We start from the raw sequence: 57,671 nt of genomic DNA, 5'->3' as shown, positions 1-57,671 counted from the left end.
CGCTGGCTTTCTTATAAAAGATCACGCAGGAGATATGACGTGCACATTGGTGTTCCTCTCGAAACCCAAACGGGTGAAACGCGGGTTGCTGCAACCCCGGAAACCATCAAGAAGCTGATCGGCCAAGGCCATAAGGTGACTGTTCAAAGCGGCGCAGGTATTAATGCCAGCGTGACTGACAGCGCCTATGAAGCCGCAGGCGCAACTATTGGCAGCGCCACAGACGCCTTTGGCGCCGAGCTGATCCTTAAAGTAGTTGCCCCCAACGACAGCGAACTGGCCCTGATCAATAGCACCGCCGTGCTGATTGGCATGCTCAACCCGTTCAGCAATGAAACCATTGCCAAACTGACCGAGCGTGGGATCACCGCCTTCTCGCTGGAAGCTGCCCCGCGTACCTCGCGTGCGCAAAGTCTTGATGTGCTGTCATCCCAAGCCAACATTGCCGGCTATAAAGCCGTACTGCTGGCCGCCCACCATTACCCGCGCTTCATGCCCATGTTGATGACCGCCGCCGGTACGGTAAAAGCCGCCCGTGTGCTGATTCTCGGCGCAGGCGTTGCCGGCCTGCAGGCCATTGCGACAGCCAAGCGACTGGGCGCGGTCATTGAGGCCTCAGATGTGCGGCCTGCGGTAAAAGAGCAAATCGAATCGCTGGGCGCCAAGTTCGTCGACGTCCCTTACGAGACCGACGAAGAGCGCGAATGCGCGGTCGGCGTGGGTGGCTATGCACGCCCGATGCCTGCCAGCTGGATGCAGCGCCAGGCCCAGGCCGTGCACGAGCGCGCCAAGCAAGCCGATATCGTCATCACCACCGCACTCATCCCCGGCCGCAAAGCACCGGTGCTGCTGAGCGCTGAAACCGTGGCGCAAATGAAGCCTGGCTCGGTTGTCATCGACCTCGCCGCTGCACAAGGGGGCAACTGCCCGCTGACCGTGGCCGATCAAGTGGTCGTCGAAAACGGCGTGATCATTGTCGGCCCGACCAACCTGGCCGGAGAAGTTGCCGCGGACGCATCAGCGCTGTACGCCCGCAACCTGCTGGACTTCCTCAAGCTGGTCTTCACCCCTGAAGGGCAGTTCCAGATCAACCTTGAAGACGACATCGTCGCCGCGTGCCTGATGTGCCGCGACGGTCAAGTTGTGCGCAAAAACGGCTGAGGATAAAAACAATGGAAGAGCTCATCTCCCCCGGTATCTACAACCTGATCATCTTCGTGCTGGCTATTTATGTCGGCTACCACGTGGTCTGGAACGTTACCCCCGCACTGCACACCCCGCTCATGGCCGTGACCAACGCCATTTCCGCGATTGTGATCGTCGGCGCCATGCTCGCTGCCGCGCTCACCGTCACTCCGCTGGGCAAAACCATGGGCACCTTGGCCGTCGCCTTGGCAGCCGTTAACGTATTCGGTGGATTTTTGGTCACCCGGCGCATGCTGGAAATGTTCAAGAAGAAAGCACCTAAAGCTAAAGAAGAGGTGCGCAAGCCATGAGCATGAACCTGGTCACTGTTCTCTACCTGGTTGCATCGATCTGTTTCATCCAGGCCCTTAAAGGCCTGTCGCACCCCACCACCTCGCGTCGCGGCAACCTGTTCGGCATGCTCGGCATGGCCCTGGCCGTGCTGACCACCATCGGGCTGGTGTACAAACTGGGCGCTGAAATCGCGACCACCGGCATCGGCTATGTGATTGTGGGCCTGCTCATTGGCGGCACCGCAGGCTCGATCATGGCCAAGCGCGTCGAAATGACCAAAATGCCAGAGCTCGTCGCCTTCATGCACAGCATGATCGGTCTGGCAGCGGTGTTTATCGCCATTGCCGCCGTGGTAGAGCCGCAATCGCTGGGCATCGTCAAACACTTGGGCGACGCCATCCCGGCCGGTAACCGCCTCGAACTGTTCCTGGGCGCCGCGATTGGTGCCATTACCTTCTCGGGTTCGGTCATCGCGTTCGGCAAGCTGTCGGGCAAATACAAGTTCCGCCTGTTCCAGGGCGCACCGGTACAGTTCAGCGGCCAACACAAACTCAACCTTGTGCTGGGTCTGGCGACACTGGCCCTGGGCGTGACCTTTATGCTCACTGGCAACCTCAACGCCTTCGCGCTGATGCTGGCCCTGGCGTTCGTACTGGGCGTGCTGATCATCATCCCGATTGGCGGCGCCGACATGCCGGTCGTGGTTTCGATGCTCAATAGCTACTCGGGCTGGGCGGCTGCCGGTATCGGCTTCTCGCTGAACAACTCGATGCTGATCATCGCCGGTTCGCTGGTCGGATCGTCAGGCGCCATCCTCTCGTACATCATGTGCAAAGCGATGAACCGCTCGTTCTTCAACGTGATCCTCGGTGGCTTTGGTGGCGCAGCGGACGCTGGCGGCCCTGCCGGCACACAAGAAGCACGCCCGGTTAAATCCGGCTCGGCTGACGACGCGACCTTCTTGCTGACCAACGCCGACACCGTGATCATCGTTCCGGGTTACGGCCTGGCCGTGGCACGGGCGCAGCACGCGCTTAAAGAGCTGACCGAAAAACTGACCCACCGCGGCGTGACCGTCAAGTATGCGATTCACCCGGTGGCGGGTCGTATGCCCGGCCACATGAACGTACTGCTGGCCGAGGCAGAAGTGCCTTACGACCAGGTGTTCGAAATGGAAGACATCAACTCCGAATTCGGTCAGGCCGATGTCGTGTTAGTGCTCGGCGCCAACGACGTGGTTAACCCGGCGGCCAAGAACGATCCGAAATCGCCTATCGCGGGCATGCCGATCCTCGAAGCCTATAAAGCCAAAACCGTCATCGTGAACAAACGCTCCATGGCCAGCGGCTATGCGGGCCTGGATAACGAACTGTTTTATCTGGATAAAACCATGATGGTCTTCGGTGACGCCAAGAAAGTTATTGAAGATATGGTCAAAGCCGTCGAGTAACATCGCGGCCTGGTAACACCGAGAACCCCGGCACTTAATTCGCCGGGGTTTTTTATTTCTGACTGATCCCGACCAAAGGCTCTAAATCGGCCTGCGGCATTCGACCATGGTAGCGGGACGCCGCGCTTTGAAAATGAATAGACTGCGCATCTTGCTTCCGTTGCCCGAGATAACAATCCATGTACCGTGAACGTATTCGTCTGAACTCCCTGCACGATAAGGTTATGAGCGCCGAAGAAGCCGCCGCCCTTATTAAAGACGGCATGACCGTCGGCATGAGCGGTTTCACCCGTGCCGGTGAAGCCAAAGCCGTGCCACAAGCCTTGGCCGAGCGCGCCAAGCACTCGCCGCTGAAAATCACCCTGATGACCGGCGCCAGCCTGGGCAACGACCTCGACAAGCAATTGACCGAAGCCGGCGTACTCGCACGTCGCATGCCGTTCCAGGTGGACAACACTCTGCGCAAGGCGATCAACGCCGGCAAAGTCATGTTCATCGACCAGCACTTGTCCGAAACCGTCGAGCAACTGCGTAACAAGCAACTCACCCTGCCAGACATCGCCGTCATCGAAGCCGTTGCGATTACCGAGCAAGGCCACATTGTGCCGACCACGTCGGTGGGCAACTCCGCCAGCTTCGCGATTTTCGCCAAACAAGTGATCGTCGAGATCAACCTGGCGCACAACCCGAACCTGGAAGGTCTGCACGACATCTATATCCCGACCTACCGTCCGACCCGTACACCAATCCCGTTGGTGAAAGTCGATGACCGTATCGGTAGCACCGCCATCCCGATCCCGGCCGAAAAAATCGTCGCGATCGTGATCACCAACAAGGCTGACTCACCGTCGACAGTGAGCGAGCCTGACAGCGAAACCGCCGGCATCGCCTTCCACCTGATCAACTTCCTCAAAAAAGAAGTGGATGAAGGCCGCATGACCAACAAGCTCGGCCCGCTGCAAGCCGGTATCGGCAACATCGCCAACGCGGTGATGTGTGGCCTGATCGACTCGCCGTTCGAAGACCTGACCATGTACTCCGAAGTGCTCCAGGACTCGACCTTCGACCTGATCGACGCGGGCAAAATGCGCTTCGCCTCGGGCAGCTCGATCACCTTGTCCGAGCGTCGCAACTCCGACGTGTTCGGCAACCTTGAGCGCTACAAAGACAAACTCGTGTTGCGCCCGCAAGAGATCTCCAACCACCCGGAAGTCGTTCGCCGCCTGGGCATCATCGGGATCAACACCGCGCTGGAGTTCGACATCTACGGCAACGTCAACTCCACCCACGTGTGCGGCACGCGCATGATGAACGGCATTGGCGGCTCGGGCGACTTCGCCCGTAACGCGCACTTGGCCATCTTCGTGACCAAGTCGATCGCCAAAGCTGGTGCGATCTCCAGCGTGGTGCCAATGGTCAGCCACGTTGACCACACCGAGCACGATGTCGACATTCTGGTCACCGAACAAGGCCTGGCTGACTTGCGTGGCCTGGCGCCGCGTGAGCGCGCCCGCGTGATCATCGACAACTGTGTGCACCCAGACTTCCGTGAAGCGCTGAATGACTACTTCACCAAGGCCTGCGCCATTGGCGGCCACACCCCGCACATCCTGCGCGAGGCGTTGAGCTGGCACATCAACCTGGAAGAAACCGGGAAAATGCTGCCGTAACACGCGTGCTAGACAGCCGCCGTCGAAAACACTGTTTTCTGCGGCGGCTTTTTTATGCCTTCCTGACAAAAACTGTACTGCTGTACTGGTAATTTCTTACCCTTATCAGGGTCACCTCCCACAAAAACGACTATAAACGCACCAACTTAGTGCCGACAGGTACAGTTGTGCTCGTTTATGGCCGTACAGCGCCTATAAACAGTTAACTGGCCCATCGCAATACAGGTGAACTGTATCTACAGAGTCTGGACGTAGAGGAGGATCATTGGCATCAGTTAAACCACTAGCCAATGCCGCCACAAGCGGAAGGATGCCATCATGGAACGTACACTCAGTTCCGATCTGTTCACCGAAAGCAATGCTGTAAACACCCAGGCTTCCATGCCTTTGCGCGTACTTGCCAACCTGATGTTGTGGCAGCGCCGTATCTCCAGCCGCCATCAATTGGCTCGCCTGGACTCGCGTCTTCTGGCTGATGCCGGCATTAGCGAAGCACAGCGTTACGAAGAGCTGAGCAAGCCGTTCTGGCGCTAACGAGCGCTCGCTGGCCCTGACCATCGGTCCACCGCCAGCACCCAGAATTGAAAAAACAAAACCCGTCGCGGGTAACCGCCGACGGGTTTTGTCGTTTGGGACGGCTATTTTTGAGCGCCAGAAGCATGACAAGTACAGTTTTATAAAAATAAGAATAGACCAGTACAATCACGAAATAGCCTGATCCAGAGCATCCTGTCTGCACCGCAAGGCAAAACATCCTTTGCGACACGCCGCCCTGCGCCTACTATTCGCCTATAACCGACTATTTTTATACGACCCTCTTCTGGAGTATCACCATGCCCACTCTTCGCCTGCTCAGCGCTGCCGCCTTGCTGACACTCGCTGCCAGCGCCAGCGCCTCCAGCTTTCTCGTGACAACCGATGCCATCGTGGGCGCCCTGAAAGCGACCTCTGACCTGACCTCCGACGCGACCGGCTCGCTGCGCAACAACAAAATCGTGCGCGAAGCCCGTGATGACGCCGCCAGTTTTGTGGCCAGCGAAGGGGCAATCCGTGGTGTGAAACTGGAAAGCGCCTTCGACGCCATTCGCCAGCAAGCGCCTCAACTGCAAGCCAGCGATGCCCAACTGGCGCAGGCAATCCTCGCGATCTGATGTTTGATGACCTGTGGGAGCGGGCTTGCTCGCGATGCAGACCACATGGTGTCTCAGAACGGGCGCTGTGATGCTATCGCGAGCAAGCCCGCTCCCACGGGGATAGCATCAAAGATGAAGATCCCGCCACGTACTGGTTCTGACCCGACCATTACGCTAGCCTTGGGCCTCGATCACACAGAACGAGACCCATGCGTTTTTCTTTACTAGCCCTGCTTGTCCTCTGCTGGACTCAATCAGCCCACGCCTTCGACACAACCACGCAAAATACCGTGCTCACCGGCTACGTCACCAGTAAAGTGACGTCCGCACCCTTCGATCACAAACTGCTATGTGCCGCCCAGGATGACGCTGCCGTCTTTATTGCCAGTGACGGTCAACAGCGAGGCGCGCAGCTGGAGTCTGCCTTGCGCTATCTGCGCCAGACCCAGCCTGAATTGAATGCCTCCGACCTTGAACTGGCACAAGCAATTCTCGTCCAATAAATACCCGCGTTTTCTGGAGATGTTTCATGCGTAGCCCTTTAATTGTCGCCACCCTTGGCCTGTTGCTGCTCGCCGATGTGGCGCAAGCACAGACCGTTGTGCAGACCAGTAACATCATCGTGCGCGCGTTTGGCCGCTCCATCGACTTCACCTCCGACACCACCACGTCCATTCGTGACTCTAAAATAGTCCGTGAAGCCCATGATGACGCCGCCACATTCGTCGCCAGCGAAGGCTCCATTCGTGGCGTGCAACTGGAGTCTGCCTTCAATACCCTGCGCGACCGCCTGCCTGAAGCGCGCAACGCCAGCGACCATGACCTCGCCGAAGCTATCCTCGCGCTGTGAAACCACTGACGGGCTGGCTCGCAGCGTGTGCCCTGCTGCTTATCGGCAGTAATGCCCACGCAGCGCTCCATCTGCAGCTCAAAACAGAGGGTCTGACACCCGCCCAGCAGCACGCCAGCCAAACGCTGCTCGATGAAGCCATGCAAAAGCTGCCCCCGCGCTTCATCGAGCAACTGGATCGCCAGATTGTGGTCGGCTGGAGCGATGACATGCCCAGCAATGCCTACGGGCAAGCCTCGTTGGTGTCTGAGCTGGACTTGAATCGCAACCTGCTGGCCAGCCTCACCGATGGCTCGGCCGCGACTCAAAAGACCAATCGCCCCCACGGCACCGTGCGCCAGGAAATGCTCGCCACCGTTCTGCACGAGCTGACCCACCTCTATGACCGCGCCCGCCTCTGGCCTGCTGCAGACCGTACGCTCATCCAGCGCTGCGCACGGCAAAACAACAGCACGGGGCTCATCGGCCTGCCCGACCAATGCCGTGGCCAGACCGACCGCCGCTTTACCCTCAGCGATGACCCGCGCCTGCTCGACCTCGCCGGTTGGCAGCAATACGTGGGCCGCCGTGGTGAGCGCGAGCAAGACAACCACCAGGTCGTGCGCAGCCCGGACCTGTACGAAGTCACCAACCCCAAAGAATTCGTCGCGGTCAACATGGAGTACTTCCTCCTCGACCCGGCCTACGCGTGCCGGCGCCCGGCGCTGTACCGCTACTACAAAGATCATTTCGGCTGGGCACCCGCCGCCAAAGACGACTGCCCCAAGAGCTTCCCCTTTTTGAACGCCGGCAACGACTTTGCCAAACAGCCCCTCGGCACCGTTGACCCGGAGCGCGTATACGCCGTCGACTACCTGCTGGCCGAGGCCAACCAGGAATGGGCCAGCCGCTGGGGCCACAGCATGCTGCGCCTGGTGATTTGCGCCCCCGGCCGTCCACGCGGCCCGGATTGCCGACTCGACCTGCAAGAACACTTGGTGTTGTCCTACCGGGCGTTTGTGAACGACGTACAGCTTTCAAGCTGGGACGGCCTGACCGGCGCCTACCCGTCGCGCCTGTTTGTACTGCCGCTGGCCCAGGTCATCGATGAATACACCAAAACCGAACTGCGCAGTCTCGCCTCTGTACCGCTGAACTTAAGCCGCCCGGAAATCGAAGAAGTGGTTGAGCACGCTGCCGAGATGCATTGGAGCTACGACGGCAGCTATTACTTTGTGTCCAACAACTGCGCAGTCGAGACCTTGAAACTGCTGCGCAGCGGCAGCGACAACGCCCAACTCAAAGGCCTGGACAGCATCGTGCCCAATGGCCTGCTGGAAGTGCTCAAAGCCCGTGGCCTGGCAGACACCAGCGTGCTGGACGACCCGCGTGAAGCGCTGCGTCTGGGCTATCGGTTTGATTCCTACCGTGACCGCTATCAAGCCATGTTCGACGTGCTAAAAACCCGCCTGCCAATCAAGCAGACCACTGTTGAAGACTGGATGGCCCTGGACGCCGAGCAACGCCGCCCATGGTTTGAAAAAGCCGACCTGCGCGCCAGCGCGGCGTTGTTGCTGCTCGAACAGGCCAGCTTCCGCCGCCAGTTGCTGCTCGCTCAAGACGAGGTCAAGCAAAAGTACCTGGGCGCACGCGGGCTTAAAGATGGCGGCATGGACAAGGCCAACAAAACCCTGCAAGAGATTCTCGCCAGCAGCGGCTTCCTCAGCCGCCCGGCCGAATTGCTCGGCAGCAGCGGCTATGGCCTGCCCCAAGCCAAAGAGTGGCAAATGCTCGAGTCCGAAAGCAGCCAGCGCCAGCAACAGTTGTTACGCCTGACCAGCGACCTGGACAAAGAAGTGCGCAGCCTCCTTGAGCCGGCCCGCGCAGCAGAAATCGCCGCCACCGAAGCCAACGTCAAACAGATCGGCGAACACCTGCGAGCCATTCACAAAGCCGCAGGCGGCCTGCAACTCCCGTAGGAGCGAGCTTGCCTCGCGATCTTTTGATCTGAAAAGATCGCAGCCTTCGTGCCTCGGCAGCTCCTACGGGATCACTAAGTCACGCCGTCCGCTCTTTCTTATGCCCCCGGCACAAACTGCTTCTGCGCCGTGCCGTGGGCGATCAGCCGCGACAGGTAGTTCATTTTTTCGGCATCCTGATCCACAAAGCGGAAGGTCAGTTGCAACCAGTCGCTGTCCGGCTTGGGTTCGTACGCGACGATGGCATGCAAGTAGCCATTCAAGCGCGCCACCTCGGCCCGCTCGCCTTGCTCAAGGTCCAACACCGCACTGGCCAGGATCTGCGGCAGCTCATCGCCACGACGCACCACCAGCAGCGCCTCCTTGAGGCTGAGCGCTTTAATCACGCAAGGCTGAATCCCTGTAGGCAAACGCAACTGCCCTTGGCCGCGCCCCGTGGGTGTCTGGCTGGCCGGGCGGGCCACAGGAACCGCTGGCGCAGCCGGTCGGCTCGGCGCGGTCGGCGTCACCACTTGCGCTTTGCCACCGGTCAAGGCACTCAGCGAATCGTTGGCCAGGCCCGTGCTGACCCGCACCGGGGCGCTGGCCATTACTGCATTCAGCAAGCCGGCCTTGGTGAAGGCCTTTTTCACTTTGGTCAGCAATTGCTCGTTGGTAAACGGCTTGCTAACAAAGTCCGAAACCCCGGCCTGAATCGCCTGTATCACGTTCTCTTTATCACCACGGCTGGTGACCATGATAAACGGCAGCGCTTTAAGGCGATCCTGTTCACGGCACCACGTCAGCAGCTCAAGGCCGGACATCTCCGGCATTTCCCAGTCACACAGCACGAGGTCAAACGGCTCGCGGGTCAGCAGTGCCTGAGCTTTGCGGCCGTTGACCGCGTCTTCGATGCGGATACCGGGAAAATAGTTACGCAGGCAGTTTTTAACCAGATCGCGGATAAACGACGCGTCATCCACCACCAACACACTGACCTTGCTCATCGACTGCTCCTTTAGAATCCTGACAACCCTGCGCCAAATGATGGCCATTTGCCAAGACCGATCAGCGCCTCGCCCCTTTTTACAGTTCGCCAAGCGCCTTAACTATAAACGCCACAAACGAAAACGCCCGGCAATGAGCCGGGCGTTTTATGTCGCGGGCAGTCTTAGTTATCGTCCGCTTGCGACTCAACATTAGCCTTGGTGCCTTCAACTTCTTCACGCATACGCTTGAGGCCCATGTGGCGCACGTCTGTACCGCGTACCAGGTAAATGACCAATTCCGAGATATTGCGTGCATGGTCGCCGATACGCTCCAGCGAACGCAGCACCCAAATGATGCTCAACACACGCGTAATGGAACGCGGGTCTTCCATCATGTAAGTGGCCAGCTCGCGCAGTGCGGTTTTGTATTCGCGGTCGATGATCTTGTCGTACTGCGCCACCGACAACGCCAGGTCAGCGTCAAAACGCGCAAAGGCGTCCAAGGCATCGCGCACCATGTTGCGCACCTGGTCGCCAATGTGGCGCACCTCAACGTAGCCGCGTGGCGCCTCACCTTCTTCGCACAACTGAATGGCCCGGCGCGCGATCTTGGTCGCTTCGTCACCGATGCGTTCCAGGTCGATCACCGACTTGGAGATGCTGATTATCAGCCGCAAGTCAGAGGCCGCAGGCTGGCGACGGGCCAGAATGCGCAGGCATTCCTCGTCGATGTTGCGCTCCATCTGATTGATCTGTTCGTCGATCTCACGCACTTGCTGAGCCAGCCCGGAGTCGGCCTCAATCAACGCCGTGACCGCGTCATTAACCTGTTTCTCGACCAGCCCGCCCATGGCCAACAAGTGGCTGCGTACTTCTTCGAGTTCCGCGTTGAATTGCGCGGAAATGTGATGGGTGAGGCCATCCTTTGAAATCATGGGTTTGCTCCGCAAAAGCTGTGAGCTGCAAGCCATAAGCCGCAAGCTATCTCTATCATTCCACCAAGCTGCTTTCTCTTGCCGCTTGAAGCTAAAAGCTTGCCGCTGCTACTAACCATAGCGCCCGGTTATGTAGTCTTCGGTCTGTTTTTTGGCCGGGTTGGTGAACAGGGTATCGGTGTCGCCGTATTCAACCATTTTGCCCATGTACATGAACGCGGTGTAGTCCGAAACCCGGGCCGCCTGTTGCATGTTGTGGGTCACGATGACGATGGTGAATTTTGACTTGAGCTCGTAGATCAGCTCTTCGACTTTCAACGTCGAAATCGGATCGAGCGCCGAGCACGGTTCATCGAGCAGCAACACTTCAGGTTCAACGGCGATGGTACGGGCAATCACCAGACGCTGCTGCTGACCACCGGACAAGCCCAGTGCCGACTCGTGCAAACGGTCTTTCACCTCGTCCCACAAAGCCGCGCCTTTAAGTGCCCACTCCACCGCTTCGTCGAGCACGCGCTTCTTGTTGATGCCCTGGATGCGCAGGCCGTACACCACGTTTTCGTAGATGGTCTTAGGGAACGGGTTGGGCTTCTGGAACACCATGCCCACACGACGGCGCAGCTCGGCTACGTCTTCGCCCTTGCGGTAGATGTTGTGGCCATACAGGTTGATTTCGCCTTCAACACGGCAACCGTCAACCAGATCGTTCATGCGGTTAAAGGTACGCAGCAAGGTGGACTTGCCGCAGCCCGACGGGCCGATAAACGCGGTAACCCGCTGTTTCGGAATGTTCAGGCTGACATCGTACAGTGCTTGTTTTTCGCCGTAGTACAGGTTCAGGCCCGGCACTTCAATGGCGACGGTTTCGTCAGCCAGGCTCAGGCTCTGTTTGCTGCGACCCAAGGCTGACATGTTAACGCCGTGGGTTGAGGAATCATGCTGCATGGGTTGCTCCATACGCTAAACATTCGTTTTGGCTATCTATGGTCACTAAAAAGGGCCAGTGGTATGCCAGATTCTGTGGGAGCTGGCTTGCTCGCGATTCAGGCGGCTCGCTCTAACCTTGAAACCGCAGAGATGCCATCGCGAGCAAGCCCGCTCCCACACTTAAGATTCCGTTATCAATCAGCTATCCAGCGCCTTGTACTTCTCGCGCAGGTGGTTACGGATCCACACCGCCGACAGGTTCAGGGTCGCGATCACCAGCACCAGCAGCAGCGCGGTGGCGTACACCAGCGGGCGGGCGGCTTCAACGTTGGGGCTCTGGAAGCCCACGTCATAAATGTGGAAGCCCAGGTGCATGATCTTCTGGTCAAGGTGCAAGTAAGGGTAGTTGCCATCCAGCGGCAACGAAGGCGCCAGTTTGACCACGCCCACCAGCATCAGCGGCGCCACCTCACCCGCGGCACGAGCCACGGCCAGGATCAGGCCGGTCATCATGGCCGGGCTGGCCATCGGCAGCACGATCTTCCACAAGGTCTCGGCCTTGGTCGCACCCAGGGCCAACGAACCTTCACGGACGGTACGCGGGATACGCGCCAGCCCTTCTTCTGTGGCCACAATCACCACCGGCACCGCCAGCAGCGCCAGGGTCAACGAAGCCCACAACAGCCCCGGCGTACCGAACGTCGGCGCCGGCAAGGCTTCGGCAAAGAACAGCCGGTCAACCGAGCCGCCCAACACGTAGACAAAGAAGCCCAGGCCAAACACCCCGTACACAATGGCCGGTACGCCTGCGAGGTTGTTGACCGCGATACGGATGACCCGCGTCAGGGTGTTTTGCTTGGCGTATTCACGCAGGTACACCGCAGCAAGAACGCCGAACGGGGTCACGATCACGGCCATGATCAAGGTCATCATCACGGTGCCGAAAATCGCCGGGAAGATCCCGCCTTCAGTGTTGGCTTCGCGTGGGTCCTGACTCAAAAACTCCCAGATATTGCTGAAATACATGGCCAGCTTCTGCCAGCTGTTCATGTTGTTCGGCTGGTAAACCTTCACCACTTTGCCGATGTTGATCTCCAGCTCTTTGCCGTTGGCATCACGGGCCGTGAGGCTGTCGCGGTTGAACTGTGCGTGCAAATCGGCCAAGCGGTCTTCAACCGCTTTATAGCGTGCGTTCAGCTCGGCACGCTCGGCGTCCATGTCTGCTTGTGCGGTGGCATCCAGCTTGCCTGCCAACTCCAGTTTGCGGCCGTGCAAACGAATACGCTCCAGCCCGGCGTTGATGGCGCCAATGTCTTTCTTTTCCAGCTGGCTAAGTTGCGCTGCCAGCGCATTAACGCGTTTGACGCGCGCCTTCAGCTCGGGCCAGGCCGCAGGACCTTCGGCCACCACCTGACCGTTTTCTTTCACGTTAACCAGGTAACCGTAGAAATTACCCCACTCGCGACGCTCAATCGCCATCAGCTCTGGCGGCGTGCTTTCGCCGGTCAACCACTCACCCACCACCCAGGTAAAGTCGTTGCCGTTGAGGTCGCGGTTACCCACCTTGATCAGCTCACGCGTCATGAACTCCGGGCCTTGATCCGGCACAGGCAAGCCCGCACTTTTCAGGCGCTCACGGGGCACTTCTTCTTTTTGCACCACTTCGCCGATCACCAGGTGATCAGCGCTGCCTGGCACGTTGTATTGCGCATGTATCAGGTCGGCCGGCCAAAAATGGCCCAGACCGCGCACGGCAATAACCGACAGCAAACCGATAGTCATGATGACCGCGATGGTCACCGCACCACCGCTGATCCAGACGCCGGGGGCGCCACTCTTGAACCAGCTTTTGAGGGAGTTCTGCTTCACAGACTTCTACCTTCCTTAAAGCGACGAATATTTCTTGCGCAGACGCTGACGGATCAGCTCGGCAAGAGTGTTCATGACAAAGGTGAACAACAGCAGCACCAGTGCCGAGAGGAACAGCACGCGGTAATGACTGCCGCCTACCTCCGACTCCGGCATCTCCACCGCTACGTTCGCCGCCAAGGTGCGCAAGCCTTCGAACAGGTTCAGTTCCATGACCGGGGTGTTACCCGTGGCCATCAACACAATCATGGTCTCGCCGACCGCACGGCCCATGCCGATCATCAAGGCCGAGAAGATCCCCGGGCTGGCCGTCAGGATGACCACGCGGGTCATTGTTTGCCACGGCGTAGCGCCCAGCGCCAGCGAGCCTAGCGTCAGACCGCGCGGCACGCTGAACACGGCGTCTTCAGCAATCGAGTAGATGTTCGGGATCACCGCAAAGCCCATCGCCAGGCCCACCACCAATGCGTTTCGCTGGTCGTAGGTGATGCCCAGGTCGTGGGAGATCCACAGGCGCATGTCGCCGCCGAAGAACCAGGCTTCCATGTACGGGCTCATGTACAGCGACAGCCCACACACCAGCAGCACCACAGGAATCAGAATGATCGTTTCCCAGCCTTCCGGGATCCGCAAACGAATGGACTCCGGCAGGCGGCTCCAGCCAAAGCCCGCCAGCAGAATGCCCACCGGCATCAGCACCAGCAGGCTGAAAATACCCGGCAAGTGACCTTCGACATACGGCGCCAGGAACAGGCCGGCGAAGAAGCCCAGAATCACCGTCGGCATGGCTTCCATCAGCTCGATCACCGGCTTGACCTTGCGGCGCAGGCTCGGGGCCATGAAGTAAGCGGTATAGATCGCTGCGGCAACGGCCAGCGGTGCAGCCAGCAGCATGGCGTAGAACGCCGCCTTCAAGGTCCCGAAGGTCAACGGCGCCAGGCTCATCTTCGGTTCGAAGTCGGTATTGGCAGCGGTGGATTGCCACACGTATTTAGGTGCGTCGTAGTTCTCGTACCAGACCTTGCTCCACAGCGCGCTCCAGGAGACTTCCGGGTGCGGGTTCTTCAAGAACAGCGGGAGCAACTTGCCGCCCTCTTCCACGATGATGCGGTTGGCACGTGGCGACAGCGCCATGATGCCAGGGCCTTCAGCGACCTTTTCTACTAATAAAGTGCGATGCGCGGTGCTGTGGAACACGCCAATCTCACCGGCCGCGTCCAGGGCCAGGAAACCTTTGCGGCGCTGCTCGGCGGTAATTTCAACAATCGGCGACGTGCCCATCTGGAAGCTACGGATGTGCTTGAAACGCAGCTCACCGTCCGAATCACGGGCCATAAACCACTGGCTCAATCCGCCTTTCGAATCACCAAAAATCAGCGAGATCCCACCGACCAATTGCGTGCTGGCGGTGATTTCGGTGTTGGCGTCTTCCAGCAGTTTGTAACGGCCATTAAGGCTCTTGTCGCGCAAGCTGAACACGTCCGCCTGGGCCCGCCCGTTGACCACATACAGCCATTGCTGACGCGGGTCGATATACAGCGCCTTGACCTTCTCGGTCATCTGCGGGAGGTCGATGCGGCTTTCGGACTTGGTGACCTCGCCGGTCATCATGTTCTCTTCGCTGGTCAGCGTGACGACGTTCAGTTGCGAGCCTGTAGACCCCGCCAGCACGACGGTGGAGTCGTTCACGTTGAGGTTCACGTGATCCAGCGCGAGGCCGCGCGGGTCAAGGGTGATCGGCGCATCGCCATACGGGTATTCAATGGCCGGGGTGATGGTCTTTTTGCCATCCGGATAACTGACTTTATAGGTGTGCCGGAACACCAGCGCCTGACCATTGGACAAGCCCAACACCACCACCGGGCTACCCGGCTGGTCTTCACCGAGCGAAGTCACGTGGGTATCGACCGGCAGCGGCAGGTTAACCCGCGACAGTTCGCTGCCATCCTTGACGCTAAAGAACAGCACCATGCCCTTGTCCGACACGCGCATACCGACCTGATTCTGCTCTTCAACCGAGAGCATCAGGGGCTTGCCAGCGTCTTGCATCCACACCGGCGTTATCGCCGTTTTGGCGGTCAGGTCAGCGCCCTGGAACAGCGGGTACACCACATAGCCCAGGAAGAAGAAAATCAACGTGATGGCGCCCAGCACGGCAAGGCCGCCAATAAACACATACCAACGGGTCAGATGATCTTTGAGCGCACGGATGCGACGCTTGCGTTTGAGTTCAGGCGTATTGAAATCAATGCGCTTGGGAGCGGAGGTCGAAGTCATTCGGGAATTGGCCAGATCATTCATGCGCACACCCTAACGGGCCTGTATGACAAAAAGATGACAAATCAGTGACGCAAAAAACCGCTGACCAGCGGACCTGGTAGCGGAACGAAAATGCAGCAACCGGTAGTCGCTACCGCAGGCTACGATGAGTCTCTCAAGACCTCAAGGCAACGGCTAGCACCGTAACCTCATCGCAGCCTGCTGCATAGCAGAAGGCTTAGTTGCCTTCTTTCAGACCCAGGTCAGCCAAGGCTTTTGCAGCCACTTTAGCCGGCAGCGGGATGTAGCCGTCTTTCACGACCACTTCCTGACCTTGCTTGGACAGGACCAGCTTGATGAACTCGGCTTCCAGCGGGTTCAGCGGCTTGTTAGGCGCCTTGTTCACGTACACGTAAAGGAAACGCGACAGCGGGTATTTGCCGTTCAGTGCGTTTTCTTCGGTGTCTTCGATGAAGTCAGTGCTGCCTTTTTTGGCCAGTGCGACGGTCTTCACGCTAGCGGTTTTGTAACCGATGCCCGAGTAACCGATGCCGTTCAGCGAGGAGCTGATGGACTGCACAACCGACGCCGAGCCTGGTTGCTCGTTCACGTTAGGCTTGTAGTCACCTTTGCACAGGGCTTCTTCTTTGAAGTAGCCATACGTGCCGGATACCGAGTTACGGCCAAACAGCTGAACCGGCTTGTTGGCCAGGTCGCCTTTGACACCCAGGTCGCCCCAGGTCTTCACGTCATCTTTAGCGCCGCACAGACGAGTCGACGAGAAAATCGCGTCCACTTGTTCCATGGTCAGGTGCTGGATCGGGTTGTCCTTGTGCACGAACACCGCCAGGGCATCCACAGCCACCGGCACGGCGGTTGGCTTGTAGCCGTACTTCTGCTCGAAAGCAGCCAGTTCGGTGTCCTTCATTTTGCGGCTCATCGGGCCCAGGTTAGAGGTGCCTTCCGTCAGCGCAGGTGGCGCGGTGGCAGAGCCAGCGGCCTGAATCTGGATGTTTACGTTTGGATATTCTTTCTTGTAAGCCTCAGCCCACAATGTCATCAGGTTCGCCAGGGTATCGGAACCAACGCTGGACAGGTTGCCAGACACACCGGTGGTCTTGGTGTAAGCCGGGATAGTCGGATCTACACCCGTCGCAACTGCGTTAGCAGCCGCAACGCCCGCGGCGACAAAAGTCAGGGCCGCCATCACACGCTTCAGTTTCATGCCTTACTCCTAGCAAACCGGGTTAGATGAATCGGGGGCCAGTATCAGCAGGCCTGATGACCACTCTATGAACCGATTGTGACAATTAGATGAAATGCCATCATTGAGATACACAATGATGGCCACCTTGTGATCAGTAGTCGATCAACAGATTATCCACGTCATAAACCGAACCGCCTTCGGCTACTGTTTTGCGGTGCAACAATAAAAATTGATCTTTTGATCCAGCTTCATCCGCAAAAGGAGCACCACCGTTCTGCATATGCTGCTGGTTTAATGCACTGAATTGATTGCTCAACGATGGGTTAGCCGCTACGGCTTTCCAAAAGGCCCGAGTAAAAAGATCGAAACGTTTAAAAACTTGACCTCGCAAGAGGTCAGCAACAGGAGAAGGTACTGCAGCTCCCTCGTCCTTTAGAGCAGAGCTCAACCATCCTTCGCCCACTGGTTGACCTAAGCCTGTAACAACACCCGCATACTCGCGAGCGTCCTTGAACATCACATAAAGAGGATCAATTCCAGCCCCCTCAGGAAACACCACGACATAATCATCGAACTCAACACCTGCTATCTCTGTATGCAACTCAAGTGTTGGCAAGCTAGGCACGTCTCGACAACTGACTCGACTGCGTACATCACGGCCCTCAATAAGGTTGTCTTGAACAGATTGGAGCGTTTTAGGCAACGTCCAAAGAACCGTTCTTGGCATCAATCCGTCTGAGGTAAAACTGAATGCCTGGCGCTGTAGATCCCACACGGCAGATCTGACTCTGACAGAAGCCATCGTGCTGCTATTTATCGGCATGAGATAAACCTGAGACAACTCTTCAATCTGCCTGAGACCTTGAGCAAAGCGCCCGGGTTTCGAGGCCACTGTTGCGCAGTGCAATCGAAAGGGTAAATAAACGGTAGCTTGCGCATGGGCGAGACTTGCCCAATTACGCCCTTCCACCGGAACAAGCTCTGACAATGGAACACTCATTCCAAAATGCTGCTCGTCGCCCACGTTATCGAAGTGAAATAACAGGATAGTTGCCAAATACCCAAGATATTCCTCATCGCTAGAGGTAATCCGCCAAGCGAATTCTGCAACTGTGGAACGTACAGCTCGATCAAGCCTGTCAAGATTACTTTCACCGCTTAGCGGCGTGCCACTAATCAAGAAGCAAGGGCGAAAATTGGCATCGCTCACTGACGCTTCAAAAGTCAGTTCGTGAGCACTCGTGCGCACAGCAAATGGTTCACGCAATCGAACGATGACCTCTCCAGCACGAGCTAAAGTATCCTGCGCCCTCAAATGAAGATCGCTGTACCGCTGCTCCAGCGCCGTCAAACGAGCCCTATAGTGATCATGCGTCGATGTAGCCAGCGATAGCACTTGAGATTGAATGTGCGCGTCCAACATAGAGCTGGAGACATCTCTCTGAGCCCCTTTTAAGGCGCTTGCCACTGTCATCTTGAAGGTATTGAATTTTTGAATGCCCTTAAGTACTTGAAAACGAGCCTCTTCCAAGGCATCAACTTGTTTCAAAAGCGGGCTGAGGTTTTGCCTATTTCCCTCTGCCGAGACGCCGACTGCAGGTAAATACAGTTGCACAACACAGGACTCTAACTGCGCCAATGATTGATCTGCCGCAGATCCCGCCATACCAACATCGTGGTCCAGCTGTTGAGCTGCGGAAAGGTTCTTGGCAGAACTCTTCGACGCTCGCTCTGCCACACTCAATCGATCGCCAGGTCTTACCGGCACTACGGGCCAAACATTGTCTTTATAAGCCGCCTTACCTTGGCTGTTTTGCCAACGCTTCACACGTTCCACCACGGTTCCTGCACTGTGTCCCAGGCCATCAATCTCTGCGCCAGGGTAAAAAATCAAGTCAGCCCCTTTGGGATGCCCTGATACACGATCGAAGTGGGCAATTAACATGTCATGGTCTTGCTTACGAACATCCACCGCCCATATCTTTTCAACTAGCGCTAAAAATTCGGGCTGCGTGTAGTCTTGTAACGTGGCTTTAAGTTCCATCCTATGAGCTTCCTGATAATAATTTAATAGGCACAAACACGCCGCATACAAACTAGTATATGTTTTATTTACACACATTGAATCACGTGCACTCTTGAGCTTTCGAGCGCACGTAAATGACTTAATCGTGGCCTTTGTCGATCAAGGTGAAATTTAGCACTTCAACATTTAGATCTTCCGTATACTGAAATACAACTTTAGTATTCGGATATTCAACTTCATCCAACTTAAAAGAATCCCACCCGCCTTTCCAACCAATAGGATGTGGCAATTTAACCGGACCAACTATCTCCAGAGGCTGACCAAAAAATTCTCTCACTTTAGATTGGTTCATAATGAGCGCATATGGAGCTGGCAGCTCTCCACGATAAATGGGTACACCTGGTATAGACTCTAACAGGGTGAAAAAAATTCTTTCTAACCGCTCAGTCTCACCCCAAAAACTTAATTCGACACCATCTTCTGGTTGTATATCCACCCAATCCCTTCCAGGATAAAGCTCCTGCAAGGATTTAGGCAATATTGCACCGGACGTAATTAAGGCATTGTAATTTTCGCCTAAATTTCTCAGCAATTTATCAAACTGTTTCACGTCCATTAATACAATCCTTTACTTTCGTTATGAGCATGCAGCTCTTGACGGGCATTTTCAATTTCTAGTTCTGTGAAGCCTTCCTCCAGCAGACCTATTTTTATTGCATTGAAATTCCGGTCTGCTGCACCTCGAAGATCTGAACTATCGAGGTTCTGCTGTGCTTGTGAATTTCTACCTCCGTAGGTTTCACTAAACTTTTGATGAACTCGAGATGGAATTGCAATTCCGGCGGCGCTATTTAGTGCCGCATCAATAAAGTTCCGAGGAAGTTCAGGCGCACTCATTTTAATTGAAATCTCAATTGCCCTACGTGAAGGAATATGGTCAATGTCATACCCATCATTTCTGCTCCTGCGACTTAACTCATTATAGTCCCCTGCCTCCAACGGCCTGACCGGAGGCTTAGCAAACAGCACATCCGGCGACGGTAAATCCGTATCCTCACCAACCCCCGGGATGCTCGCATTAACGTCACCTGGGTTGGCGCTCGGGAGTGTTTCAGTTTGCGACCCAACCGGATCAGTAGTCTCGCCGGGGTAAATGATCGGCAGTTCGGGTGCTATGGGCAGCGTGGTCGGGCCGAGGGCGTCAGTGCCTGCCGGAATCAGCGGCTTCCAGTAGATATGCCCTTGATGCCCGGCCTCCAGCAGGTTTAATGGCGTTAACGACCAAGGCTCAAAGACCGGCGGGACGGGACGACCCCCTTTAACGCCATTGGGTGCGCTGATACTAAAGTTATCAAGGTTATAAGGCTCAATACTTAGCAACGTCGGATTATGCGTGCGTAATTCCAGCTCCCGATACTCACCCGACCACTGCTCCTTTGGTGCGTAAGGTGCAAAGCCTTGAGCCACACGGTGTTTATTAACCTCACTTAAAGACCCAAGCGCTTTTGAGTCTTGGGCGATGGCGCGCCACATCGACTCATTGAACGCCCCAAGTGAAGCGAATTCTCGACCGCGTAGCCGATCACCGACAGAGGCAGGAATCGCCACGCCTGCCGCCTGGCTCGCAGCCTTCGACCATTCCAACGTTGCGGGACGACCAAGACCCGAAACCACTCCCGTTCCAGCAGGCGGCACACCAAACGACAGATACATGGCCGGTAAGCCCGGTAAACACACAATACAGTCGTTAAAACGAGTATCGGCTCCTGCAGGAATAGCCTCGATCACTGGCTCTGGAAAATACGCACGGGTCTGCGTCGTCGTTGAAGTTTGAACAGGCGTACTGGGCGCCGTGACCGATGTCGTCGCAGAGAAATGCAGTTGTTTAGCATTGACTCCCGGCGTGATCGCTACATAGGTATCGGTCAATGGATCGTGAACAGCATTGATAACCGGCACGCTACCCGAGATATCACCACCTGTGGCCAGGATGATAATTTGGGCGCCGCCCTGCACAGGTTCGGACTTGACTCGATACGGCAACTCAACGGTGCCCTTCACATCAGCAATCGACTTAAGGTCTTGACCTTCGGCAAGGTTCAAACCGGTTGCAGGCACCGCAAAACCTTCATAAAAACGATTGCGCTGTTCAGGGCTTAACTCGCCATCCCCCAACTCAGAAGGGGTCAGTGACATGATTACAATGCGTACTGCAGGGTTTAGCTTCGCAGCGTCTAATAATTGACTCCCCGCCCACTGCGACAGTTTTGCAACATCTATCGCCTGGATAGCCCGGGCAACGGCCCCGGAAATCTCTGCCAGACCTTGGCCTACCATTGCTCCAGCATGTGTTAACAGCATCCCGCCGGCAGGGGATGAAGGCAGGGTCACGCTTAGGGTATTGGCCTGCTGACGCCACTCATGGCGCGCCTGCTCATCAGCTTGCAACTTGAAGCCGATGCGCGCTTCGCGTTGTTCTGCATGCTGACGATGACGCTCCCACTGCTGCTCACGGGAGTGCCAAAGCACTTTTTGTTCGGCATGGTGGGTGGTTAATGCGTTAGCTTTTTCAGTCAGCAAGCTGATAACGCTGGCCAACTCCTTGGCCTGTTGTGCGGCGGAATAGGCTTGTTCCCAGGCATGATGAGCTTGGTTGACAGCCGTTTGATTAGCATCAGTTGTAGAGAGTTGCGCCAAGTAGTCTTGTAACGAGCGAGCCAGCGGATCATGACCGTCAAAAGATTTAGCGGCAGTATCAGAGAGTCTCAACTCTGCATTTTTCATTGCAATCAGTGTATTGACTTGGTCACGCTCGAGAGTAATTAGATGAAGCTGCAGCCGTTCACTGGCATTAACATCAATCGGTTTTTTCAAGGCTTCTAGTTGTGCCTTAATTGACTCTTCCAACCCTGAAGCCTTGGCAATATAACGACGATCAATTTCTGCTTTTGTTGCTGTATAGGTGTGAGCGAATGCACTGACTCGTTGTTGATGGGCCACTGCTTGCGCAGCCGCTTGTACTCGGGCCTGCTCTTGCGCTTGCTCCCGTAGCGCACCCTCCGCTATTGCTTGGGCCTCCGCCCGGGCCCGGGCTCTGGCTCTTGCACGTTTTTTTGCACGCTTGCCACTAGAGCCACCGAACCCTCCCGAAAAACCTGCTCCCCCACCAATACTGAAAAAGCCCTGATCGGAGGGTCTATCAACAGGCACAGGTTTACTGCCGATGTATATCGTTCCACTCGTATTATCTTGAAGGTTTTTGATACTCATACAGTACTCCTTGTCTGTATGAGCCAGCGTGTCAGTTTAATAATCAGCGTTTGCAGTACATATATATAGCCATACTTATTTACATGTAGGAATACGAACAGTTAAGTGTAAGAAGTTAATGGCTATCAAAAATTTAATACACCAACGACTGCAGGATTGCCCTGCAGTCGTCAACTATTTATCAGCGCCCCTTTTTCCACAGATAAGCGCCCACACACAGCCCCATCAACGAAATAATCGCCACGTAATACGCCGGGCCCATCGGGCTTTCCTTGAGCAACAAGGTCACGGCCATGGGCGTCAGGCCGCCGAAGATCGCGTAGGCCAGGTTGTACGAGAACGACAAACCGCTGAAACGGATGACCGGCGGGAAGGCTTTAACCATGACATACGGCACCGCGCCGATGGTGCCTACAAACAAACCGCTCAAGGCATACAGCGGGAACAGCCAATCCGGGTGCTGCAACAGGCTGTGATAGAAGGTCCACGACGTGATCAACAGCGCAGCGCAGCCCACTACAAAAACTTTGCCCGCGCCAAAGCGATCAGCCAGGGCACCCGAGGCGATACATCCCAGGCTCAGGAACACAATGGCCAGGCTGTTGGCTTGTAATGAAGTGGTGGCCGGGAAGCCATACACGGTTTGCAACACAGTCGGGGTCATCAAGATGATCACGATGATCCCGGCAGACAGCAGCCAGGTCAGCAGCATCGAAATCACAATGGCGCCACGGTGGTCACGCAATACCGTTTTAAGCGGTACTTCTTCGGCCAGCGCCTTGCGCAGTTGCAGCTCGGCAAACACCGGGGTCTCGTGCAGCCAGCGGCGCAGGTACACCGCGAACAAACCAAACACACCGCCCAACAGGAATGGAATTCGCCAGGCGAAGTCCGAGACTTCAGCCGGGGTGTAGATCGAGTTGATGGCAGTGGCCACCAGCGAGCCCAGCAGAATACCGGCCGTCAAGCCGCAGGTCAGGGTGCCGCAGGCATAGCCAACGTGACGCGCCGGCACGTGCTCCGAAACAAAAACCCACGCCCCCGGTACTTCGCCACCAATGGCCGCGCCCTGGATCACCCGCATCAGCAGCAACAGGATCGGCGCCAGCATGCCGATCTGCTCATACGTCGGCAGCAACCCCATGATCAGGGTCGGCACGGCCATCATGAAAATGCTCAAGGTGAACATCTTTTTGCGCCCCAGCAGGTCGCCGAAGTGCGCCATGACGATGCCACCCAACGGCCGCGCCAAGTAACCCGCGGCAAAAATGCCAAAGGTCTGCATCAGGCGTAGCCACTCGGGCATGTCAGCCGGGAAAAACAGCTTTCCGACGACCGTGGCGAAGAACACAAAGATGATGAAATCGTAAAACTCCAGCGCACCGCCCAGAGCGGACAACGACAAGGTTTTGAGGTCATTACGCGACAACGGTCGCGAGGGGGGTGCGGCACTGGAAGGCTCAGTGATCATGAGGTATGGCTTCTCTTATTAGGTTCGGCTAAAGCTGCATCGATGCCGGCAAGGCTTGGTAGGCCTTGAAAGATAACAAATTGTTTGCAAAAGCATAGAGCTAGACGCACAGCGGCTTGAAAAAGCAGAACCGGAAGGTCGTCGGGCGAGCGATCGCCCGATATACTCGTGCCCGAATGAAACATTCGGAAACTACCAGGGTTGCTGTGCGAAAGCGCCCGCTGGGCCCTCCCCAGCCGATTTCGCAGAGTTTCCCTTGGCGCGGCTTATGAAGAACGTGACGAACGTAGTATGTTCGGGCTGAATCGTTTTTCTTTAGACGCTTATTCACCCGCAATACACATGATGAATCACGGGTCAGAGGCCCTTCGGCATGATAGAGCTCGAACAAGAAGATCCAATCCCGCAAGGCGACCTCGCTTTGCAAATCACCGCTTTGCCACGCGAAACCAATGGTTTCGGCGATATTTTTGGTGGCTGGCTGGTCTCGCAAATGGACCTGGCCGGTACCGCAATGGCCAGCAAGGTTGCGGGTGGCCGAGTAGCCACCGTCGCGATTGATCGCATGGCGTTTCTGGTGCCTGTAGCCGTCGGCGCACAGTTGTCGTTCTATACCCAGGCACTGGAAATCGGCCGCAGCTCGATCCAGATGATGGTTGAAGTCTGGAGCGACGACCCGCTGTCCAGCGAATGGCGCAAAGTCACCGAAGCCGTGTTTGTCTTCGTTGCCATTGATGGCAGCGGCCGCACGCGTTCTGTTCCACCACGCCGCTAACCCGCCCAGTATAGAGAGCCTGCCATGTGCAACATTGAGTCTGTCACCCTGGACGAACTGGAGTGCTGGCATATTCAGCATGGCCAAGCCCAGCTACTGGTCGCCAAACAGGGCGCACAGGTGCTCAGCTATCAGGTGGGCGATGAGCCACCGATCGTCTGGCTTAACGATAAAGCCCAGTTCAAACACGAAAAAGGCATCCGTGCAGGCATGCCGGTGTGCTGGCCATGGTTTGGTAATTTGGCGCGCAACCCGGACAGCGTTCAAGCCATGCGCCACAGCGAAGAACCCGCCACGGCCCACGGCCTGGTGCGCACCCGAGAATGGAAGCTACAGAGAATTAATGTGTCGGACGAAGCCCTGCACATTGAGTTCGGCCTACCACCTGTCGAAGGCGGCCTGCCCGGTTGGCCCCATGACGTGGCACTGACCCTGAACATCCGTCTCGATACCCAGTTGCATGTCAGCCTCACCAGCCACAACCGCAGCGACGCACCGGTGAGCATCAGCCAGGCGCTGCACAGCTATTTCGCGGTCAGTGACGTACGCAACGTTCATGTCGAAGGCGTTGACGGGCTCACGTACATCGAAACCCTCGATGACTGGAAGCGCGTACAACAAATCGGCAACTTGACCTTTACCGGTGAGACTGACCGTATCTACCTGGACACACCGCCACAGTTGAGCATTGTCGACGCCGACTGGAAACGCCGCATTCAGCTCACCAGCCAAGGTTCGCGCTCTGCCGTGATCTGGAACCCGTGGATCGATAAAACCGCCACCCTCGGCGACATGGCGTTAGATGGCTGGCAACGCATGCTGTGCATCGAAACCGCCAACGTCATGGACGACATCATCACCCTGGCGCCAGGCGCGAGCCACACCTTGAGTGTGAGCATCAGCAGCCAAAAACTGGCCTGAACCGTAGGAGCGAGCTTGCCTCGCGATCTTTTGATCGTTTAAAAGATCGCGAGGCAAGCTCGCTCCTACAAGTCAGCGTTTACAAATCCGCCTCAACCACCACCCGCACTTTGCTGGCATCCAGTGCATAAGCCGCATCTGCCAGGTCATTGCTGACCTTCTCGACTTTCAGCGTGCCCATCACCCACAGCGGCGTGTAGATGTCGTCCAGCTTCAAGCCTTTTGGATAGCGCACCAGCACCAATTGGTTGGGCGGCGGCGGTGGCACATGGATGCAAGCTCCCGGGTAAGGCACCAGGAAAAACAGCGTGCTGCGACCCTTGGCGTCGGTTTCCAACGGCACAGGGTAACCGCCCAAGCGGATAGTTTTGCCGTTCATGCTGGCGACTGTTTTGTTGGAATACATCACGGCCGGCAGGCCTTTGCTTTGCTTCAAGCCACCCTTATCGGTAAACGTCCCCTGAGCTTCAGGCGAGTTGTGGTCGATTTCAGGCATGGCTTCGAGGGCTTTTTGATCCGACTTGGGCATCAAGTCCAGCCAGTCGGTTTCGGGCAGTTCTGCCGCGTGTACCAGGCCGCAGCCCAGCAAAAGAAAGGTCAGTAGAAGGCGGCGCATGAAGAGCTCAATCAAAGAGAAGTGAATACGTCGCGCATTCTAGCCCTCTCTGCGATCAGCGCAGAGAGGGCCGCACGCGATCAGCTCTTTTTCTTCACCATGCCGTAAATGACCAGCAGAATAATGGCGCCAATGACCGCACCAATAAAGCCAGCACCTTCGCCAGCATGGTAGATACCCAACGCTTGCCCACCATAGGTCGCCGCCAAAGAGCCCGCGATACCCAGAATGATGGTCATGATCCAGCCCATGCTGTCGTCACCCGGTTTCAGGAAACGAGCCAGCAGGCCAACGATCAAGCCGATAAAAATGGTTCCGATGATGCCCATGCACGCGTCCTCTCATTAGATGGCGTTAACCAAAGCCTAGTCAGCACTTTGGTTTCACGCCATCAGAGAGCAGCGGCACCTCAATGGTTCCGTCGACTGCAGGCTTATGCCTCGTCGATCAACGCCTCAACGCGCTGGATTTGCGCGTTCAGGGTGGCCATGTCGGCGCAGCGCAGGTTGGCATGGCCCACCTTGCGGCCGGCCTTGAAGGCTTTGCCGTAATGATGCAAATGGCAGTCGGCAATCGCGATCACCTGCTCAACCGGTGGCACGCGGCCGATGAAGTTGAGCATGGCGCTCTCGCCCACCTTGGCCGTCGAACCCAGCGGCAGGCCAGCGATGGCGCGCAGATGGTTTTCGAACTGGCTGCACTCGGCGCCTTCGGTGGTCCAGTGGCCGGAGTTGTGCACACGCGGGGCAATTTCGTTGGCCTTGAGGCCACCGTCGACTTCAAAGAACTCGAAAGCCATCACGCCCACGTAATCCAAGTGCTTGAGCACGCGGCTGGAATAGTCTTCGGCCAAGGCTTGCAGCGGATGATCCGTGCTCGCTACCGACAACTTGAGAATGCCGCTGTCGTGGGTGTTGTGCACCAGCGGGTAAAACCGGGTTTCGCCATCACGACCGCGCACGGCGATCAGCGACACTTCACCGGTAAACGGCACAAAGCCTTCCAGCAGGCAGGCAACACTGCCCAGCTCAGCAAACGTCCCTTCAACATCAGCCGCAGTGCGCAGCACTTTCTGACCTTTGCCGTCATAACCCAGGGTGCGGGTTTTGAGCACCGCAGGCAGACCGATGCTGGCCACCGCCGCGTCCAGATCCGCCTGGGACTGGATGTCAGCGAACGCAGGCGTCGGAATGCCCAAGTCCTTGAACATGCTCTTTTCGAACCAGCGGTCACGGGCAATGCGCAGGGCATCGGCACTCGGGTAAACCGGAACGAATTGCGACAGGAATGCCACGGTTTCAGCCGGGACGCTTTCAAACTCAAACGTCACCAGATCAACCTGGTCAGCCAACTGGCGCAGATGATCCTGATCGCCGTAGTCCGCACGAATGTGCTCGCCCAAGGCAGCAGCACAGGCATCAGGTGCCGGGTCCAGGAAGGCGAAGTTCATGCCCAGCGGAGTCCCCGCCAGGGCCAGCATGCGACCGAGTTGGCCGCCACCGATTACACCGATTTTCATCGTCAAAAACCTCAGGCCAGGCGCGGGTCTGGATTGTCCAGCACGCTGTCAGTCTGCTCTGCACGGAATGCTTTCAATACGGTATGGAACTGCGGGTGCTTGGCGCCCAGAATGCTCGCCGACAACAGCGCGGCGTTGATCGCGCCAGCTTTGCCGATGGCCAGAGTAGCGACCGGAATGCCAGCCGGCATTTGCACGATCGACAGCAGCGAGTCGACACCCGACAGCATCGACGATTGCACCGGCACACCCAGTACAGGCAAATGGGTTTTAGCGGCACACATGCCAGGCAAGTGGGCTGCGCCACCGGCTCCGGCAATAATGACCTCGATCCCGCGGCCTTCGGCCTCTTCGGCATACTGGAACAGCAAATCCGGAGTCCGGTGGGCAGAGACCACTTTAACTTCGTAAGGGATACCGAGTTTTTCCAGCATATCGGCGGTGTGGCTGAGGGTGGACCAATCGGACTTGGAGCCCATGATCACGCCTACCAGTGCACTCATCGTCGCGCCTCTTCTCTTGGGCGCCCGCAGGCGCGTCAAAAAACAACAAGCCACGTGGAGGATCCGACGTGGCTTGTTATAGAAATTAAGGCCGGTCATGCCAGCCGAAGGCCGCGCAGTATACCCCAAAGAGGCCATTTGAAAGCACCTTTGGCGACCATCTGTCTGCAGGCAAATCAAACCCCGAAACGACTGGTTTTACTGACCAGCAGGTCAATAATTGACAGCATTGGAGGCATGTTGCCTCCTGCTGTCAGACTTACGATCTGAGGTGATATTGACTACTTGCCGCATCGAATTAGACGCCTAACACACTCACGCAATAACCGCTTAACTCTTTATGCAGCACCCAAATAACCAACTACCTGCAAGGACTGCAGGCGGCGCTCACAACACTCAATAATGTGTCAGCGCCACAATTAAGGATGATTAACATGAAACCGATTACGCTTTATATCTTTGTTCACGATGATGTCCCTGGCAGCATCGCCCACACGCTGGGCCGGGGCTATTTCAAAGAATTCACCGAAGAAATATCTTTTATTACCGGCAGGTCCTTTGCCTTTAATGAAGTACGTCATGTACAGGGTCTGACAGACCATAACTACAAGGGCGAAAACGTAGATGACATTTTATGGAGTTGGCAAAAAGCCGCCGCCGGCTACAAAAACGACAAGGGTTTGGAGTGGGGCAAAACCGAGCGCTATATTTTAGTCACCAAAGACCCGATCAACGCCACGACCCTGGGGTGCGCCTACCCCGGCAAACCTGCCGTCATTGCCAGCGCCCAGTCCTATCAAGTGATTGCCCATGAGGTCGGTCACAGTTTCAACGCAACCCATGAAGATGCCGAATTGGGCTGGAATGCGTGGGGCGGTGAATGTGAGACGTACATGTATCAAGACATATCCAATGTCCGAGGCAACTGTTATCGCTATACGCCAAAAAACAGAGAGCGCATCAAAGCCTTCCTGAGCGATGCCCCTTAACTCATAAGTCTCTGATCTTTACTGAACGGTGTAATCAGCCATGCTCCCGATTAATATTTATACCTTTGTCCATGACACTGTCATGTTAAAAAATGAAGAACATCTGAAAGGCATGTTTTTTACTCACTTCACGCCTGAACTTTCAGACATAACAAAGCGCCCAGTCAACGTTGAATTTATCTACGACACGCCAGGCATGACAGACTTTGACTACCTGTCATATGCAACCCGATACCCAAATTTAGACGACTATATAGGGTTGATTTCAGCGGACATCAATCACGCCGTTGATGCGTACAGGGTTGCGCAGCAACGAACAGCCAAAGCCACTGATATATACCTGATACTGATTGATGGCTACTTATCCCCTGCCCAGGGGGTCGAAGGCTTGGCCTTGCAGGAATCCAACATCGCTTTCGCCACTACCTTGGGCCGCACTGTCGTGGCTCATGAAATAGGCCACTGTTTCGGCGCAACCCACGCGGCGACCTCTTACTATGTGGACCCCGAACAATTTAGCCCCCACGGGTGTGCAACATTCATGGCAACGGAGCGTAAAGAGGGTACCTGCGCACGGTTTCGCTACAGCGATGAGAACCGTGGAAATATCCGCAACTATGTCAGCCAGCTCGACTGACAACAGTTGCTGAAAATCTTTGAGTGAAGGCCATCACGCCCGGCCTTCACTTAAGGGGTCGATGACGCCCCGCCTTCCAGCTTGCGCCACAACAATCGCACGTTCGCCTTGCGCACCAACGCGCAGCGATACAGGCGAATCTCGAGCGGCACGTGCCATTGCGGGCCGCCACAGATCACCAGTTCGCCCCGCTCAAGCTCTGCCCGCACACTTAAACGCGGAACCCAGGCGATACCCAGACCTTCCAGCGCCATGCTCTTGAGGCTGTCCGCCATCGCGGTTTCATAAATAGTGGTAAATCGCAGGGCACGCTGGCGCAGCAGCAAGTTGACCGAGCGCCCAAGAAACGCCCCGGCGCTGTACGCCAGCAACGGCACGCTGCCTTCACCTTCCAGATCAAACAGCGGCTTGCCGTCAGCATCGGCAGCGCACACGGGCAGCATTTCGGTGTTGCCCAAGTGCAGCGACGGAAAAATCTCCGGATCCATCTGCAACGCAGCGTCCGGATCGTAAAAAGCCAGCATCAAATCGCAGCCGCCTTCGCGCAAAGCATGCACCGCGTCTCCGACGTTAGTCGCAACCAGCCGCGTGGCGATGTTCAACCCTTCGTTGCGCAATTGAGCGATCCAGCGAGGGAAAAACCCCAGCGCCAGAGAGTGCGCAGCCGCTACTTGCATGACCTCGCCCTGCCCGCCTTCAAGGTGATGCAAGTGGCGCAACACCTCGCCAAGCTGCTCGACCACCGTGCGCGCCGTGACCAAAAACAGCTGACCGGCCGCAGTCAACTCCACCGGGGTGCGGGAACGATTCACCAAGGTCAGCCCCAGGGCCGCTTCGAGGCTGCGAATACGTCGGCTGAAGGCTGGCTGAGTCACAAAGCGGCGCTCTGCCGCCTGAGAAAAACTGCGAGTGGCGGCTAGGGCACTGAAGTCCTCCAGCCATTTACTTTCGAGATTCATCGAGTCCTCCCGGACGCGCACCAAATTGGGTCACACGTTCGACGCGGCGGTCGCGTCACGTCGCCATTATGCCGTTTCTGCATAGGATAGTGTTTAAAGGCATTGGCCCAAAATAGTCTGCAAGCCTAGGATTCGCAGCGTTCCGGCCCAGACCGGGTCCATATCGAGATGATTTCTATCATGTCCTCCGCTGCATCATTCCGCACAGAAAACGACCTGCTTGGCGCCCTCGAAGTACCGGCTCAAGCGTATTACGGCATCCAGACCCTGCGAGCGGTGAATAACTTCCGCCTCTCGGGCGTTCCGATTTCGCATTACCCAAAACTGGTTGTCGGTCTGGCAATGGTCAAACAGGCCGCTGCAGACGCCAACCGTGAACTGGGGCATCTGAGCGCTGCCAAGCACGCCGCCATCAGCGAAGCCTGTGCACGATTGATCCGCGGTGATTTCCACGAAGAATTCGTGGTCGACATGATTCAAGGTGGCGCCGGTACCTCCACCAACATGAACGCCAACGAAGTGATCGCCAACATTGCTCTCGAAGCAATGGGTCACCAGAAAGGCGAGTACCAGTACCTGCACCCGAACGACGACGTCAACATGGCGCAGTCGACCAACGATGCCTACCCGACCGCGATCCGTCTGGGTCTGCTGCTGGGCCATGACGCCCTGCTGGCCAGCCTCGACAGCCTGATTCAGGCCTTCGCCGCCAAGGGTGTTGAATTCAACCACGTCCTGAAGATGGGTCGTACCCAACTGCAAGACGCCGTACCGATGACCTTGGGTCAAGAATTCCGTGCCTTCGCCACCACCATGGGCGAAGACCTGGCCCGTCTGAAGACGCTGGCTCCGGAACTGCTGACTGAAGTGAACCTGGGCGGCACCGCGATCGGTACCGGCATCAACGCCGACCCGCGCTACCAAGCGCTGGCCGTACAGCGTCTGGCGCTGATCAGCGGTCAACCGCTGGTACCGGCCGCCGACCTGATCGAAGCCACCTCCGACATGGGCGCCTTCGTGCTGTTCTCCGGCATGCTCAAGCGCACCGCGGTCAAGCTGTCGAAGATCTGCAACGACCTGCGCCTGCTGTCCAGCGGCCCACGCACCGGCATCAACGAAATCAACCTGCCAGCGCGTCAGCCAGGCAGCTCGATCATGCCCGGCAAGGTCAACCCGGTTATTCCGGAAGCTGTTAACCAGGTGGCGTTCCAGGTCATCGGTAACGACTTGGCGCTGACCATGGCAGCCGAAGGCGGCCAACTGCAACTGAACGTGATGGAGCCGCTGATCGCCTTCAAGGTGCTCGACTCGATCCGCCTGCTGCAACGCGCCATGGACATGCTGCGCGAGCACTGCATCGTCGGCATCACCGCCAACGAAGCACGCTGCCGTGAACTGGTCGAACACTCGATCGGCCTGGTTACCGCACTGAACCCGTACATCGGCTACAAAAACGCCACCCGTATCGCCCGTATCGCCCTTGAAAGCGGCCGTGGCGTACTGGAACTGGTGCGCGAAGAAGGCTTGCTCGACGACGCCATGCTCGACGACATCCTGCGCCCGGAAAACATGATTGCCCCGCGTTTGGTGCCTTTGAAGGACTAACGCCATCCATCAGTTCTGAGCTCAAATTCGCCGAGCAAAGAAGCGCAGGCACTTTGCGCCAGAACTGAAGCTCACCAGGTCGAGGGACTAGACACCTCTCACCTTTTGAGGGCTTGCAGACACATCTGCAGGCCCTTTTTTTTGCCTGCGATTCAAGGGCGCTGTACGTTTTCGTAGCAGTTGCCGAAGGCTACGTCCGGGGGCGAAGCCGCCGTAAAATCAGACACCTCGATGCACCAGCAATACTGCGTATTCCGGATTTACGATCGCTGCGCAATCGGACGTAGCCTTCGGCAACTGCTACATCTTTTTGCGTAGCCCACGACCGATGTCTCGCTCAAAAAATCGCAACCTACGTCAGCGCCTACAGTCTGTTTCGGCCACAAATGAGGGCTTTTCAGACGAGACACACATGAAAAATCAGTCACTTATAGAGACGCTTCCTACACTCCTAGGTATAGTGCCGCCCCTCTTCCCGTGCATGGGCCCTGCAACAGCGGCCATCGGCAGTGCGGAAACAGCATCGTAAACCAAGCAGCAACATGGCCAGGATCCCCTTGATTACCTAGCTTTATGCCCTGACTTGACGGGCGTAATGGGTAACCCTGATCCGGCCGTTTTGCCATCAGATAAAAACAGCGAGGAATAATCCATGCTAGAAGTCATCAATGACTTCCTCTCAGGGAAAGTACTAATCGTGCTCATGGTTGGGCTCGGTGGCTACTTCACGATCCGCTCGCGTTTCGTTCAGCTCCGTTACTTCCTGCACATGTTTGCAGTGTTTAAAGACAGCTTGCGCAGCAGCGCCGGCCAACTCAGCTCGTTTCAAGCGCTGATGCTGAGCCTGGCGGGCCGTGTAGGCGCGGGCAACATTGCCGGTGTCGGCATTGCCGTGACCCTGGGAGGCCCCGGTGCCGTGTTCTGGATGTGGGTGACCGCACTGGTCGGCATGTCCAGCAGCCTGATCGAATGTTCGTTAGGCCAGCTGTACAAGCGTCGCGACGCGGAAGGCCAACTGCGCGGCGGCCCGTCCTTTTATATGAAGTACGGCTTGGGCAAAATCTGGATGGGCAAGTTGATGGCAGTCCTGCTGCTGATCACTTTCGGCTTTGCCTTTATGGGCCTGCAGGCGCACGCCGTTACCCACTCGCTGCAAAACGCCTTCGGTTTTGACGTCAACTACACCGGCGTGGCCATTGCCGTGCTGCTGGGCCTGGTGTTTATCGGCGGTATCAAGCGTATTGCTTCGGTGGCAGACCTGCTGGTTCCGGTCAAAACCCTGGCGTACATCGCCGTCACCGTTTACGTGATCGTGCTGCAATTTGACCAAGTCCCCGCCATGCTCGGCCACATCGTGAAAAGTGCCTTCGGCATGGACCCGGTGTTTGGCGGCATGATCGGCAGCGCCATCGTGATGGGCGTAAAACGTGGCGTATTCGCCAACGAAGCCGGTTTGGGCAGCGCCCCGAACGTGGCCGCCGTGGCAGACGTGGAACACCCGATCGCCCAAGGCGTGGTTCAGGCGTTCAGCGTGTTCCTCGACACCTTCGTGATCTGCACCTGCACCGCGCTGCTGATTCTGCTGTCCGGCTTCTACACCCCGGGCTTTGAAGGCGACGGCATTGCCCTGACGCAAAACTCGCTGGCCGCAGTAGTCGGCGAATGGGGTCGCGTGTTCATCAGCGTGGCACTGGCGTTGTTCGTGTTCACCTCGATGCTCTACAACTACTACCTGGGCGAAAACAACCTGCGCTTTCTGGTCGGTGAAAGCCGCAAGGCGTTGATGGGTTATCGCGCTCTGGTGCTGATGTTGATTGTGTGGGGCTCGATTGAGAACCTGGAAACCGTCTTCGCCTTCGCGGACATCACCATGACCTTGCTGGCCTTCGTGAACCTGATCGCCTTGGCGATGCTGTTCAAGATATGCATGCGCGTGCTCAAGGACTACGATGACCAACGTAACGCGGGTATCAAGGTTCCCGTCTTCGACTCCAGCAAATTCCCGGACCTGGATCTGGACCTGAAGGCTTGGCCGCCTCTGCCGCCCGCCAAGACCGAAGAAACAAAACGCTAATATCAACGCGGCGGTTCTGACAGAACCGCCGCGTTTTTGCTTATGGGGACTCCTTAATGACTGCAGCCACTCTTCATCCTGCCCAGCGCGTCATGGTGCTCTACACCGGCGGCACCATCGGCATGCAAGCCAGCGCCAGCGGCCTGGCGCCTGCATCCGGCTTTGAAGCGCGCATGCGCGACTTCCTCGCCAGCCAACCGCACGTGCAGATACCGCAATGGCGCTTTCGTGAAATGAGCCCGCTGATCGACAGCGCCAACATGACACCCGCCTACTGGCTGCGCCTGCGCAGCGCAATCATTGACGCTGTCGAACAGGATGGCTGCGATTCGGTACTCGTCCTGCATGGCACCGACACTCTGGCCTACAGCGCTGCGGCCATGTGCTTTCAATTGCTGGGCTTGCAGGCCCCGGTACTGTTCACCGGCTCGATGCTGCCTGCGGGCGTGCCCGACAGCGATGCCTGGCCAAACGTCAGCGGTGCCTTGAGCGCGCTTGCCCAAGGTCAGCCCTACGGCGTGCAGCTGTACTTCCACGACGAACTGCTGGACCCAACCCACTGCGCCAAAGTGCGCAGCTTTGGCCGCAACCCGTTTGTGGCGCTCAAGCGTAACGGCGGCGGCACCAAGGCCGAGTCACTGCCAGCGGCGCTGAGTTATCAACAACCCAAGCAAGAAGCCCGTGTCGGCGTATTGCCGCTAGTCCCCGGCATCGGCGCCGCCCAACTGGATGCCGTGCTCAACAGCGGGCTTGAAGCCCTGGTGCTGGAGTGTTTCGGCAGCGGCACCGGTCCCAGCGACAACCCGGCGTTTCTCGCAAGCCTGCAACAGGCGTACGAAAACGGCATCGTCGTGGTCGCCATCACCCAATGTCACGAAGGCGGTGTGGAGCTGGACGTGTACGAAGCCGGTAGCCGCTTGCGTGGGGCTGGCGTACTGTCGGGCGGCGGCATGACCCGTGAAGCCGCATTCGGCAAGCTGCACGCGTTGCTGGGCTCGGGTTTGCCCGCTGCTGACGTACGCCGCCTGGTTGAACTGGACCTATGTGGCGAATTGGCTTAACGCCCCCGGCACACAACTTGCTCGCTTCCTGTGTCCCCACGCAGGAAGCGAACATGCTGCACTCACATCTCACCACGCTAAATGCGGTATCGCTGGTGCTCAGCACCTTCGAGGCCGAAGGCTTGCCCAGCGAGGCCTTGTTGGCCGGTAGCGGCATACGGGCCGCGGATTTGAACCGCGCCGACATTCGCATCACCACCAACCAAGAGATGCGCGTCTGCGCCAACGCCGTGGCCTTGCGCCGTGAAATCGGCCTGGAACTGGGACGCCGCATGCATGTGTCGTCCTACGGCATGCTGGGTTACGCCCTACTCACCAGTGCCACCTTAGGTGACGCTTTGCGCTTGGCTTTACGCTACCCGGCACTGCTGGGAACACTCTTTGAGCTGAGCCTTAAGGTCGAAGACGATCAGGTCTGGTTCTGTGCCGATCACTACCATGAAGACCCGCAACTGGCCGTGTTCAACGCGCAGCTGTGCCTTGTCTCGCTCAAGGTCATTTGCGAAGACTTGATCGGCCAGCCGCTGCCTTTGCTCGCCGCGCGCTTTGCCCACAACAAGCCGGATTACCACGCCCGCTACCAGCACACCTTCAATTGCCCGCGCCTGTTTGATGCACCGGACAACGCGTTCGCCTTTGCCAGGCACTGGCTGGAATACCCGCTGCCGCTGGCCAATACCATCACCCACCAGGCCATGGCGGAGCGTTGCCGCAAACAGAACCTGGAGTTCACCGGGCGCCAAACCTGGCTGTCGCGGATCCGCCAGTTGCTCGCTGCCCAACTGAATGCCGCACCGGGACTGGAAGGGCTAGCCGAGCAAATGAACTGCTCGCCACGCACCTTGCGCCGCCACCTGCATGACGCGGGCTGCAGCTATCAGGAATTACTCGACGAACTGCGCTTTGAGCGCGCCAAGTTGTTACTCCACGAGACCGAATGGCCGATCTACCGCATTGCCGACACCTTGGGCTTTAGCGAAACAGCGAGCTTTCGCCATGCCTTTGTTCGCTGGAGTGGCGTGTCGCCCAGCCAGTTTCGCGCATGAGCCAACAGGGAGCAGCGCGCCCTGAAAAGGGGCGAATTTCGGACAGTTATTTCGGCCATATTGATCTCCTTTTGGCCGCTCCTGTCGTTCTCTGAAACCGCTAGCGCCGCAAAACTGTAGGTCACCGATCTAGCCTACGGAGAACAAGAAAAATGCTGACTATCTATTCAGACGACCACCATCTGCACCATGGCCGCTGCGAGTTGATAGACGGGCAATTGCTGCCTTGCTTCGAAATGCCCTCGCGCGCGGACCACATTCTGCAACGGGTCAAAAACCGTGAGCTGGGCCCGGTGCAAGGCCCCCACGACTTTGGCCGCGACCCGATCCAGCGTATTCACAGCGAGGCCTACCTGGACTTTTTCCAGGGTGCCTGGGACCGCTGGCTCGAACACGGCAAAGACGGCGACTTGCTCCCGTACACATGGCCAGCCCGCACCCTGCGCGCCGTAGTCCCCACCAGCCTGCATGGCCAACTGGGTTATTACAGCTTTGACGGTGGCGCGCCGATTACCGCGGGCACCTGGCGGGCGGCCTACAGCGCAGCGCAAGTTGCACTGACGGCGCAAGCGGCCATCCAGAACGGCGCCCACAGCGCATTCGCCCTGTGCCGTCCGCCTGGGCACCACGCCGCCAGCGACTTGATGGGCGGTTATTGCTACCTCAACAACGCCGCCATTGCCGCTCAGGCCTTCCTCGACCAGGGCCGCAGCAAAGTCGCCATCCTCGACGTGGACTACCACCACGGCAACGGCACCCAGTCGATCTTTTATGAGCGCGATGACGTGCTGTTCACCTCGATTCACGGGCACCCGGAAGCCGAGTTCCCGTTCTTTCTGGGCTATGCCGATGAACTGGGTGAAGGCGCGGGTGAAGGCTTCAACTTCAACTACCCGCTGGCCGCCGGCTCAGGCTGGGATCGCTGGAGCACTGCGCTGGAACAAGCCTGCAGCGAGATCGAGCACTACGAAGCCGATGTGGTGGTGGTATCGCTCGGTGTGGACACCTTCAAAAGCGACCCGATTTCTCAGTTCAAACTCGACAGCCCGGACTACCTGCTCATGGGCGAACGCATTGCCCGTCTGGGCAAACCGACCTTGTTCGTGATGGAAGGCGGTTACGCGGTAGAAGAGATCGGCGTGAACGCGGTCAACGTACTGGAAGGATTTCTGAAAGTATCTAAAGGCTAAAAAAGCCTGTAGTCGCTGCCGAGGCACGAGGCTGCGATGGGTTGCAGGGCCACCGTTGAGGGTCGCTGCGCAACCGATCGCAGCCTCGTGCCTCGGCAGCGACTACGGGGTTTTCTTCCACGCCCTTTTTAACCGCCCCAGCGCCGCTTTGATATCCGCCTCCGGCACCGCCGCAAAGCCCAGCACCAGCCCCGCACGTTTATCCACAGGCTCGACCGAATCGTCCAGCCAATAACGACTTAAACCGTTGATCTCAACCCCAACCTGTTCAGCCTGTGCCAGCAAGGCCTGCTCGCGCTCAACGCTTGTGACCGGCACAGTCAAGTGCAAGCCCGCCACTACGCACGGTGCCGCGCCCAATCCACGAACATCAGTCGGCCAATCTGCCAGCAAGGCATTGCGCCGCGCCAGCGCTGCCCGGCGCATGCGCCTGATATGGCGCTGGAAATGCCCGGCGGCCATGAACTCCGCCATCACCACCTGCGTACTGACCTCTGAATGGCGCATATCCAGCGCCCGTCGCTGGGCAAAGGGCTCAACCAGCGCAGGCGGCAGCACCACATACCCCAGACGCAGCGCCGGGAACGCCACCTTGCCGAACGTGCCCACGTAGATCACCCGCCCCTGACGATCCAGTGCCGCCAGCGGGGCCAAGGGCGCGCCGCTATAGCGGTATTCGCCGTCGTAGTCGTCTTCGATAATCCAGCCCTGCGTGCGCTCGGCCCACGCCAGCAACTCCAGGCGCCGGGCCAGGCTCATGGTGACGCCGGTGGGGTACTGATGCGACGGGGTCACGTAAGCCAGCGTGCAATCGTGCAAACCCGCCAGCGCCGCGCAGTCCATGCCTTCGTGATCGACCGCAACACCCTGCACCCGGGCCCCGGCAATCGCAAAAGCCTGCGCGGCCGCGCGGTACCCGGGGTTTTCCACAGCCACCCCACAGCCGGGCTCCACCAACAGCTGTGCACAAAGGCTAATTCCTTGCTGTGCGCCACTGGTGATCAAAATTTGCTCAGACGTGCAGGATAAACCCCTCGACGTGCGCAAATAGACTGCAATCAGCTCTCGCAAGCGCTGTTCCCCGGCCGGATCGCCGTAACACAAATGCTGCATGTCCGGCTTGCGCCAAAAAGCCGCCTGGAGCTTGCTCCAGACCTCAAACGGGAACAAATCATAGGCCGGTACCCCCACCCGAAAAGCCCGTGGTGCCCCCTTCGCCGGCAGCGGTAAAGGGTGTTGAATAACCCTCCCCAAGGCCGCGCTGTGGATAAGTTTACTGGATGTAATTACAGGTAAATCGACCGATTTTGTGGATAAGCCTGTGGGTAACCCTGTTGAAAAGCCTGTGGGTAACTTGGTGGACAACTTTTTCAGCGGTAAGGCTTTTTCGGGCAATTGCGCCACATAAGTGCCGTCACCGACCCGCCCTTCGATAAACCCCTCGGCATAGAGCTGATCGTAGGCCCGCACCACGCTGTTGCGTGAAACACCAAGCGCCGCCGCCAAGTCGCGACTGGCCGGCAACCGCGAACCACTGTTCAGCCGCCCGTCCAGCACGCGCTGGCGCAACGCCTGATACAGCTGGGCGCTCAGCCCCTTCTTGGGATCAAGCTCGATCCCGGTCGCATTGAACGCGATGGATAACGCTGAATCAGGCATGGATTGGACCTATAAAAATGACCATTAATGGCTCTTACAACGAACCATTAGCCTGCCTAGGATGCAGTCATTCGCCAAGGAATATTTCTATGTACGTACCCCGCGCCTTCGCCGAAAACGACACCGCTGCCTTGCATCTTCAGATGCAAGCCTCACCTCTGCCCGTGCTGATCACCCAGGGCAGCCAAGGCCTGATTGCCAGCCATGCTCCGCTACTGCTCGCTCCCGATGAAGGCCCTTACGGTACGTTGTATGGCCACCTGGCACGCGCCAACCCGCACTGGCAGGCATTGGCTGAAGGTGGCGAAGCTCTGGTGATTTTTGCTGGCGAACAGGCCTACATCAGCCCGTCCTTTTACCCCAGCAAAGCCGAACACGGTAAAGCGGTGCCTACCTGGAACTATCTGGCCGTGCATGCCTATGGCCAACCCGACGTGTTCGACGATCACGACCGCTTGCTGGCATTGGTCAGCCGGCTAAGCAGCAAACATGAAGCCAATCGACCCGAGCCGTGGGCGGTCAGCGACGCCCCCAGCGAATATATCGACAGCATGCTCAAAGCCATCGTCGGGTTCAGCGTGCCCATCTCCCGGCTGATCGGCAAACGCAAACTCAGCCAAAACCGCAGCACTGCTGACCAACTCGGTGTGCGCGACGGGCTATTGGCAAACCCCACTTCACACGACCACGCCCTCGCTCACTTAATGGCCAAGGAATAGCAACATGACCCCGCACGTGCAGATCAAACCCGCCACCGCCGCCGATCACGACCAGTGGTTGCCGCTCTGGCAGGCGTACTTGACCTTCTACAACACCGAGTTGCCTGCCGAAGTCAGCGAGTCGACCTGGCAGCGTTTTCTCGACCCGGCTGAACCGACCCAACTGGCCATCGCCTGGCAAGGCGACAAAGCGGTGGGCATCGTGCAGTTCATTTACCACCGCTCCAACTGGAGCATCGGTAACTCCTGCTACCTGCAAGACCTGTTTGTCAGCCCCGAAATCCGTGGCACCGGCGCCGGTCGCCTGCTGATCGAACACGTCTACGCCACCGCCCGCGACAACCATTGCGCCAAAGTCCATTGGCTGACCCACGAAACCAACGCCACGGCGATCCAACTTTACGAACGGATTGCCGAGCGCCCTGGCTTTATCCAGTTTCGCAAAGCCTTGTCATAAATAAGGAACCCGCGATGCCTCAATCTCTAGAACACTGGCAACCCGCCAAGCGTCCACACAACCCCGTCATCCAGGGGCGTTACATTCGTCTGGAAAAGCTCGATCCACAGCGCCATGGCGATGATTTATGGCTAGCCTTGGAAGGGCCCGCCGGCGATCCCAAACTCTGGGACTACATGGCCTACGGCCCTTTCAAGGAGCGTGCGGCCTTTGACCAGTGGCTCAACAGCAATGCCGCCAGCCAAGACCCTTACTACTACACCGTCATCGACCAGGCCTCGGGGCAGGCGCAGGGCATGCTCAGCCTAATGTCCATCGTGCCCGAGCACGGGCGCATCGAAATCGGCCACGTCACCTTCGGCGCACCGATGCAGCGTTCGCCGAAAAGCACCGAAGCCGCTTACCTGCTGGCCAAGGAATCCTTCGCCCTGGGCAACCGCCGCCTGGAATGGAAGTGCAACAGCGAAAACGCCCGCTCCAATCGTACTGCGGTACGATTAGGGTACACATACGAAGGCGTATTTCGCCAACATATGGTAGCCAAAGGCAATAACCGTGATACCACGTGGTACAGCATTATTAGTACGGAATGGCCGGCTATAGCGACAGGCTTTGAAAAATGGCTGGCACTGGATAACCAACCAAAAAGCGGTCAAATCAAGACACTTGAAGAATGCAGAGCATTAACTGATTAATTTTTGATCAATACGCCCAACAAGGACTGTTGGGCGTTTTTGGGCTCAAAAGGGACTTAAAATTTTCTTGGCCGACGCACCACACCCATTTGCAGACCGAACGGTTTGAAGACTGCATTCAAGGATTTGAGCGTGGGGTTGCCCTCGTCGTGTTCAATCTGGATCAACGTACGGACCGAGATTCTGCACATCCCGGCGAACTGGGTTTGCTGTAGCGTCGTGACATCCACCCTCAAGCGCTTCACCGCTTGGCCTAGCGTGATCTTGCCCTGCGTCAGATCGGCCTCAATGCTCTCGATCTTCAGTTGGCGCACATCAATGCTCAGGGTCATTTCAGCCCCCATTCTTGCTGAAACATGTCCAGACTATTTGAATCATCCTCACGACCACCGTCACATCCTGAAAGTGCAATACATTGCAGATAAACGAGGCCTTATTAAGAAAAATCTGCATTAACGTGCAGATATCATATGCCAGATTTACGCCCCCCCAGCAAAGCAGCTCTACTGTTTAATGCTTACCTCTGCGCTGAATATCGAGTATTTAATGCGCTTACGATAAACAAATACTCTTTATCAAGGATCACATACGCTACTTTCTGGTTTCACATGAAATAGTCACTTCGCCTTTAAGGACTACACAAATGAGAAATCAACGTCTTAAAAAAATTCTACTTTTCACTCTTTTCAACGGATGTGTTTTAAGCACAAGTGTCGTGCAGGCAAACTCTGTCAGCCTAAACGTTCAAAACTCAACCCCTGAAGTTTTGCAGCTTGTATCTAGTTCCCCTTCCGGAGTTTTTCCAGCCACTGTTGGGCCAGGACAGTCGCTCCCAGTCTCATATGATTTTGGGGGAACCTCTTCAGAGATGAGCGCTACCTACAAGCGTGTAGGGACTGGGACTACCTGTAGGTTTTCGGCTTCCCACGTAGTGTATGTTTCCGGCCCACGCTTTGCTAAAAACGCTGTATCAACCGGCGCTACATCTGCGACATGTCTTACATTTCAATCCCCTACATGGAGAATCCCCTACAACTACACTGCAACTTTCGCCTTTTACTACTAACACTTCAGGGCATCAACAATCAGAATTTCCTGAATAAATAAACGCAACCAGCCAGTTGCAGATTAATCATTAAAGTTATCTCAACAGACTGTCGATGTACTGCTCGACACAGGCATTTAATGACTTCTAAAGAAACCAGATCTGCAGACCTGAGTTGCCGAGGCTTGCCGATTCAGAGGAATTGTTATGACCGAAATTCGAGCAGATTTTCTGATGAACAATCGGGCTATTGCCCCAGGCGTGACGATTAAGTGGGTTGATAGCTCAACCGCCATGAGCCCAGACGCTGCAGCAGCTAAAGCGATGCCTGCCGGTGCAAGCGTCAATGTGTCTTTGTCTGCTGCCGCCCTGGAGATAACAGCCTTGTTACGCCGCACTGCAACCAGTAATGCTTCGGCGGCGGAGGGCTTTGACCCTTTGATGGAAGACCTTCACCAGCAACTCTCCACTCACGGCAAAGAGGCGCAGGCGCTACAGGAGTTGCCTAAGGGGCAGACGCAGCAACGTATCGCTCTGTCTCTACAGGCGAGCAACTATCTTCTGACATCGCTCTACGGCGGCGAAAAGCTGCACGACACCGTCGCCTCTAACAACCCATTCAGGGCACTGGACAGGCTTTCACTTTCACATATTGCCTTTGATGCTTCAGGGTCATTTACCTCGATCGAACGTCAGGTCGCGTTTCTGGATTTGACAGCGCGCGATATTGATTTTCGCAACCAGACATTTGATCTACCTGACCCGCTAAACGGCAACGACTTCAAAGCACCCTGGAACACTCTGACCAGCTACCTGAGGGATGCACAGATGGCATCTGGAATGAGCGAGGGTGAACGGACATGGCGTGGCTGGATGCCAGCCCATGAGCTGCATGCACATGCACAGTCAGTGCTGGATCGCCAAGGCATCGACAAGGTGGACTTTCCCGCTTACTCGAACCTCAAGAGCTCTAGCGATGCGGTGCTGACTGCGGTGATTGATAAAGAAGGCGTTAGCACCTGGATCAATATCCCCGTTGAGAAATTAATCGCCCAAGGGCTGTACCTTGGCCTGATCGAGTCTGCCGCCGATCAAACTTTTACAGATTGAAAGGGAAACGTCGTGCGAAATGCCTGATTTCACTCCCGCGTAGGAGCGAGCTTGCCTCGCGATCTTTTGATCTTTAAAAGATCGCGAGACAAGCTCGCTCCTACGGGACGGCGTCAAATCTCGGGTAAAAAAAAGGGGAGCACATGCTCCCCCGAGGTTTAAAGCGTTTGAATCAATGGCGTATCAGGCTTCGATTTCGATCAGGATTTCGCCCGGGTTGACGCGGTCGCCTTTGATGACGTGGATGGTGACGATTTTGCCGGCGATGGAGGCCTGTACTTCGGTTTCCATTTTCATGGCTTCGGTGATGAGTACCGATTGGCCCGCTTTGACGGTGTCGCCCACGCTGACCAGCACGTCGACGATGTTGCCCGGCATGGCGGTGCTGACGTGGCCCGGCTCGCTGGCTTGTTTGCGCTTGCTGGAGGAACCACCGACGAATTCGTTGAGCGGCTCGAACACCACTTCTTCCGGCATGCCGTCGATGGACAGGTAGAAGTGGCGCTTGCCTTCGGCCTTGACGCCCACACCGGTGATGTCGACGCGGTAGCTTTCGCCGTGGACGTCGATCACGAATTCGGTCGGCACGCCTTCGCCGCCCGCTTTGCTCACGCCACCCGCTTCAGGGATCGGCAGCAGCACTTCTGGAGCCAGGGTGCCCGCAGCACGCTCTTCAAGGAATTTACGGCCGATATCCGGGAACATGGCGAAGGTCAGCACGTCTTCTTCAGATTTAGCCAGCGCGCCAATTTCGCCACGCAATTTGGCCATTTCTGGCTTGAGCAGGTCAGCCGGACGCACGTCGATCAGTTCTTCGTTGCCAATGGCCTGACGACGGAGTTTTTCGTTCACCACGCCCGGCGCTTTGCCGTAGCCACCTTGCAGGTAGAGCTTCACTTCGTTGGTGATGGTCTTGTAGCGCTCGCCTGCCAGGACGTTGAAGAACGCCTGGGTGCCCACGATTTGCGATGTCGGTGTCACCAGCGGCGGGAAGCCCAGGTCTTCACGCACACGCGGGATCTCGGCCAGCACTTCGCTCATACGATTCAGCGCGCCCTGCTCTTTGAGCTGGTTGGCGAGGTTGGAGATCATCCCGCCCGGCACTTGGTTGACTTGTACACGGGTGTCTACGGCGGTGAATTCGCTTTCGAACTGGTGGTATTTCTTACGCACGGCGTAGAAGTACAGGCCGATTTCCTGCAACAGCGCCAGGTCGAGGCCGGTGTCGTATTCGCTGCCTTTAAGGGCTGCGACCATCGACTCGGTGCCCGGGTGGCTGGTGCCCCAAGCGAAGCTGGAGATCGCGGTGTCGATGTGCTCGGCGCCGTTTTCAACCGCTTTGAGCTGGCACATGGCAGCCAGGCCGGCTGTGTCATGGGAGTGGATAAAGATCGGCAGGCCGATTTCAGCCTTCAGCGCTTTGACCAGGTCGCCAGTGGCGAACGGTGTCAGCAGGCCAGCCATGTCTTTGATTGCGATCGAGTCGCAGCCCATGGCTTCCATCTGCTTGGCCTGCGCCACGAACGCCTCGATGGTGTGCACCGGGCTGGTGGTGTAGGCGATGGTGCCTTGTGCGTGCTTGCCAGCGGCTTTTACCGCTTCGATGGCCACGCGCAGGTTACGCACGTCGTTCATGGCGTCGAAGATACGGAACACGTCGATACCGTTAACCGCTGCCTTGGCGACGAAGGCTTTAACCACGTCGTCGCTGTAGTGGCGATAGCCCAGCAGGTTCTGGCCGCGCAGGAGCATTTGCAGGCGGGTGTTAGGCAATGCCGCACGCAGTTGGCGCAAGCGCTCCCACGGGTCTTCTTTCAGAAAGCGCACACAGGCGTCAAACGTCGCGCCGCCCCACACTTCCAGCGACCAGTAGCCGACTTTGTCGAGCTTGTCGCAGATCGGCAGCATGTCTTCGGTGCGCATGCGGGTGGCCAGCAAGGACTGGTGGGCGTCACGCAGGATGGTGTCGGTTACAAAGATTTTCTTGGACATTGTTTTATTCCTCACAGGCCCGCGTGGGCGGCGATGGCGGCGGCGATGGCCAGGGCCAGCTCTTCGGGTTTGCGCTTGATCGAGTAGTTGGTCAGTTCTGGATGGCTTTCTACGAAGCTGGTGTTGAACTGGCCGCTACGGAATTCCGGGTTACGCAGGATTTCCTGGTAATACGCGGCGGTGGTTTTGACCCCTTGCAGACGCATGTCGTCGAGGGCGCGCAAACCACGGTCCATCGCTTCTTCCCATGTCAGTGCCCACACCACCAGTTTCAGACACATGGAGTCGTAATACGGTGGGATGGTGTAGCCGGTGTAGATCGCTGTGTCGGTCCGCACGCCAGGCCCGCCTGGCGCGTAGTAACGGGTGATCTTGCCGAAGCTGGGCAGGAAGTTGTTTTTCGGGTCTTCAGCGTTGATCCGAAATTGCAGGGCATAGCCACGGTGCTGAATGTCTTCTTGCTTGATCGACAGCGGCAGGCCAGAGGCGATGCGAATTTGCTCACGAACAATGTCGATGCCGGTGATTTCTTCGGTGATGGTGTGCTCCACCTGCACCCGGGTGTTCATCTCCATGAAGTACACCTCGCCCTCGGCGAGCAGGAACTCCACAGTACCGGCGTTTTCGTAGCCCACGGCCTTGGCTGCGCGCACGGACAGGTCGCCGATGTAGGCGCGCTGTTCCGGGGTCAGTTGCGGGCTTGGGGCAATTTCGATGAGCTTTTGGTTGCGACGCTGAATCGAGCAGTCGCGCTCAAACAAGTGCACGACGTTGCCGAAGCTGTCACCGAGGATCTGCGCCTCAATGTGCTTGGGGTTAACGATGCATTTTTCGAGGAAGACTTCAGCCGAGCCAAACGCTTTGGTGGCTTCGGAGATCACACGCGGGAAAGCTTGTTCCAGCTCTTCGCGGCTGTTGCAGCGACGAATACCACGACCGCCACCGCCTGAGGTGGCTTTGAGCATGACCGGGTAACCGATACGGTCGCCTTCGATCAACGCTTCGTGGATGTCGGCAACGTTGCCTTCGGTGCCCGGCGTTACCGGCACACCGGCCTTGATCATGCTGCGGCGGGCTTCGGTCTTGTCGCCCATACGGCGAATGACTTCAGCGGCCGGGCCGATGAACTTGATGCCGCGTTCGGCACAAATATCCGCCAGCTCGGCGTTTTCTGACAAGAAGCCGTAGCCGGGGTGCAACGCATCGCAGCCGGTTTCAACGGCCAGGTTCACCAGCTTGCGCGGGTTCAAGTAACCGGCCAGCGGGTCTTCGCCAATGCTGTGTGCTTCGTCCGCACGCTTGACGTGCAAAGCGTGGCGATCAGCCTCGGAATAAACCGCTACGGAACGAATGCCCATCTCTGCGCAGGCACGCACGATACGGACGGCAATTTCTCCGCGGTTGGCGATCAGGATCTTTTTTATCACTTGGATTTTTCCCTAAAGCCCATGGAACAAACGACCTGCTAGACCAGGTCCGCACGTGTCCAAATGTGTCTGAACCGTTGCGTTGTCACACTAGTCCTACGCATGAATAAACAAAAATCAATAATTCTTGGGCCTGCCATTAGCAAAGACTTATAGTCAGGCAACTCACTTGCCTTAAGAAAAATCAATAAAATGCGTAAGTCATTGATGCGTATAACTTTTCGCCAGCTTCAGGTGTTCAATGAGGTGTGCGATTTGCGCTCTTACAGCCGCGCAGCAGAAGAAATGTCGCTGACGCAACCCGCCGTAAGTCTACAAATTCGTCAGCTGGAAGAGCTGATTGGCCAGCCTTTGTTCGATTATGTGGGCAAAAAGCTCTACCTCACCGAGGCCGCTGAAGCGCTTAAGCTGGCCAGCCGGGATATTTTCGGACGTCTCGAAAACCTCGATATGCAGCTGTCGGACATGCTGGGTTCGCTGCAAGGCCAACTGAAACTGGCCATCGAATCGAGCGCAAAATATTTCGTGCCGCATTTATTTGCCGCCTTTAAGCGCCAGCACCCAGAGGTCAATTTGCAGCTCACGGTGGTCAATCGGGCACAGGCCGTGCGCAGGCTTTCGGATAACCGCGATGACCTGGTGATCATGTCGATGGTGCCGCTGGACATGGGCCTGGAGTTTCTACCGTTCTTGAATAACCCCATCGTTGCCGTCGCCCCGGCCGGGCATCCGCTATGCGAGCGTGGCCCGCTGCGCTTGCAAGACCTTGAGCCGTATACCTTGCTGATGCGCGAGCAAGGTTCGGGCACGCGCATGGCGTGTGAGGAGTATTTCAAGGAAAAGCGCGTGCACTTCAATCAAACCCTGGAAGTGTCATCGAACGAGTCGCAACGTGAGTGCGCAGTGGCCGGGTTAGGCGTGGCGCTGTTAACGCGCCACGCCGTCAGCCTGGAGCTGGCGACCGGCTTGCTGCATGAGCTGCCGGTCGAAGAGTTGCCGCTGTATCGCAGTTGGTGCCTGGTGCAGGCTAAAGCCAAACGCCTGTCACCGGTGGCGCATGCGTTCCTGGAATTTATTCGCAGTGAACGCCAACAAATCAGCGCGCTGGTTGAGCGGTTCGACGGCCATTTGCCGACGGGGTCTGCCAGTAATTGAGTGCAGCGATATCAGGGTAATCGGCTGTTTCCAGGCGCAGCTGACGCTGGTCCGTAAGGTCTTCAATCGCACGACGAAAGGCCATGCGACGCTGGTCTTCTTGTTGACGGCGGGTTTTGACGGCGCTGTTGCGTTCTTCGTAAGGCTGGGCCATTTCGAGTCTCCCAAGGCGTGTACGGGAGTTTCACGATGGACTTTGTTTGTGACGACTTTGCGAACGTGCAGTGACAGGGGGATGAAACTGTGGGAGCGGGCTTGCTCGCGATTCAGACAACACGGTTTACCTGAATGATCGCAGCGATTCCATCGCGAGCAAGCCCGCTCCCACCGTGGATCTTCAACGCTCTTAATCTTCGTGGCTTTTCAGCGATTTTGGCGACAGACGCAGGCTGCGAAGGCTGCGTTTAACGCTTTTAAGGTGGTTGACCAGGCTCGGGCCGCGGGCCATGGCAACGCCCATCGCCAACACGTCAATCACCACCAGGTGGGCGATACGCGAGGTCAGCGGGGTATAGATTTCGGTGTCTTCGTGCACGTCGATCGCCAGGTTTACCGTCGCCAGTTCAGCCAAAGGCGTTTGGCTTGGGCACAGGGTAATTAGCGTCGCGCCACTTTCACGCACCAGGTTGGCGGTGATCAGCAAGTCTTTGGAACGCCCGGACTGCGAGATGCAAATGGCCACGTCTGTCGGTTTTAGGGTTACCGCCGACATCGCCTGCATGTGCGGGTCGGAATACGCCGCCGCCGTCAGCAACAACCGGAAAAACTTATGTTGCGCATCCGCGGCCACAGCGCCCGATGCACCAAAGCCATAAAACTCCACGCGTTGCGCTTGCGACATGGCGGTCACGGCCTGCTGCAACGCCACCGGGTCGAGCTTCTCGCGCACATCCATCAAGGTGTGCAACGTGGTGTCGAAGATTTTCAGGCTGTAATCGGCAACCGAATCATCTTCATGAATCGCAAATTGACCAAAACTGGCACCCGCTGCCAGGCTTTGCGCCAGCTTGAGTTTTAGGTCCTGAAACCCCGAACAGCCGATCGCCCGGCAAAAGCGCACGATGGTGGGTTCGCTGATCCCCACGCTGTGAGCAAGGTCGGCCATGGAACTGTGCATTACTGCCGCAGGATCAAGCAGCACGTGATCGGCGACCTTGAGTTCCGATTTACGTAACAAGTGGCGTGACTGGGCGATATGTTGCAGCAGGTTCAAAAGGCAGGACTCGGTCTGGAAGCGGCGGGCGCCGGGGATGTAGCAATCTTGTAGTTATACTACAAGAATTCGTTTTTTGCCCAACCAATACGTCGTAGTCTCGCAAGCCTTATCGGCAAAATGCCGTGTTTTCCGGGCATGTAGCCTTTCTTGCCACTACCAAATGGCGACACCGGCCCGCAATAAATCAGCCATGGCCTGAGCGTTGGTCGGGCTGCTGATCAAGTAACCCTGCACTTCGTCGCACTGATGCTCCTTGAGAAACGCCAGTTGCACTTCGTTTTCAACGCCCTCGGCCACCACTTTCAACTCCAGGCTGTGGGCCATGGCAATGATCGCCTTGGTGATGGCATCGTCCTCAACGCAGGTGCCCACGCCACGGATAAACGTCTGATCAATTTTTACGTAGTCCACGGCAAAGCGCTTGAGGTAGCTGAGCGATGAGTAGCCGGTGCCGAAGTCATCAATGGCCAGTTTCACGCCCAATTCATGCAACTGCTGGAAGGTGGCGATCACGTAGTCGACATTTTCAAGCAACTGGCTTTCGGTGATTTCAAGCTCCAGGCAGTGCGGCGCCAGCCCGGTATCTTCCAGCACCTGGCGCACCAGGCTGACCAGATTACCTTGGCGCAATTGATGGCCCGACAGGTTCACCGACACCCGTATTGGCGCCAGCCCCGCCTGTTGCCATTGCGCGGCCTGACGACAGGCCTCACGCAGCACAAATTCACCGATCAGCACGATAAGGCCAGTTTCTTCAGCCAGCGCGATAAAGTCGCTCGGCGACACACTGCCCAACTCGGGGTGATCCCAACGCACCAAGGCTTCAGCGGAATCCAGACGGCCGTTTTTGAGGCAAAGCTTAGGCTGATAAAAAACGCTGAGCTTGCGTTCGCCAATGGCTTTGCGCAGTTGATTTTCCAACTGCAAACGCTCAAGGGTGCTGTGTTGCAGGCTGTGACTGAAAAACTGAAACGTCCCGCCACCCATGTGTTTGGCCTGTTGCATGGCTTTGTTGGCCTGGCTGACCAACTGGGCGATGTCTCGGGCGCCATCGGGCAACAAGCTGATCCCCATTGATGCGCTCACCACCAACTCGTGGCCGTCGACCACTATCGGCCGGCTCAGCTTGCCCATCAGCCGGGTGGCAACCCGCGCCAGGCTGGTCAGGCTGCCGTAGGCATCGAACAGCACGGCGAACTCATCGCTGGAGAGGCGCGAAATGGTGTCAGCTTCGGGCAATGCCTTGGTCAGGCGCTCTGCAATTTTTTGCAGCACTTGGTCCGCTAGCTCCGGCCCGAGGCTGTCATTGAGCAACTTGAAGCGATCCAGGTCGATGTGCAGCAATGCCAGGTTTCTTGACGTGCCTTGGCGGACGCGCTGATTGGCCTCTTCCAGACGCTCTTTAAATAGCAGCCGATTGGCCAGCCCGGTCAGTTCATCAAAATGCGTCAGGTGACGCACCCGCGCCTCAACGATACGCCGCGCCGACAGGTCGGTAATAAAGGCCACGATATGGCTAACCTGCGCGGCGTCGTCACGCACCACCTTGAGTTGCAACCATTGCGGGTAGAGTTCGCCGTTCTTGCGGGTTTCTACCAGCTCACCCAACCAACTGTCGTGCTCTGCCAGCGAGGCCTGAATGATCGGAAAATGCCGCCGCGCATCGCGGCTGCAAGCCAGCTCATCAACACGGCGACCCACCAGCTCTGCCACGGCATACCCGCTGATCCGGCTGAACGCCTGGTTGACCGTGAGCATTTTGTAGGTAGGGTCAAGAATCACGATGCCTTCGCTGGCGGCCTCGAACACCGTCGACGCCAGCCGACGCTGCTCGACCTCGCGGGCGAGCTCGGCGTTGAGCTGCTCACTGCGAAAATTAGCGTCCTGCAGTTCTTCGAACACACTTTTGAATTTTTTATTACGCACTTTACGACGCTGATTAATCAGATCGATTCGCCAGACGAATGCACCCAGCAGAGCCAGAAAAAGCCCGAATCCTAAGCCGGAATATATCCCCAGGGAGGTAAAACTCTGATTCATCGGCAACGTTCTTATTCAAGGGAGATGAGCCAAAAAAGTCGCCCGAGCATACACAAGCAGTGCCCACGACCAAACGATGAGACGTCAAAAAATAGACGACATTATTGCAGTTAACCAAACCAATGACGTAACAGCTTGTAGACACTCTTTTTTGACGTTTGGCACAACGCCACGACAGACGGCCCAACAGAACTGGATTGGTGTTTGCCCGGTTTGCCCCGGCACCCTAGAATGCGTCGATGCGCGAAGATCTCTCTCTCTTGTTAAATTCCCTCAACGATGCCCAACGTCAGGCCGTCACGGCCAGTATTGGGCGTCAGTTGGTCCTGGCCGGCGCAGGTTCCGGCAAAACCCGTGTGCTGGTGCACCGTATCGCCTGGTTGATCCAGGTCGAAAACGCGTCCCCGCACTCCGTGCTGTCGGTGACCTTCACCAACAAGGCCGCTGCCGAGATGCGTCATCGTATCGAGCAGCTTATGGGGATCAACCCGGCCGGTATGTGGGTGGGCACCTTCCACGGGCTGGCACACCGCCTGTTGCGGGCTCACTGGCAAGAAGCCGGTTTGAGCCAGACGTTTCAGATTCTCGACAGCGATGACCAGCAACGCCTGGTCAAGCGGGTGATTCGTGATCTGGGGCTCGATGAGCAGCGCTGGCCGGTGCGTCAGGCCCAATGGTTTATCAACGGCCAGAAAGACGAAGGCCTGCGCCCACAGCACATTCAAGCCAGCGGCGATTTGTTCCTGGGCACCATGCGCAGCATTTATGAAGCCTACGAGGCCGCCTGCCAGCGTGCAGGCGTGATCGACTTCTCTGAGCTGCTGTTGCGTGCCCTCGATCTGTGGCGCGACCACCCGGGCTTGCTGGAGCACTACCAAAAACGCTTCCGGCACATCTTGGTCGACGAGTTCCAGGACACCAACGCCGTGCAATACGCCTGGCTGCGTTTGCTCGCCAAAGGTGGCGACAGCTTGATGGTGGTGGGCGATGACGATCAGTCGATTTACGGCTGGCGCGGCGCCAAGATCGAAAACATCTACCAGTACTCGACCGACTTCCCGGACGCCGAGACCATTCGTCTGGAGCAAAACTATCGCTCCACGGCCGGCATCCTCAAAGCCGCCAACGCCCTGATTGCCAACAACAGCGGGCGCATGGGCAAAGAGCTGTGGACCGATGGCGGTGATGGCGAAGCGATCAACTTGTACGCGGCCTTCAACGAGCATGATGAAGCGCGTTATGTGGTCGAAACCATCCAGAGCGCGTTGAACACCGGCCTGGCCCGCAACGACATCGCTATTTTGTACCGCTCCAACGCCCAGTCGCGGGTGCTGGAAGAAGCCTTGCTGCGCGAACGTATCCCGTACCGTATTTATGGCGGCCAGCGCTTCTTTGAACGCGCTGAAATCAAAAACGCCATGGCCTATATGCGCTTGCTCGAAGGCCGCGGCAACGATGCGGCACTGGAGCGGGTGATCAACGTTCCGGCGCGGGGCATCGGTGAAAAAACCGTCGAGGCCATCCGCGAGCACGCCCGTCACAGCGATGTGTCGATGTGGGAAGCCATGCGCCAGCTGATCGCCAATAAAGCCTTGCCGGGCCGGGCCTCTGGTGCCATCGCAGGCTTTATCGAGCTGATCGAGAACCTCGCCGCCAAAGTCATGGACATGCCGCTGCACCTGATGACCCAGACCGTGATCGAGCAAAGTGGGCTGATTGCCTACCACGAGGCGGAAAAAGGTGAAAAAGGCCAGGCCCGGGTAGAAAACCTTGAGGAACTGGTGAGCGCGGCGCGCAACTTTGAAAGCAATGAAGAAGACGAAGAGCTGTCGCCTCTGGCCGCCTTCCTTGGTCATGCTTCGCTGGAAGCCGGTGATACCCAGGCCGAAGAGCACGAAGACGGTATCCAGCTGATGACGCTGCACAGCGCCAAAGGCCTGGAGTTCCCGTACGTGTTCTTGGTGGGCATGGAAGAAGGGCTGTTCCCGCACAAGATGAGCCTGGAAGAGCCCGGCCGCCTTGAAGAGGAGCGTCGCCTGGCCTACGTGGGCATCACCCGGGCGATGCACAACCTGGTCATGACCTATGCAGAAACCCGACGCCTCTATGGTGCTGAGACCTACAACAAGGTTTCGCGCTTCGTTCGTGAAGTACCAAAAGGTCTGATCCAGGAAGTTCGTCTGTCCAACAGTGTCAGTCGCCCTTTCGGCGGCCAGAAACAAAGCGCCAGCACGCTGTTCGGCGGTTCGGAAATTCCCGAAACCGAATTCAAGCTGGGCCAGTTGGTTAAGCACGCCATGTTTGGTGAAGGCGTGATCCTTAATTTTGAAGGCGCTGGCGCACAGGCCCGGGTGCAGGTGAACTTCCCCGACGGCAGCAAGTGGCTGATGATGGGCTACGCCAAGCTAGAGGCCGTCTGACACGTTAATAGCCTGTAGGGCGAGCTGGCCTCGCGATCTTTTGAGCGTCAAAAGATCGCGAGGCAGGCTCGTTCCTACATGTATTACGTGACTTCAGGATCCGTCCTACACCCAATCAGGCAAAAGCCCGAAACATTTCACTGCTAGCCAGTCACACCTCACCTGTGCAACATGGCGCGCGTGTCATCCACAAATGGGAATTCCCTTTATGAAACGTTTTCTTAGCATCGCCATGGCGTTGTGCATCGGTTTAACGATGAGCCTCGACGCGAACGCCAAACGCTTCGGCGGCGGCAAAAGCGCCGGTTCAGCGCCAAGCCATCAAACTCGCCAAGCGGCTCCAGCCGCAGCAGCTCCTGCTGCCGCAGGCGCTGCGGGCGCCGCTGCCAAAGCCGGCGGTGCTTCGCGCTGGCTCGGCCCTCTGGCTGGCCTCGCGGCTGGCGGCCTGCTGGCCTCCATGTTCATGGGTGGCGGCTTCCAGGGTATGCAGTTCTTCGACATCCTGATCATGGCGGTCATCGCCTTTGTGATCTTCCGCTTCATTGCCGCGCGTCGACGCAAGCAACAAGCTGACATGGCCCCTGCTGGCCATGCGCCGATGCAACGCGAAGTGTTCGAGCAAAAGCCAGCCTTGAATTCGATCTTCGGCGGTTCTGCTGCTCCTGCCGCAGCCCGTCCGGTGATCAACGCACCGGCCTGGTTCAACGAACAGAGCTTCCTGGAAGCTGCGCGTAACCATTTCCAATCCCTGCAACAGCACTGGGATGCCAACGAAATGGACAAAATCGCCGAGTTCGTGACCCCGCAAATGCTTGAGTTCCTCAAGCGCGAGCGTGCTGAGCTGGGTGACGGCTTCCAGTCGACCTACATCGACGATCTGCAAGTTCAACTTGAAGGTGTAGATGATCGCGCCGACAAGACGATCGCCACCCTGACCTTCAGCGGCATCTCGAAAAACTCGCGTTTCGACCAAGGCGAAGCGTTCAGCGAAAGCTGGAACATGGAACGCCCACAAGGCGAGAACCAGCCTTGGCTGGTTGCCGGTATCCGCCAGAACGGCTGATCCCTCAGGCATTACATGCTGTAACCAAAGCCCCGGACTTGTCCGGGGCTTTGCATTTCACGATTGCACTTATAACGAGCTACTGTATAAAGCCCGTCATATAAACCGCGCCATACAGAGCATGAGGATTGAGGTCGTGGAAGAAATTATCGAACAATTACGTGAAGCCAACGAACCGGTACCAGTTCCTCTGGAACTGCCTGACGAGGACCTGCTGGTCGAAATCGAAGAACAATTGTTCATCGATATTCCTTTTGTCTTCCGGGAGTTTTTGCTGACCGTCAGCGACGTTGTCTACGGCAGCCTGGAGCCGGTCACCGTGACCGACCCTCAGTCCCACACCTACTTGCCGGATGTGGCGGCGAACGCCTGGGATGCCGGCGTTGATCGCAGCCTGATCCCCATCTGCCAGGACGGTGACGACTTCTACTGCGTCGAAGAAGACGGCACCGTGGTGCTGTGGTCCGCTGAAGAAGAGCTGGTCACCGAAGAAACCTGGGAGTCGGTTTGGCACTGGGCCCGCGACGTCTGGCTGGAAAGCTGATAAACGCCCTGTAGGAGCGAGCTTGCCTCACGATCTTTTAAACGATCAAAAAATCGCGAGACTAGCTCGTTCCTACACAGCTGTCAGTGGCTGCTTTCCTTGTGATTATCCAGCGTCTCCAGCAGCGCCACCTGCATACGCGTGTGAATACGCACAAACCAGCGCCACAACACCGCCGCAACGCCCGCTGCCACCACGGCAATCACGATCAGCAGTTCGTTGGTCGGCAAGATGCTCGCCGACAAGGCTGACAGCAGCAGAAAAATCACCAGCAACGACAGAATCGGGATCACTTCAGCGATCACCCGACGCACACGCTGTGTGTGCCGCCCGGCCATTTCCGGTTTAACGCCCATCTCGGCCAGCAACATCGACAACGCTTTGAGCTTGCGATACGCCGCAATCAAAAACGGCAGCGACAGGAGCAAGGCGAGGCCCCAGATGATGCCTTTCTGCCAGCTCGGCTCCAGGATCCAGCCCTGTAGGTAACGCGCGATCCGCGGGGCGAAAAAGCCGCCGGCAAAGAAAATAGCGATCACCAGGGCCAAATTGACGCCCACCTGCAGCAAGATCTTGCGGATCATCGCCGCGAGCAAAGCCCCCTCGCCTTGCGGCTGAATGCTGCGCAGCCATTCCCCATACAACCCAAACACCCGTGACACACGCCCCGGCACCACGTGCGACAGCTTGAGCGAGAGCGGGTCTGCGGCGCGAATCAGGTAAGGCGTCATCAAGGTAGTCAGCACCGATACCGCGACCGCTACGGGGTACAGGAAGCTGCTGGTGACCTGCAAGGTCATGCCCAGCGCCGCAATGATGAAAGAGAATTCGCCAATCTGTGAAAGCCCCATCCCGACACGCAGTGAGGTGCGTCCGTCATTACCGGCGATAAAGGCGCCCAGCCCGCACGAAAGCATCTTGCCCAGTACCACCGCGACGGTGATCACCACGATCGGCAAGGCGTACTCCATCAAAATGGCCGGATCAAGCATCAGCCCGATGGCGACAAAAAAGATCGCGCTGAACAAGTCACGCACCGGCTCGATCAAGCGTTCGATTTTCAGCAACTGACGGGATTCAGCCATGATCGCGCCGATCAGGAAGGCGCCCAGCACCATGCTGTATTCCAGCCGGACCACCAGCAGGCAGAAGCCAAAACACAGGCCCAGCACGGTGATCAGGAGCATTTCGTTGCTTTCAAAGCGGGCCACATAGGCCAGCACGCGCGGCACCAGCAAGATGCCGATGACCAGTGCGACGATCATGAACAGCGACAATTTGCCGACCGTCGAAAAGACTTCTTCCGGACTCACACTGCCGCTCACGGCGATGCTCGAGAGCAAGGCAATGATCCCGATGCCCAAGATGTCTTCCACGATCAGCACGCCAAAAATCAGCTGCGCAAAGCGCTCGTTTTTCATCTTCAGGTCGTTAAGCGCTTTCACGATGATGGTGGTCGAAGAAATCGCCAGGATCGCGCCCAGGAACAGCGAGTCCATGGTGTTCCAGTCGAACCAGCGGCCAATTTCGTAGCCGATCCAGATCATCAGCGTAATTTCCATAAACGCTGCGATAAACGCGGTAGCCCCGACCTTGAACAGTTTGCGCAGGCTAAATTCCAGCCCCAGGCAAAACATCAAAAAGATCACCCCGAGTTCGGCCAGGGTCTTGATGGTTTCTTCATCGTGAATCAGGCCAAAAGGCGGGGTGTGCGGGCCGATAATAAAACCTGCCACGATGTAACCCAGCACCACCGGCTGCTTGAACCGGTGGAACAGAATAGTCACCACGCCTGCGACCAGCATGATGACTGCCAAATCCTGGATAAAGCTGATGGCATGCATGGCGTGACGCTCCTTTATAATTTTTGCCCGGCAACAAAACGACAGGCCCAGCTTGATACGCTGCGCATCTCGATAGTTTTAAGTGTAGGAATTGTCCGAACGAAGGACATTTGCACGCTAACAGCGCGACTTCTGGCTGAAAGGCGGTGCAATATATGGAAACAGATACAACAGAGCGTGACGACAGCCAAAGCGACAGCGTCCCGTTATTAACTGTTTCAAAAAATCACAAAGCGTCCGCAGAGATGCCCACTTCACTGCTGCAACACAACCGCGAGCCTGCTGCTATGGAACCCGGAAACTCCCAATTGTCGATGACGGTCTTGATGACCCCGGACATGGCCAACTTCTCTGGCAATGTTCACGGCGGAACCCTGCTCAAGTACCTCGACGAGGTCGCTTACGCCTGCGCGAGCCGCTACGCAGGACGTTATGTAGTCACCTTGTCGGTGGACCAGGTTATTTTCCGTGAGCCGATTCATGTCGGCGAGCTGGTGACCTTCCTGGCGTCGGTCAATTACACCGGCAACACCTCGATGGAAGTCGGGATCAAAGTGGTCACCGAAAATATTCGTGAACGTTCAGTGCGCCACACCAACAGCTGCTTCTTCACCATGGTGGCGGTTGATGACGACCGTAAACCGGCGGCTGTACCGCCTCTGCAGCCATTGAACAGCGAAGATAAACGCCGCTTTATCCAGGGCAAGCAACGTCGCCAGATCCGTCAGGAACTGGAACAACGCTATCGCGAATTGAAAGACGAAACGCTCTAAGCCACACCACCCAACCTCTGTAATTACATGGACTCGCCCAAGCCGAGGCGTCTGTGCGCCACGGTGGCATTCTATTAGAAGCCAACGACAGCGAGGGCGAGTCCATGAAAAAGAATACGACGACCAATCAGTACGTGCCAACCGA

At 57.2% G+C, this 57,671-nt stretch carries 49 protein-coding genes and 1 pseudogene; 27 read left to right on the top strand and 23 right to left on the bottom strand.

Features of this window, described 5'->3' with window-relative positions:
• Positions 1–39: 39 nt before the first annotated feature.
• From TU84_RS24400 to TU84_RS24360, 9 genes are all read left to right on the top strand, one after another.
• Complete coding sequence (locus TU84_RS24400) at positions 40–1,161, top strand: Re/Si-specific NAD(P)(+) transhydrogenase subunit alpha (protein ID WP_048373800.1); 1,122 nt, start codon at positions 40–42, stop codon at positions 1,159–1,161.
• Between the two features lie 11 nt (positions 1,162–1,172).
• Complete coding sequence (locus TU84_RS24395) at positions 1,173–1,496, top strand: NAD(P) transhydrogenase subunit alpha part 2 (RefSeq protein WP_003438157.1); 324 nt, start codon at positions 1,173–1,175, stop codon at positions 1,494–1,496.
• A complete protein-coding gene (locus TU84_RS24390; protein ID WP_048373797.1) occupies positions 1,493–2,929 on the top strand; it encodes an NAD(P)(+) transhydrogenase (Re/Si-specific) subunit beta in 1,437 nt (478 codons plus the stop codon). The genes TU84_RS24395 and TU84_RS24390 overlap by 4 nt, the downstream gene beginning before the upstream one ends.
• Positions 2,930–3,108: 179 nt before the next feature.
• Complete coding sequence (locus TU84_RS24385; RefSeq protein WP_048373796.1) at positions 3,109–4,599, top strand: acetyl-CoA hydrolase/transferase family protein; 1,491 nt, start codon at positions 3,109–3,111, stop codon at positions 4,597–4,599.
• A 318-nt stretch (positions 4,600–4,917) separates the two neighbouring features.
• Positions 4,918–5,133 carry a DUF1127 domain-containing protein gene (locus tag TU84_RS24380; protein ID WP_048373794.1) on the top strand — a complete coding sequence of 72 codons (216 nt, stop codon included), beginning with the start codon at positions 4,918–4,920 and terminating at the stop codon, positions 5,131–5,133.
• A gap of 299 nt (positions 5,134–5,432) precedes the next feature.
• The gene (locus TU84_RS24375; protein ID WP_048373793.1) at positions 5,433–5,750 is read left to right on the top strand and encodes a DUF2388 domain-containing protein; all 318 of its coding nucleotides are present in this window, start codon (positions 5,433–5,435) and stop codon (positions 5,748–5,750) included.
• Between the two features lie 191 nt (positions 5,751–5,941).
• On the top strand, positions 5,942–6,235 hold the full coding sequence (locus TU84_RS24370; RefSeq protein ID WP_048373792.1) for a DUF2388 domain-containing protein: 294 nt from the start codon (positions 5,942–5,944) through the stop codon (positions 6,233–6,235).
• A 26-nt stretch (positions 6,236–6,261) separates the two neighbouring features.
• Positions 6,262–6,582: a DUF2388 domain-containing protein gene (locus tag TU84_RS24365; protein ID WP_048373790.1), complete on the top strand. Its 321-nt coding sequence runs from the start codon at positions 6,262–6,264 to the stop codon at positions 6,580–6,582.
• The gene (locus TU84_RS24360) at positions 6,579–8,540 is read left to right on the top strand and encodes a DUF7844 domain-containing protein (protein WP_048373788.1); all 1,962 of its coding nucleotides are present in this window, start codon (positions 6,579–6,581) and stop codon (positions 8,538–8,540) included. The genes TU84_RS24365 and TU84_RS24360 overlap by 4 nt, the downstream gene beginning before the upstream one ends.
• Before the next feature lie 98 nt (positions 8,541–8,638).
• On the opposite strand, the gene TU84_RS24355 is transcribed toward TU84_RS24360, so the two are convergent.
• From TU84_RS24355 to TU84_RS24310, 10 genes are all read right to left on the bottom strand, one after another.
• Positions 8,639–9,526 (bottom strand): response regulator, encoded by an 888-nt coding sequence (locus TU84_RS24355; RefSeq protein WP_048373786.1) that lies wholly within the window; start codon positions 9,524–9,526, stop codon positions 8,639–8,641.
• Between the two features lie 164 nt (positions 9,527–9,690).
• On the bottom strand, positions 9,691–10,443 hold the full coding sequence (gene phoU / locus TU84_RS24350; protein WP_048373785.1) for a phosphate signaling complex protein PhoU: 753 nt from the start codon (positions 10,441–10,443) through the stop codon (positions 9,691–9,693).
• 111 nt (positions 10,444–10,554) lie between these two features.
• Positions 10,555–11,388 (bottom strand): phosphate ABC transporter ATP-binding protein PstB, encoded by an 834-nt coding sequence (pstB, locus tag TU84_RS24345; protein WP_048373783.1) that lies wholly within the window; start codon positions 11,386–11,388, stop codon positions 10,555–10,557.
• Positions 11,389–11,568: 180 nt separating this feature from the next.
• Positions 11,569–13,239 (bottom strand): phosphate ABC transporter permease PstA, encoded by a 1,671-nt coding sequence (pstA, locus tag TU84_RS24340; RefSeq protein ID WP_048373781.1) that lies wholly within the window; start codon positions 13,237–13,239, stop codon positions 11,569–11,571.
• A gap of 15 nt (positions 13,240–13,254) precedes the next feature.
• The gene (locus tag TU84_RS24335; protein ID WP_048373780.1) at positions 13,255–15,540 is read right to left on the bottom strand and encodes an ABC transporter permease subunit; all 2,286 of its coding nucleotides are present in this window, start codon (positions 15,538–15,540) and stop codon (positions 13,255–13,257) included.
• Positions 15,541–15,736: 196 nt separating this feature from the next.
• On the bottom strand, positions 15,737–16,723 hold the full coding sequence (locus tag TU84_RS24330; RefSeq protein ID WP_048373778.1) for a phosphate ABC transporter substrate-binding protein PstS family protein: 987 nt from the start codon (positions 16,721–16,723) through the stop codon (positions 15,737–15,739).
• Between the two features lie 133 nt (positions 16,724–16,856).
• On the bottom strand, positions 16,857–18,749 hold the full coding sequence (locus TU84_RS24325; protein ID WP_048373776.1) for a bacteriocin immunity protein: 1,893 nt from the start codon (positions 18,747–18,749) through the stop codon (positions 16,857–16,859).
• Positions 18,750–18,870: 121 nt separating this feature from the next.
• Positions 18,871–19,347, bottom strand: a complete 477-nt coding sequence (locus TU84_RS24320) for a DUF6392 family protein (protein WP_048373775.1) — start codon at positions 19,345–19,347, stop codon at positions 18,871–18,873.
• Positions 19,347–22,001 carry an S-type pyocin domain-containing protein gene (locus TU84_RS24315; RefSeq protein ID WP_048373773.1) on the bottom strand — a complete coding sequence of 885 codons (2,655 nt, stop codon included), beginning with the start codon at positions 21,999–22,001 and terminating at the stop codon, positions 19,347–19,349. The genes TU84_RS24320 and TU84_RS24315 overlap by 1 nt, the downstream gene beginning before the upstream one ends.
• A 181-nt stretch (positions 22,002–22,182) precedes the next feature.
• On the bottom strand, positions 22,183–23,472 hold the full coding sequence (locus TU84_RS24310) for an MFS transporter (protein WP_048373771.1): 1,290 nt from the start codon (positions 23,470–23,472) through the stop codon (positions 22,183–22,185).
• A gap of 373 nt (positions 23,473–23,845) precedes the next feature.
• Here TU84_RS24310 and TU84_RS24305 point away from each other — a divergent pair, with 373 nt between their 5' ends.
• On the top strand, positions 23,846–24,247 hold the full coding sequence (locus TU84_RS24305) for an acyl-CoA thioesterase (RefSeq protein ID WP_048373769.1): 402 nt from the start codon (positions 23,846–23,848) through the stop codon (positions 24,245–24,247).
• 24 nt (positions 24,248–24,271) lie between these two features.
• Positions 24,272–25,168 (top strand): D-hexose-6-phosphate mutarotase, encoded by an 897-nt coding sequence (locus TU84_RS24300; RefSeq protein ID WP_048373767.1) that lies wholly within the window; start codon positions 24,272–24,274, stop codon positions 25,166–25,168.
• A gap of 79 nt (positions 25,169–25,247) precedes the next feature.
• Here TU84_RS24300 and TU84_RS24295 read toward each other — a convergent pair whose 3' ends face one another.
• The 4 genes from TU84_RS24295 to purE form a co-directional block, all read right to left on the bottom strand.
• Positions 25,248–25,784 (bottom strand): DUF3299 domain-containing protein, encoded by a 537-nt coding sequence (locus TU84_RS24295; protein WP_048373766.1) that lies wholly within the window; start codon positions 25,782–25,784, stop codon positions 25,248–25,250.
• An 80-nt stretch (positions 25,785–25,864) separates the two neighbouring features.
• The gene (locus tag TU84_RS24290; protein WP_048373764.1) at positions 25,865–26,113 is read right to left on the bottom strand and encodes a GlsB/YeaQ/YmgE family stress response membrane protein; all 249 of its coding nucleotides are present in this window, start codon (positions 26,111–26,113) and stop codon (positions 25,865–25,867) included.
• A gap of 104 nt (positions 26,114–26,217) precedes the next feature.
• Positions 26,218–27,303: a 5-(carboxyamino)imidazole ribonucleotide synthase gene (locus TU84_RS24285; RefSeq protein ID WP_048373762.1), complete on the bottom strand. Its 1,086-nt coding sequence runs from the start codon at positions 27,301–27,303 to the stop codon at positions 26,218–26,220.
• A gap of 11 nt (positions 27,304–27,314) precedes the next feature.
• On the bottom strand, positions 27,315–27,806 hold the full coding sequence (purE, locus tag TU84_RS24280) for a 5-(carboxyamino)imidazole ribonucleotide mutase (protein ID WP_047279087.1): 492 nt from the start codon (positions 27,804–27,806) through the stop codon (positions 27,315–27,317).
• A gap of 434 nt (positions 27,807–28,240) precedes the next feature.
• On the opposite strand from purE, the gene TU84_RS24275 reads away from it, so the two are divergent.
• Entirely contained in the window at positions 28,241–28,795 is a 555-nt protein-coding gene (locus TU84_RS24275; RefSeq protein ID WP_048373759.1) for a M12 family metallo-peptidase, read from the top strand.
• A gap of 40 nt (positions 28,796–28,835) precedes the next feature.
• A complete protein-coding gene (locus tag TU84_RS24270) occupies positions 28,836–29,432 on the top strand; it encodes a reprolysin-like metallopeptidase (protein WP_048373757.1) in 597 nt (198 codons plus the stop codon).
• 50 nt (positions 29,433–29,482) lie between these two features.
• Here TU84_RS24270 and TU84_RS24265 read toward each other — a convergent pair whose 3' ends face one another.
• Positions 29,483–30,391, bottom strand: a complete 909-nt coding sequence (locus TU84_RS24265) for a LysR substrate-binding domain-containing protein (protein WP_048373755.1) — start codon at positions 30,389–30,391, stop codon at positions 29,483–29,485.
• Positions 30,392–30,571: 180 nt separating this feature from the next.
• On the opposite strand from TU84_RS24265, the gene aspA reads away from it, so the two are divergent.
• From aspA to TU84_RS24240, 5 genes are all read left to right on the top strand, one after another.
• Positions 30,572–31,996, top strand: coding sequence for an aspartate ammonia-lyase (aspA, locus tag TU84_RS24260; protein ID WP_048373753.1), 1,425 nt, complete (start codon positions 30,572–30,574; stop codon positions 31,994–31,996).
• A gap of 652 nt (positions 31,997–32,648) precedes the next feature.
• Positions 32,649–34,070, top strand: coding sequence for an alanine/glycine:cation symporter family protein (locus tag TU84_RS24255; RefSeq protein ID WP_048373751.1), 1,422 nt, complete (start codon positions 32,649–32,651; stop codon positions 34,068–34,070).
• A 56-nt stretch (positions 34,071–34,126) separates the two neighbouring features.
• Positions 34,127–35,131, top strand: coding sequence for an asparaginase (locus TU84_RS24250; protein WP_048373749.1), 1,005 nt, complete (start codon positions 34,127–34,129; stop codon positions 35,129–35,131).
• Between the two features lie 53 nt (positions 35,132–35,184).
• Positions 35,185–36,177: an AraC family transcriptional regulator gene (locus TU84_RS24245; protein WP_048373747.1), complete on the top strand. Its 993-nt coding sequence runs from the start codon at positions 35,185–35,187 to the stop codon at positions 36,175–36,177.
• Between the two features lie 152 nt (positions 36,178–36,329).
• The gene (locus TU84_RS24240; protein ID WP_048373745.1) at positions 36,330–37,367 is read left to right on the top strand and encodes a histone deacetylase family protein; all 1,038 of its coding nucleotides are present in this window, start codon (positions 36,330–36,332) and stop codon (positions 37,365–37,367) included.
• Positions 37,368–37,469: 102 nt separating this feature from the next.
• On the opposite strand, the gene pdxR is transcribed toward TU84_RS24240, so the two are convergent.
• Positions 37,470–39,026 carry a MocR-like pyridoxine biosynthesis transcription factor PdxR gene (gene pdxR, locus TU84_RS24235; protein WP_048373743.1) on the bottom strand — a complete coding sequence of 519 codons (1,557 nt, stop codon included), beginning with the start codon at positions 39,024–39,026 and terminating at the stop codon, positions 37,470–37,472.
• An 89-nt stretch (positions 39,027–39,115) separates the two neighbouring features.
• Here pdxR and TU84_RS24230 point away from each other — a divergent pair, with 89 nt between their 5' ends.
• From TU84_RS24230 to TU84_RS24220, 3 genes are read left to right on the top strand one after another with little or no spacing between them, the layout of a single operon-like run.
• A complete protein-coding gene (locus TU84_RS24230; RefSeq protein ID WP_048373741.1) occupies positions 39,116–39,745 on the top strand; it encodes an FMN-binding negative transcriptional regulator in 630 nt (209 codons plus the stop codon).
• Between the two features lie 4 nt (positions 39,746–39,749).
• Positions 39,750–40,202, top strand: a complete 453-nt coding sequence (locus TU84_RS24225; RefSeq protein ID WP_048373739.1) for a GNAT family N-acetyltransferase — start codon at positions 39,750–39,752, stop codon at positions 40,200–40,202.
• A gap of 14 nt (positions 40,203–40,216) precedes the next feature.
• On the top strand, positions 40,217–40,897 hold the full coding sequence (locus TU84_RS24220) for a GNAT family N-acetyltransferase (protein WP_048373737.1): 681 nt from the start codon (positions 40,217–40,219) through the stop codon (positions 40,895–40,897).
• Positions 40,898–40,953: 56 nt separating this feature from the next.
• Here TU84_RS24220 and TU84_RS24215 read toward each other — a convergent pair whose 3' ends face one another.
• Positions 40,954–41,229, bottom strand: a complete 276-nt coding sequence (locus tag TU84_RS24215; protein ID WP_048373812.1) for a transcriptional regulator — start codon at positions 41,227–41,229, stop codon at positions 40,954–40,956.
• Between the two features lie 920 nt (positions 41,230–42,149).
• Between TU84_RS24215 and TU84_RS24210 the strand changes: the two genes are divergently transcribed.
• Positions 42,150–43,052 carry a hypothetical protein gene (locus TU84_RS24210; RefSeq protein WP_048373736.1) on the top strand — a complete coding sequence of 301 codons (903 nt, stop codon included), beginning with the start codon at positions 42,150–42,152 and terminating at the stop codon, positions 43,050–43,052.
• A gap of 183 nt (positions 43,053–43,235) precedes the next feature.
• On the opposite strand, the gene oadA is transcribed toward TU84_RS24210, so the two are convergent.
• Both oadA and TU84_RS24200 read right to left on the bottom strand, forming a co-directional pair.
• Complete coding sequence (gene oadA, locus TU84_RS24205) at positions 43,236–45,044, bottom strand: sodium-extruding oxaloacetate decarboxylase subunit alpha (RefSeq protein ID WP_048373734.1); 1,809 nt, start codon at positions 45,042–45,044, stop codon at positions 43,236–43,238.
• A gap of 11 nt (positions 45,045–45,055) precedes the next feature.
• Complete coding sequence (locus tag TU84_RS24200; protein WP_048373732.1) at positions 45,056–46,471, bottom strand: acetyl-CoA carboxylase biotin carboxylase subunit; 1,416 nt, start codon at positions 46,469–46,471, stop codon at positions 45,056–45,058.
• Between the two features lie 192 nt (positions 46,472–46,663).
• Between TU84_RS24200 and TU84_RS24195 the strand changes: the two genes are divergently transcribed.
• On the top strand, positions 46,664–47,626 hold the full coding sequence (locus TU84_RS24195; protein ID WP_048373731.1) for a LysR family transcriptional regulator: 963 nt from the start codon (positions 46,664–46,666) through the stop codon (positions 47,624–47,626).
• Here TU84_RS24195 and TU84_RS24190 read toward each other — a convergent pair.
• The 3 genes and pseudogenes from TU84_RS24190 to TU84_RS24180 all read right to left on the bottom strand — a co-directional run.
• Complete coding sequence (locus TU84_RS24190) at positions 47,568–47,780, bottom strand: PA3496 family putative envelope integrity protein (RefSeq protein ID WP_048373729.1); 213 nt, start codon at positions 47,778–47,780, stop codon at positions 47,568–47,570. The two genes, TU84_RS24195 and TU84_RS24190, sit on opposite strands and share 59 nt — an antisense overlap.
• 192 nt (positions 47,781–47,972) lie before the next feature.
• Positions 47,973–48,839 carry a transcriptional regulator HexR gene (hexR, locus tag TU84_RS24185; protein WP_048373728.1) on the bottom strand — a complete coding sequence of 289 codons (867 nt, stop codon included), beginning with the start codon at positions 48,837–48,839 and terminating at the stop codon, positions 47,973–47,975.
• 156 nt (positions 48,840–48,995) lie between these two features.
• Positions 48,996–50,675 (bottom strand): annotated as a pseudogene (locus tag TU84_RS24180) (putative bifunctional diguanylate cyclase/phosphodiesterase); the annotation flags it as partial.
• A gap of 446 nt (positions 50,676–51,121) precedes the next feature.
• On the opposite strand from TU84_RS24180, the gene uvrD reads away from it, so the two are divergent.
• From uvrD to TU84_RS24165, 3 genes are all read left to right on the top strand, one after another.
• The gene (gene uvrD, locus TU84_RS24175; RefSeq protein WP_048373726.1) at positions 51,122–53,302 is read left to right on the top strand and encodes a DNA helicase II; all 2,181 of its coding nucleotides are present in this window, start codon (positions 51,122–51,124) and stop codon (positions 53,300–53,302) included.
• A gap of 208 nt (positions 53,303–53,510) precedes the next feature.
• Complete coding sequence (locus TU84_RS24170) at positions 53,511–54,365, top strand: Tim44 domain-containing protein (protein WP_048373724.1); 855 nt, start codon at positions 53,511–53,513, stop codon at positions 54,363–54,365.
• A gap of 136 nt (positions 54,366–54,501) precedes the next feature.
• On the top strand, positions 54,502–54,909 hold the full coding sequence (locus TU84_RS24165) for an SMI1/KNR4 family protein (protein WP_048373723.1): 408 nt from the start codon (positions 54,502–54,504) through the stop codon (positions 54,907–54,909).
• A gap of 83 nt (positions 54,910–54,992) precedes the next feature.
• Here TU84_RS24165 and TU84_RS24160 read toward each other — a convergent pair whose 3' ends face one another.
• On the bottom strand, positions 54,993–56,753 hold the full coding sequence (locus TU84_RS24160) for a cation:proton antiporter (RefSeq protein ID WP_048373721.1): 1,761 nt from the start codon (positions 56,751–56,753) through the stop codon (positions 54,993–54,995).
• Positions 56,754–57,040: 287 nt separating this feature from the next.
• On the opposite strand from TU84_RS24160, the gene TU84_RS24155 reads away from it, so the two are divergent.
• The gene (locus TU84_RS24155) at positions 57,041–57,526 is read left to right on the top strand and encodes an acyl-CoA thioesterase (protein WP_048373808.1); all 486 of its coding nucleotides are present in this window, start codon (positions 57,041–57,043) and stop codon (positions 57,524–57,526) included.
• Positions 57,527–57,671: the final 145 nt, after the last annotated feature.

The sequence above is a fragment of the Pseudomonas helleri genome, from assembly GCF_001043025.1.
Classification (GTDB): domain Bacteria; phylum Pseudomonadota; class Gammaproteobacteria; order Pseudomonadales; family Pseudomonadaceae; genus Aquipseudomonas; species Aquipseudomonas helleri.
This window is presented reverse-complemented; position numbering and strand designations above follow the sequence as displayed.

What these genes read in the sequence shown, in the direction of transcription:
- TU84_RS24395 (WP_003438157.1), top strand. Translation starts at nt 1,173, where the DNA reads ATGGAAGAGCTCATCTCCCCCGGTATCTACAACCTGATCATCTTCGTG.
- TU84_RS24390 (WP_048373797.1), top strand. Translation starts at nt 1,493, where the DNA reads ATGAGCATGAACCTGGTCACTGTTCTCTACCTGGTTGCATCGATCTGT.
- TU84_RS24385 (WP_048373796.1), top strand. Translation starts at nt 3,109, where the DNA reads ATGTACCGTGAACGTATTCGTCTGAACTCCCTGCACGATAAGGTTATG.
- TU84_RS24380 (WP_048373794.1), top strand. Translation starts at nt 4,918, where the DNA reads ATGGAACGTACACTCAGTTCCGATCTGTTCACCGAAAGCAATGCTGTA.
- TU84_RS24375 (WP_048373793.1), top strand. Translation starts at nt 5,433, where the DNA reads ATGCCCACTCTTCGCCTGCTCAGCGCTGCCGCCTTGCTGACACTCGCT.
- TU84_RS24370 (WP_048373792.1), top strand. Translation starts at nt 5,942, where the DNA reads ATGCGTTTTTCTTTACTAGCCCTGCTTGTCCTCTGCTGGACTCAATCA.
- TU84_RS24365 (WP_048373790.1), top strand. Translation starts at nt 6,262, where the DNA reads ATGCGTAGCCCTTTAATTGTCGCCACCCTTGGCCTGTTGCTGCTCGCC.
- TU84_RS24355 (WP_048373786.1), bottom strand. Translation starts at nt 9,526, where the DNA reads ATGAGCAAGGTCAGTGTGTTGGTGGTGGATGACGCGTCGTTTATCCGC.
- phoU (WP_048373785.1), bottom strand. Translation starts at nt 10,443, where the DNA reads ATGATTTCAAAGGATGGCCTCACCCATCACATTTCCGCGCAATTCAAC.
- pstB (WP_048373783.1), bottom strand. Translation starts at nt 11,388, where the DNA reads ATGCAGCATGATTCCTCAACCCACGGCGTTAACATGTCAGCCTTGGGT.
- TU84_RS24335 (WP_048373780.1), bottom strand. Translation starts at nt 15,540, where the DNA reads ATGAATGATCTGGCCAATTCCCGAATGACTTCGACCTCCGCTCCCAAG.
- TU84_RS24330 (WP_048373778.1), bottom strand. Translation starts at nt 16,723, where the DNA reads ATGAAACTGAAGCGTGTGATGGCGGCCCTGACTTTTGTCGCCGCGGGC.
- TU84_RS24325 (WP_048373776.1), bottom strand. Translation starts at nt 18,749, where the DNA reads ATGGAACTTAAAGCCACGTTACAAGACTACACGCAGCCCGAATTTTTA.
- TU84_RS24320 (WP_048373775.1), bottom strand. Translation starts at nt 19,347, where the DNA reads ATGGACGTGAAACAGTTTGATAAATTGCTGAGAAATTTAGGCGAAAAT.
- TU84_RS24315 (WP_048373773.1), bottom strand. Translation starts at nt 22,001, where the DNA reads ATGAGTATCAAAAACCTTCAAGATAATACGAGTGGAACGATATACATC.
- TU84_RS24310 (WP_048373771.1), bottom strand. Translation starts at nt 23,472, where the DNA reads ATGATCACTGAGCCTTCCAGTGCCGCACCCCCCTCGCGACCGTTGTCG.
- TU84_RS24305 (WP_048373769.1), top strand. Translation starts at nt 23,846, where the DNA reads ATGATAGAGCTCGAACAAGAAGATCCAATCCCGCAAGGCGACCTCGCT.
- TU84_RS24300 (WP_048373767.1), top strand. Translation starts at nt 24,272, where the DNA reads ATGTGCAACATTGAGTCTGTCACCCTGGACGAACTGGAGTGCTGGCAT.
- TU84_RS24295 (WP_048373766.1), bottom strand. Translation starts at nt 25,784, where the DNA reads ATGCGCCGCCTTCTACTGACCTTTCTTTTGCTGGGCTGCGGCCTGGTA.
- TU84_RS24290 (WP_048373764.1), bottom strand. Translation starts at nt 26,113, where the DNA reads ATGGGCATCATCGGAACCATTTTTATCGGCTTGATCGTTGGCCTGCTG.
- TU84_RS24285 (WP_048373762.1), bottom strand. Translation starts at nt 27,303, where the DNA reads ATGAAAATCGGTGTAATCGGTGGCGGCCAACTCGGTCGCATGCTGGCC.
- purE (WP_047279087.1), bottom strand. Translation starts at nt 27,806, where the DNA reads ATGAGTGCACTGGTAGGCGTGATCATGGGCTCCAAGTCCGATTGGTCC.
- TU84_RS24275 (WP_048373759.1), top strand. Translation starts at nt 28,241, where the DNA reads ATGAAACCGATTACGCTTTATATCTTTGTTCACGATGATGTCCCTGGC.
- TU84_RS24270 (WP_048373757.1), top strand. Translation starts at nt 28,836, where the DNA reads ATGCTCCCGATTAATATTTATACCTTTGTCCATGACACTGTCATGTTA.
- TU84_RS24265 (WP_048373755.1), bottom strand. Translation starts at nt 30,391, where the DNA reads ATGAATCTCGAAAGTAAATGGCTGGAGGACTTCAGTGCCCTAGCCGCC.
- aspA (WP_048373753.1), top strand. Translation starts at nt 30,572, where the DNA reads ATGTCCTCCGCTGCATCATTCCGCACAGAAAACGACCTGCTTGGCGCC.
- TU84_RS24255 (WP_048373751.1), top strand. Translation starts at nt 32,649, where the DNA reads ATGCTAGAAGTCATCAATGACTTCCTCTCAGGGAAAGTACTAATCGTG.
- TU84_RS24250 (WP_048373749.1), top strand. Translation starts at nt 34,127, where the DNA reads ATGACTGCAGCCACTCTTCATCCTGCCCAGCGCGTCATGGTGCTCTAC.
- TU84_RS24245 (WP_048373747.1), top strand. Translation starts at nt 35,185, where the DNA reads ATGCTGCACTCACATCTCACCACGCTAAATGCGGTATCGCTGGTGCTC.
- TU84_RS24240 (WP_048373745.1), top strand. Translation starts at nt 36,330, where the DNA reads ATGCTGACTATCTATTCAGACGACCACCATCTGCACCATGGCCGCTGC.
- pdxR (WP_048373743.1), bottom strand. Translation starts at nt 39,026, where the DNA reads ATGCCTGATTCAGCGTTATCCATCGCGTTCAATGCGACCGGGATCGAG.
- TU84_RS24230 (WP_048373741.1), top strand. Translation starts at nt 39,116, where the DNA reads ATGTACGTACCCCGCGCCTTCGCCGAAAACGACACCGCTGCCTTGCAT.
- TU84_RS24225 (WP_048373739.1), top strand. Translation starts at nt 39,750, where the DNA reads ATGACCCCGCACGTGCAGATCAAACCCGCCACCGCCGCCGATCACGAC.
- TU84_RS24220 (WP_048373737.1), top strand. Translation starts at nt 40,217, where the DNA reads ATGCCTCAATCTCTAGAACACTGGCAACCCGCCAAGCGTCCACACAAC.
- TU84_RS24215 (WP_048373812.1), bottom strand. Translation starts at nt 41,229, where the DNA reads ATGACCCTGAGCATTGATGTGCGCCAACTGAAGATCGAGAGCATTGAG.
- TU84_RS24210 (WP_048373736.1), top strand. Translation starts at nt 42,150, where the DNA reads ATGACCGAAATTCGAGCAGATTTTCTGATGAACAATCGGGCTATTGCC.
- oadA (WP_048373734.1), bottom strand. Translation starts at nt 45,044, where the DNA reads ATGTCCAAGAAAATCTTTGTAACCGACACCATCCTGCGTGACGCCCAC.
- TU84_RS24195 (WP_048373731.1), top strand. Translation starts at nt 46,664, where the DNA reads ATGCGTAAGTCATTGATGCGTATAACTTTTCGCCAGCTTCAGGTGTTC.
- TU84_RS24190 (WP_048373729.1), bottom strand. Translation starts at nt 47,780, where the DNA reads ATGGCCCAGCCTTACGAAGAACGCAACAGCGCCGTCAAAACCCGCCGT.
- uvrD (WP_048373726.1), top strand. Translation starts at nt 51,122, where the DNA reads ATGCGCGAAGATCTCTCTCTCTTGTTAAATTCCCTCAACGATGCCCAA.
- TU84_RS24170 (WP_048373724.1), top strand. Translation starts at nt 53,511, where the DNA reads ATGAAACGTTTTCTTAGCATCGCCATGGCGTTGTGCATCGGTTTAACG.
- TU84_RS24160 (WP_048373721.1), bottom strand. Translation starts at nt 56,753, where the DNA reads ATGCATGCCATCAGCTTTATCCAGGATTTGGCAGTCATCATGCTGGTC.
- TU84_RS24155 (WP_048373808.1), top strand. Translation starts at nt 57,041, where the DNA reads ATGGAACCCGGAAACTCCCAATTGTCGATGACGGTCTTGATGACCCCG.